The 56412-nt window shown below is 68.6% G+C and carries 57 protein-coding genes and 1 tRNA gene (1 of these 58 cut by a window edge); 33 read left to right on the plus strand and 25 right to left on the minus strand.

Going from position 1 to position 56412, the window contains the following annotated elements:
• Positions 1 to 274: 274 nt before the first annotated feature.
• On the minus strand, positions 275 to 793 hold the full coding sequence (locus DDE18_RS04530) for an Lrp/AsnC family transcriptional regulator (protein ID WP_116571075.1): 519 nt from the start codon (positions 791 to 793) through the stop codon (positions 275 to 277).
• Positions 794 to 972: 179 nt separating this feature from the next.
• Here DDE18_RS04530 and DDE18_RS04535 point away from each other — a divergent pair, with 179 nt between their 5' ends.
• The 6 genes from DDE18_RS04535 (at position 973) to DDE18_RS04560 (ending at position 6106) form a co-directional block, all read left to right on the plus strand.
• Positions 973 to 2043: a Glu/Leu/Phe/Val dehydrogenase dimerization domain-containing protein gene (locus DDE18_RS04535; protein WP_116571489.1), complete on the plus strand. Its 1071-nt coding sequence runs from the start codon at positions 973 to 975 to the stop codon at positions 2041 to 2043.
• Positions 2040 to 2312 (plus strand): hypothetical protein, encoded by a 273-nt coding sequence (locus tag DDE18_RS04540; protein WP_133241154.1) that lies wholly within the window; start codon positions 2040 to 2042, stop codon positions 2310 to 2312. The genes DDE18_RS04535 and DDE18_RS04540 overlap by 4 nt, the downstream gene beginning before the upstream one ends.
• 51 nt (positions 2313 to 2363) lie before the next feature.
• Positions 2364 to 3485 (plus strand): thiamine pyrophosphate-dependent dehydrogenase E1 component subunit alpha, encoded by a 1122-nt coding sequence (locus DDE18_RS04545; RefSeq protein ID WP_116571077.1) that lies wholly within the window; start codon positions 2364 to 2366, stop codon positions 3483 to 3485.
• On the plus strand, positions 3485 to 4480 hold the full coding sequence (locus tag DDE18_RS04550; protein ID WP_116571078.1) for an alpha-ketoacid dehydrogenase subunit beta: 996 nt from the start codon (positions 3485 to 3487) through the stop codon (positions 4478 to 4480). Before DDE18_RS04545 ends, DDE18_RS04550 begins: the two co-directional genes overlap by 1 nt.
• A complete protein-coding gene (locus tag DDE18_RS04555; protein WP_116571079.1) occupies positions 4473 to 5699 on the plus strand; it encodes a dihydrolipoamide acetyltransferase family protein in 1227 nt (408 codons plus the stop codon). Before DDE18_RS04550 ends, DDE18_RS04555 begins: the two co-directional genes overlap by 8 nt.
• A 197-nt stretch (positions 5700 to 5896) precedes the next feature.
• Positions 5897 to 6106 (plus strand): dodecin, encoded by a 210-nt coding sequence (locus tag DDE18_RS04560; RefSeq protein WP_116571080.1) that lies wholly within the window; start codon positions 5897 to 5899, stop codon positions 6104 to 6106.
• Between the two features lie 217 nt (positions 6107 to 6323).
• Here DDE18_RS04560 and DDE18_RS04565 read toward each other — a convergent pair whose 3' ends face one another.
• Complete coding sequence (locus DDE18_RS04565; protein WP_116571081.1) at positions 6324 to 7550, minus strand: alpha-hydroxy acid oxidase; 1227 nt, start codon at positions 7548 to 7550, stop codon at positions 6324 to 6326.
• A gap of 442 nt (positions 7551 to 7992) precedes the next feature.
• Here DDE18_RS04565 and DDE18_RS04570 point away from each other — a divergent pair, with 442 nt between their 5' ends.
• The 5 genes from DDE18_RS04570 to DDE18_RS04590 are packed head-to-tail and all read left to right on the plus strand — an operon-like array spanning position 7993 to position 13468.
• Positions 7993 to 9099, plus strand: a complete 1107-nt coding sequence (locus tag DDE18_RS04570) for an ABC transporter substrate-binding protein (protein WP_165821034.1) — start codon at positions 7993 to 7995, stop codon at positions 9097 to 9099.
• A gap of 49 nt (positions 9100 to 9148) precedes the next feature.
• Positions 9149 to 10018 carry a branched-chain amino acid ABC transporter permease gene (locus tag DDE18_RS04575; RefSeq protein ID WP_116571083.1) on the plus strand — a complete coding sequence of 290 codons (870 nt, stop codon included), beginning with the start codon at positions 9149 to 9151 and terminating at the stop codon, positions 10016 to 10018.
• A 25-nt stretch (positions 10019 to 10043) separates the two neighbouring features.
• On the plus strand, positions 10044 to 11825 hold the full coding sequence (locus tag DDE18_RS04580; protein WP_133241155.1) for a branched-chain amino acid ABC transporter ATP-binding protein/permease: 1782 nt from the start codon (positions 10044 to 10046) through the stop codon (positions 11823 to 11825).
• 1 nt (position 11826) lies between these two features.
• Positions 11827 to 12537, plus strand: coding sequence for an ABC transporter ATP-binding protein (locus tag DDE18_RS04585; RefSeq protein ID WP_116571085.1), 711 nt, complete (start codon positions 11827 to 11829; stop codon positions 12535 to 12537).
• 40 nt (positions 12538 to 12577) lie between these two features.
• Positions 12578 to 13468 carry a hypothetical protein gene (locus tag DDE18_RS04590; protein ID WP_133241156.1) on the plus strand — a complete coding sequence of 297 codons (891 nt, stop codon included), beginning with the start codon at positions 12578 to 12580 and terminating at the stop codon, positions 13466 to 13468.
• 67 nt (positions 13469 to 13535) lie between these two features.
• Here DDE18_RS04590 and DDE18_RS04595 read toward each other — a convergent pair whose 3' ends face one another.
• A complete protein-coding gene (locus tag DDE18_RS04595; RefSeq protein WP_116571087.1) occupies positions 13536 to 14753 on the minus strand; it encodes a flavin reductase in 1218 nt (405 codons plus the stop codon).
• A 163-nt stretch (positions 14754 to 14916) separates the two neighbouring features.
• Here DDE18_RS04595 and DDE18_RS04600 point away from each other — a divergent pair, with 163 nt between their 5' ends.
• The 6 genes from DDE18_RS04600 (at position 14917) to DDE18_RS24210 (ending at position 21120) form a co-directional block, all read left to right on the plus strand.
• Positions 14917 to 15498, plus strand: coding sequence for a cupin domain-containing protein (locus DDE18_RS04600; protein ID WP_133241157.1), 582 nt, complete (start codon positions 14917 to 14919; stop codon positions 15496 to 15498).
• A 111-nt stretch (positions 15499 to 15609) separates the two neighbouring features.
• Positions 15610 to 16629 carry an LLM class flavin-dependent oxidoreductase gene (locus DDE18_RS04605; protein WP_116571089.1) on the plus strand — a complete coding sequence of 340 codons (1020 nt, stop codon included), beginning with the start codon at positions 15610 to 15612 and terminating at the stop codon, positions 16627 to 16629.
• A 7-nt stretch (positions 16630 to 16636) separates the two neighbouring features.
• Positions 16637 to 17941 (plus strand): LeuA family protein, encoded by a 1305-nt coding sequence (locus DDE18_RS04610; protein WP_116571090.1) that lies wholly within the window; start codon positions 16637 to 16639, stop codon positions 17939 to 17941.
• Positions 17942 to 17951: 10 nt separating this feature from the next.
• The gene (locus DDE18_RS04615) at positions 17952 to 20060 is read left to right on the plus strand and encodes an acetate--CoA ligase family protein (protein ID WP_165821035.1); all 2109 of its coding nucleotides are present in this window, start codon (positions 17952 to 17954) and stop codon (positions 20058 to 20060) included.
• On the plus strand, positions 20060 to 20839 hold the full coding sequence (locus tag DDE18_RS04620) for an SDR family oxidoreductase (protein ID WP_116571092.1): 780 nt from the start codon (positions 20060 to 20062) through the stop codon (positions 20837 to 20839). Before DDE18_RS04615 ends, DDE18_RS04620 begins: the two co-directional genes overlap by 1 nt.
• Before the next feature lie 65 nt (positions 20840 to 20904).
• Positions 20905 to 21120, plus strand: coding sequence for a YciI family protein (locus DDE18_RS24210; RefSeq protein ID WP_425437545.1), 216 nt, complete (start codon positions 20905 to 20907; stop codon positions 21118 to 21120).
• Here the strand turns inward: DDE18_RS24210 and DDE18_RS04630 are convergent.
• The 3 genes from DDE18_RS04630 to DDE18_RS04640 form a co-directional block, all read right to left on the minus strand.
• A complete protein-coding gene (locus DDE18_RS04630) occupies positions 21066 to 22307 on the minus strand; it encodes a PucR family transcriptional regulator (protein ID WP_133241159.1) in 1242 nt (413 codons plus the stop codon). The two genes, DDE18_RS24210 and DDE18_RS04630, sit on opposite strands and share 55 nt — an antisense overlap.
• A 1024-nt stretch (positions 22308 to 23331) precedes the next feature.
• Positions 23332 to 24939 carry a GMC family oxidoreductase gene (locus tag DDE18_RS04635; protein ID WP_211754406.1) on the minus strand — a complete coding sequence of 536 codons (1608 nt, stop codon included), beginning with the start codon at positions 24937 to 24939 and terminating at the stop codon, positions 23332 to 23334.
• Positions 24940 to 25038: 99 nt separating this feature from the next.
• On the minus strand, positions 25039 to 25599 hold the full coding sequence (locus tag DDE18_RS04640; RefSeq protein WP_165821037.1) for a TetR family transcriptional regulator: 561 nt from the start codon (positions 25597 to 25599) through the stop codon (positions 25039 to 25041).
• A gap of 1168 nt (positions 25600 to 26767) precedes the next feature.
• Between DDE18_RS04640 and DDE18_RS04650 the strand changes: the two genes are divergently transcribed.
• Positions 26768 to 26986, plus strand: coding sequence for a helix-turn-helix domain-containing protein (locus DDE18_RS04650; protein WP_211754407.1), 219 nt, complete (start codon positions 26768 to 26770; stop codon positions 26984 to 26986).
• A gap of 379 nt (positions 26987 to 27365) precedes the next feature.
• Here DDE18_RS04650 and DDE18_RS04655 read toward each other — a convergent pair whose 3' ends face one another.
• From DDE18_RS04655 to DDE18_RS04665, 3 genes are all read right to left on the minus strand, one after another.
• Complete coding sequence (locus DDE18_RS04655) at positions 27366 to 28592, minus strand: tyrosine-type recombinase/integrase (protein ID WP_116571098.1); 1227 nt, start codon at positions 28590 to 28592, stop codon at positions 27366 to 27368.
• A gap of 738 nt (positions 28593 to 29330) precedes the next feature.
• Positions 29331 to 29597 (minus strand): hypothetical protein, encoded by a 267-nt coding sequence (locus DDE18_RS22600; protein ID WP_133241160.1) that lies wholly within the window; start codon positions 29595 to 29597, stop codon positions 29331 to 29333.
• 338 nt (positions 29598 to 29935) lie between these two features.
• Positions 29936 to 30301 carry a DnaJ domain-containing protein gene (locus DDE18_RS04665; RefSeq protein WP_165821038.1) on the minus strand — a complete coding sequence of 122 codons (366 nt, stop codon included), beginning with the start codon at positions 30299 to 30301 and terminating at the stop codon, positions 29936 to 29938.
• A gap of 229 nt (positions 30302 to 30530) precedes the next feature.
• Here DDE18_RS04665 and DDE18_RS04670 point away from each other — a divergent pair, with 229 nt between their 5' ends.
• From DDE18_RS04670 to DDE18_RS23305, 3 genes are all read left to right on the plus strand, one after another.
• Positions 30531 to 30983 carry an Hsp20/alpha crystallin family protein gene (locus DDE18_RS04670; RefSeq protein WP_116571491.1) on the plus strand — a complete coding sequence of 151 codons (453 nt, stop codon included), beginning with the start codon at positions 30531 to 30533 and terminating at the stop codon, positions 30981 to 30983.
• 273 nt (positions 30984 to 31256) lie between these two features.
• Positions 31257 to 31568: an ArsR/SmtB family transcription factor gene (locus DDE18_RS23300; RefSeq protein WP_245916449.1), complete on the plus strand. Its 312-nt coding sequence runs from the start codon at positions 31257 to 31259 to the stop codon at positions 31566 to 31568.
• Positions 31565 to 32068, plus strand: coding sequence for an SRPBCC family protein (locus tag DDE18_RS23305; protein WP_211754409.1), 504 nt, complete (start codon positions 31565 to 31567; stop codon positions 32066 to 32068). Before DDE18_RS23300 ends, DDE18_RS23305 begins: the two co-directional genes overlap by 4 nt.
• 10 nt (positions 32069 to 32078) lie before the next feature.
• On the opposite strand, the gene DDE18_RS04680 is transcribed toward DDE18_RS23305, so the two are convergent.
• The 11 genes from DDE18_RS04680 to DDE18_RS04730 all read right to left on the minus strand — a co-directional run bounded on the left by DDE18_RS04680 (position 32079) and on the right by DDE18_RS04730 (position 38622).
• The gene (locus DDE18_RS04680) at positions 32079 to 33242 is read right to left on the minus strand and encodes a lipase family protein (protein ID WP_116571101.1); all 1164 of its coding nucleotides are present in this window, start codon (positions 33240 to 33242) and stop codon (positions 32079 to 32081) included.
• Positions 33243 to 33471: 229 nt separating this feature from the next.
• A complete protein-coding gene (gene rpsN / locus DDE18_RS04685) occupies positions 33472 to 33774 on the minus strand; it encodes a 30S ribosomal protein S14 (protein WP_116571102.1) in 303 nt (100 codons plus the stop codon).
• Positions 33774 to 33944, minus strand: coding sequence for a 50S ribosomal protein L33 (gene rpmG, locus DDE18_RS04690; protein ID WP_116571103.1), 171 nt, complete (start codon positions 33942 to 33944; stop codon positions 33774 to 33776). Before rpmG ends, rpsN begins: the two co-directional genes overlap by 1 nt.
• The gene (gene rpmB, locus DDE18_RS04695) at positions 33944 to 34180 is read right to left on the minus strand and encodes a 50S ribosomal protein L28 (protein ID WP_116571104.1); all 237 of its coding nucleotides are present in this window, start codon (positions 34178 to 34180) and stop codon (positions 33944 to 33946) included. The genes rpmG and rpmB overlap by 1 nt, the downstream gene beginning before the upstream one ends.
• Before the next feature lie 23 nt (positions 34181 to 34203).
• A complete protein-coding gene (ykgO, locus tag DDE18_RS04700) occupies positions 34204 to 34326 on the minus strand; it encodes a type B 50S ribosomal protein L36 (protein ID WP_116571105.1) in 123 nt (40 codons plus the stop codon).
• A 47-nt stretch (positions 34327 to 34373) separates the two neighbouring features.
• Entirely contained in the window at positions 34374 to 34559 is a 186-nt protein-coding gene (gene rpsR, locus DDE18_RS04705) for a 30S ribosomal protein S18 (protein WP_245916490.1), read from the minus strand.
• A 53-nt stretch (positions 34560 to 34612) separates the two neighbouring features.
• Positions 34613 to 34795 carry a 50S ribosomal protein L32 gene (gene rpmF, locus DDE18_RS04710; protein ID WP_116571107.1) on the minus strand — a complete coding sequence of 61 codons (183 nt, stop codon included), beginning with the start codon at positions 34793 to 34795 and terminating at the stop codon, positions 34613 to 34615.
• A 51-nt stretch (positions 34796 to 34846) separates the two neighbouring features.
• A complete protein-coding gene (locus tag DDE18_RS04715) occupies positions 34847 to 35923 on the minus strand; it encodes a CobW family GTP-binding protein (RefSeq protein WP_116571108.1) in 1077 nt (358 codons plus the stop codon).
• Entirely contained in the window at positions 35920 to 36174 is a 255-nt protein-coding gene (locus DDE18_RS04720) for a type B 50S ribosomal protein L31 (protein ID WP_116571109.1), read from the minus strand. Before DDE18_RS04720 ends, DDE18_RS04715 begins: the two co-directional genes overlap by 4 nt.
• Positions 36175 to 36251: 77 nt before the next feature.
• Entirely contained in the window at positions 36252 to 37052 is an 801-nt protein-coding gene (locus DDE18_RS04725; RefSeq protein WP_116571110.1) for a patatin-like phospholipase family protein, read from the minus strand.
• A gap of 100 nt (positions 37053 to 37152) precedes the next feature.
• Positions 37153 to 38622, minus strand: a complete 1470-nt coding sequence (locus DDE18_RS04730; protein ID WP_116571111.1) for a WS/DGAT/MGAT family O-acyltransferase — start codon at positions 38620 to 38622, stop codon at positions 37153 to 37155.
• Between the two features lie 192 nt (positions 38623 to 38814).
• Here DDE18_RS04730 and DDE18_RS04735 point away from each other — a divergent pair, with 192 nt between their 5' ends.
• Positions 38815 to 39672: an alpha/beta hydrolase gene (locus tag DDE18_RS04735; RefSeq protein ID WP_170313265.1), complete on the plus strand. Its 858-nt coding sequence runs from the start codon at positions 38815 to 38817 to the stop codon at positions 39670 to 39672.
• A 12-nt stretch (positions 39673 to 39684) separates the two neighbouring features.
• On the opposite strand, the gene DDE18_RS04740 is transcribed toward DDE18_RS04735, so the two are convergent.
• Positions 39685 to 40266, minus strand: a complete 582-nt coding sequence (locus DDE18_RS04740) for a TetR/AcrR family transcriptional regulator (protein WP_165821039.1) — start codon at positions 40264 to 40266, stop codon at positions 39685 to 39687.
• A gap of 24 nt (positions 40267 to 40290) precedes the next feature.
• Here DDE18_RS04740 and DDE18_RS04745 point away from each other — a divergent pair, with 24 nt between their 5' ends.
• The gene (locus DDE18_RS04745; protein WP_116571112.1) at positions 40291 to 41364 is read left to right on the plus strand and encodes an MFS transporter; all 1074 of its coding nucleotides are present in this window, start codon (positions 40291 to 40293) and stop codon (positions 41362 to 41364) included.
• 290 nt (positions 41365 to 41654) lie between these two features.
• On the opposite strand, the gene DDE18_RS04755 is transcribed toward DDE18_RS04745, so the two are convergent.
• Entirely contained in the window at positions 41655 to 42011 is a 357-nt protein-coding gene (locus DDE18_RS04755) for a winged helix-turn-helix transcriptional regulator (protein WP_116571114.1), read from the minus strand.
• 103 nt (positions 42012 to 42114) lie between these two features.
• Here DDE18_RS04755 and DDE18_RS04760 point away from each other — a divergent pair, with 103 nt between their 5' ends.
• The 10 genes from DDE18_RS04760 (at position 42115) to pyk (ending at position 55425) form a co-directional block, all read left to right on the plus strand.
• Positions 42115 to 42972 (plus strand): NmrA family NAD(P)-binding protein, encoded by an 858-nt coding sequence (locus DDE18_RS04760; protein WP_116571115.1) that lies wholly within the window; start codon positions 42115 to 42117, stop codon positions 42970 to 42972.
• A 132-nt stretch (positions 42973 to 43104) separates the two neighbouring features.
• Positions 43105 to 43311: an HGxxPAAW family protein gene (locus tag DDE18_RS04765; protein ID WP_116571116.1), complete on the plus strand. Its 207-nt coding sequence runs from the start codon at positions 43105 to 43107 to the stop codon at positions 43309 to 43311.
• Between the two features lie 84 nt (positions 43312 to 43395).
• Positions 43396 to 44175 carry an indole-3-glycerol phosphate synthase TrpC gene (gene trpC, locus DDE18_RS04770; protein ID WP_116571117.1) on the plus strand — a complete coding sequence of 260 codons (780 nt, stop codon included), beginning with the start codon at positions 43396 to 43398 and terminating at the stop codon, positions 44173 to 44175.
• The gene (gene trpB, locus DDE18_RS04775) at positions 44172 to 45419 is read left to right on the plus strand and encodes a tryptophan synthase subunit beta (RefSeq protein ID WP_116571118.1); all 1248 of its coding nucleotides are present in this window, start codon (positions 44172 to 44174) and stop codon (positions 45417 to 45419) included. Before trpC ends, trpB begins: the two co-directional genes overlap by 4 nt.
• Positions 45416 to 46231 carry a tryptophan synthase subunit alpha gene (gene trpA / locus DDE18_RS04780; protein ID WP_116571119.1) on the plus strand — a complete coding sequence of 272 codons (816 nt, stop codon included), beginning with the start codon at positions 45416 to 45418 and terminating at the stop codon, positions 46229 to 46231. Before trpB ends, trpA begins: the two co-directional genes overlap by 4 nt.
• Positions 46224 to 46832, plus strand: a complete 609-nt coding sequence (locus DDE18_RS04785) for an SCO family protein (RefSeq protein WP_245916450.1) — start codon at positions 46224 to 46226, stop codon at positions 46830 to 46832. Before trpA ends, DDE18_RS04785 begins: the two co-directional genes overlap by 8 nt.
• Before the next feature lie 12 nt (positions 46833 to 46844).
• The gene (gene lgt / locus DDE18_RS04790) at positions 46845 to 47705 is read left to right on the plus strand and encodes a prolipoprotein diacylglyceryl transferase (RefSeq protein ID WP_116571121.1); all 861 of its coding nucleotides are present in this window, start codon (positions 46845 to 46847) and stop codon (positions 47703 to 47705) included.
• 141 nt (positions 47706 to 47846) lie between these two features.
• Entirely contained in the window at positions 47847 to 52388 is a 4542-nt protein-coding gene (gltB, locus tag DDE18_RS04795) for a glutamate synthase large subunit (protein WP_116571122.1), read from the plus strand.
• A gap of 35 nt (positions 52389 to 52423) precedes the next feature.
• The gene (locus tag DDE18_RS04800; RefSeq protein ID WP_116571123.1) at positions 52424 to 53881 is read left to right on the plus strand and encodes a glutamate synthase subunit beta; all 1458 of its coding nucleotides are present in this window, start codon (positions 52424 to 52426) and stop codon (positions 53879 to 53881) included.
• 95 nt (positions 53882 to 53976) lie between these two features.
• Positions 53977 to 55425 carry a pyruvate kinase gene (gene pyk, locus DDE18_RS04805; protein ID WP_116571124.1) on the plus strand — a complete coding sequence of 483 codons (1449 nt, stop codon included), beginning with the start codon at positions 53977 to 53979 and terminating at the stop codon, positions 55423 to 55425.
• Between the two features lie 3 nt (positions 55426 to 55428).
• On the opposite strand, the gene DDE18_RS23555 is transcribed toward pyk, so the two are convergent.
• The 3 genes from DDE18_RS23555 to DDE18_RS04820 form a co-directional block, all read right to left on the minus strand.
• Complete coding sequence (locus DDE18_RS23555) at positions 55429 to 55878, minus strand: hypothetical protein (RefSeq protein ID WP_245916451.1); 450 nt, start codon at positions 55876 to 55878, stop codon at positions 55429 to 55431.
• A gap of 343 nt (positions 55879 to 56221) precedes the next feature.
• Positions 56222 to 56295: transfer RNA gene (locus DDE18_RS04815), tRNA-Leu, on the minus strand.
• 54 nt (positions 56296 to 56349) lie between these two features.
• Positions 56350 to 56412: the final stretch of a hypothetical protein gene (locus DDE18_RS04820; protein WP_116571125.1), read on the minus strand. It continues 549 nt past the right edge of the window; only the last 63 of its 612 coding nucleotides appear in the window; its start codon lies beyond the right edge, outside the window; its stop codon occupies positions 56350 to 56352.

Here is a 56412-nt window from a genome sequence, read left to right on the forward strand (position 1 = left end):
AAGGTCCACGTCGGACGGACTTACGTGGGTGTGCGGTGCCCGACGTGGATTAGTGATGGGCTCGAATGTTCGGCAGCTTGGGGTCGATCGGTCGGGGTGGCCGGAAGAAGCTGCCTTTGGGCGGCCCGTCGCACTGGCCAGCGGTCGGTATGAGTGCCTGGGCTGGTGCCTGCGTCGAGCGGTAGTGTGTGTCGGTTGGCACGCCTCGAGGACGCGGACCGCATGACGGAAGCTGTCTTCTTCTCACGGGGGCCTGCGGACCTGCCGCTGGAGGTCATGGTTTCGAGGACACCGTCGGTGCCGGAGTCGAGCGGCCCCATCCTGAATCGGCGGTGAGCCGCTCAAGCAGTGGCTGCGTCCGGTGCGCCACCGGAGTCGAGACGGTGAAGGTCGACGTCGTCTTCCGCACTCCGTCGATGCCGACTATGGCCGCCGTCAATGTCTGAAGGGCCTCAAGCGACTCCAGCGAGACGCTAACCAACAGGTCTTCACGACCCGCTTGAATCCGAACTTCGAGGACCTCCGGTAGGGCACGCAGCCCCTCAACGATGCGGCCCATCACCCGCTGGTCGATGTCGAGGCTAATCAGGGCGTTGACGACCAGGCCTATCGCGCTCAGGTCGATGACCGGCTGGTAGCCGAGCAGGACGTCGTCTGTCTCGAGTCGGGTGAGACGGTGCTGGACCGTGGCGCGACTCACGCCCAGCTTGGTAGCGATCTCCGCCACGCCGGGGCGCAGGGTGTCGGGAAGCCGTCCGAGGATCTCGACGTCGAGGCGGTCGAGGCTGGTCATCGTGCGTAGCTCTCCTGTCCGCCGTAGGGCCTGGTCCAGTCAATCTGCAAAGTTCCCAGCCGTTTAGTTGACCGTCAGTGTACCCGCTATCAGGGTTATGCCTACCGAAAGAGTACATCCCGTCGACGCACCGGCCACCCATCGTGTCGCGCCGTCGGAAAGGAGTAGAAGTGACGACCATGGCCCATCTTCCGTCCACCCTCGAGGTCGTCGACATTCCGACCGTGGCCCACGAGCGCGTGGTCCGGTGCCGCGACGAGGCGACCCGGCTGCACGCGCTCATCGCCGTCCACTCGACTGTGCTCGGGCCCGCCCTCGGCGGCACCCGTTTCAAGTCCTACGCCAGCGAGCCCGAGGCGCTAAAGGACGTCCTGCGCCTCTCCGAGGGCATGACCTACAAGGCGGCCGCGGCAGGGCTGCCGCTCGGTGGCGGCAAGGCCGTGATCGTGGGCGACCCCGACGACCTCAAGACCCCAGAACTGCTCGCTGCGTACGGACGGTTCGTCGAACACCTTCAGGGCCTGTACGTGACGGCAGCCGACGTCGGGACGACCGCACAGGACCTCGACATCGTCTACTCCCAGACCCGCCACGTCGTCGGCCGCACCGGTGCCACCGGGGGGTGGGGCGACAGCGGCTTCTCCACTGCGCTCGGGGTCTTCGAGGCCATGCGCGGCGCGGCCGAGCTGCTCTGGGGCGTCGAAGGGCTCCGCGGTCGCCGAGTCGGCGTCGAGGGGGTCGGCAAGGTCGGTCGCCACCTCGTCGACCTGCTGCTGGCCGAGGGAGTGAACGTGGCCGTGGCTGACCCCTCAAAGGCAGCGCTGCACCAGCTCGTGGCGAATCAAGGTGACCGCGTCCAGATCCTGCCGTCCGTACTCCACGCCAACGTCGACGTCTATGCCCCGTGCGCCCTCGGGGCCACCTTGGACCACGAGAGCGTCGACCGGCTCCGAGCACGCCTCGTATGCGGCGCGGCGAACAACCAGCTGGCGACCCCTGATGTCGACGCGGCGCTGCTGTCTCGCGACGTGCTGTGGGTGCCGGATTACGTCGCCAACGCGGGCGGGCTCATCCAGGTCGGAGGCGAGTACCTCGGCCGCACACCCGACGGGGTGCACAACGACGTGGTGCGTGTGGGCGAGACCGCGCGCCAAGTGCTCATGGCGGCGCTCGAGCATCGCATCGGGACTGGCGCGGCGGCCACAGCCCTCGTCTCCAAGCGGCTCCACCGCGGCGACAGTACGTCGTGAGCACGCGGCTCGAGGCACATCGAGTCCGCGTGGACCTCGCGCACCGCGACCGGTCGACGTTCCTCTCGCTCGTGTCGATGCTGCACCGCCGCGGCGTCGACGTCGTGGAGGCGCAATTGCACGCCGTCACCGACCACCACGCCGGGTTCACGGCCACCTTCCTGGCCACCCCGTCCCACGCGACCACAGTGGTCGCGTCCCTGCGCAACCTCGTCGACGTGCTCGATGCGGAGCTTTCCAGCGCCGCGCCAGCGGCGTCGGCGGGGTGAGAGCGCAGCCCCGACTCGTCTTGTCACCTTTCACCGTCTGGGAGACCCGCCATGTCCACCACCACCGACCGACCCAGCGCCGCCGGACCGGCGCCCCTGCGCGTCCAGGATCCTGAGTTGCAGGGGCCGATCCGGCTGGTCGACGCCGACGGACGCCTGACCCGGCGCGGCCGTGAGCGGCCCGTCGACGTCGACAAGGCATGCTGGCTCTACCGCGACATGGTTCTGTCGCGTTTCCTCGACCGCGAGGCGGTGGCGCTGCAGCGGCAGGGCGAGCTGGCGCTGTGGCTGCAAAGCGAGGGGCAGGAAGCCGCCCAGGTCGGCTCGGTGCACGCGCTGGCGGCGCAGGACCACATCTTCCCCAGTTACCGCGAGCACGCCGTCGGGCTCGTCCGTGGCCTTTCGCCAGCCGAGCTGCTGTCCCAATGGCGAGGCGTGGCGCACGCCGGGTGGGACCCGTTCGAGCGCCGCTATCACTTCTACTCGCTCGTACTCGGCACGCAGACGCTTCACGCCGCCGGCTACGCGTTAGGCTGCAAGTTGGACGGCGAGGACGCAGTGACGGTCGTCTACTTCGGTGACGGCGCCGCCAGCCAGGGCGACGTCAACGAGGCCTTCAACTGGGCCGCCACCATGTCCCTGCCGATCCTCTTCATCTGCCAGAACAACCAGTGGGCCATTTCCACGCCGACCACCAAGCAGTTCAGTACCCCGATCCACACGCGCGCTGCCGGGTTCGGCCTGCGCACCTGGTGGGTGGACGGCAACGACGCCCTCGCGGTCCACGCCGTGACCAGCGAGGCCGTCGAGACCATCCGAGCCGGCAGGGGCCCCGCCCTGATCGAGGCCGAGACATACCGGGTCGGCGGCCACAGCACCTCCGACGACCCTAATCGCTACCGCACGGACGAGGAGCTGGAGAGTTGGCGCCGGCGGGACCCGATCGCCCGCCTGCGTGTCGTCCTGGAGGGCCTCGGAGTGGCGCCGCCGTGGTTCGAGGAGGTCGAGGAGGATGGTCGTGCGCTCGCCGTACGGACACGCCAGGAGTGCCAGGCGCTGCATGCGCCGGACCTGGCCGACCTCTTCTCCGAGGTCTACGCCGACCCGCACCCTGTGCTGCAGGAGCGTGCCGCGTACGAGGCCTTCGCCGCCATGGTTGAGGGCGGTGTCTGATGGTCCACCTACCCCTGGGCAAGGCCCTCAACTTCGCCATGCAGCGCGCCATGCGCGACGATGACCGGGTCGTCGTCCTCGGTGAGGACGTCGGCACCCTCGGCGGAGTCTTCCGCGTGACGGACGGGCTGTCCGTCGAGTTCGGTCCCAATCGCGTCTTCGACACCCCGCTCGCCGAGTCCGGCATTGTGGGAACGGCCATTGGACTAGCGCTGCGCGGTTACCGGCCCGTGTGTGAGATCCAGTTCGACGGCTTCGTCTACCCGGCCTTCGACCAGATCGTCAGCCAGCTCGCCAAGATGCGCGCGAGGTCCCGTGGCCGCGTCTCCCTGCCCGTGGTGATCCGGATTCCCGCCGGCGGCGGCATCGGCGCAGTGGAGCACCACAGCGAGTCCAACGAGGCCTACTTCGCCCATACGGCCGGTCTGCGGGTGGTCTCGTGCGCGACGGCACAGGACGGCTACCGCCTCTTGCGGGCCGCCATCGCGAGCGACGACCCTGTGATCTTCTTCGAGCCCAAGCGGAGGTACTGGGACAAGGGCGAGGTCGACCTCGACGCCAGCCCTGCCTCCCTTGACCGGGCCCTCGTCCTGCGCAAGGGCCGCGACTGCACGCTGATCGCCCACGGTCCGACCGTCAAGCTCGCGCTCGCCGCCGCCGAGGCGGCCAACGAGGACGGCGTCTTGGTCGGTGTGGTGGACCTCCGCTCGATCTCCCCGCTCGACGTCGAGACGCTGCGGCGATGTGTCGCGGAGACCGGTCGCGCAGTCGTGGTCCACGAGGCCTCGACATTCCTCGGTATCGGCGCCGAGGTTGCCGCGGCCGTCACCGAGGGCTGCTTCTTCGCGCTGAAGGCGCCGGTGCTCAGGGTGGGCGCGTACAACCTCCCGTATCCGCCGGCCAAGGTAGAGGAGGAGTTCCTCCCGGACGTCGACCGCGTCCTCGTGGCGATCGACCGATCCCTCAACTTCGGAAGGACGCCCGCTCATGCCTGACGTCGAGGTGTTTCGCCTCCCCGACGTGGGGGAGGGCCTGACCGAAGCGGACGTGGTGACGTGGCACGTCAAAGTGGGTGACGCGGTGGCGATCAACGACGCGCTAGTGGATGTGGAGACCGCCAAGTCCGTCGTGGAGTTGCCGTCGCCATACGCCGGCGTGGTGTTGGAGCTGCACGTCGGCGAGGGCGACACCGTCCCGGTAGGTCACCCGCTGATCTCGATCGCAGCAGCCGCGACCCCAGGCCAGGTGGCACCCCCGGCAGTGGTACCTGGCTCCGAGGGAGCCGTCGTACCGACTGCCGGGGAGCCAGCGGCGGCCGAGGAGGCGGCGGCCGAGGAGGTGCCGGCCGAGAAGGTGCCGGCCGAGAAGGCGCCGAAGGGTCCGCTGATCCTCGTAGGCACGGGCCCGAAGGAAGCGGTGCCGCGCCGAGTGCACCTACGTCGACCAGAAGGGGAGCCCTTCGATCGGCATCCCCCCGGCGAGAATGCCGCCCTCCCCACGGGTCAGACCGCCACCGACGCCGCTGAGACGCGTATCCCCATCAAGGGCGTCCGCAAGGTGACGGCCGAGACGATGGTGCGCTCGGCCTTCACCGCGCCCCACGCTTCCATGTGGACGACCGTCGACGTGACGGCCTCGGTCCGGCTCGTCGAGCGGCTCAAGCGCGACCGCGAGTGGTCGGGGGTGCGAGTGAGCCCGCTGCTGGTCACCGCTCGGACCGTTGCGCTCGCCGTGCGAGAGGTCCCCGACATCAACGCCTCATGGGACGACGCAACCCAGGAGATCGTGGTCCGCAGGGACCTGAACTTGGGCATCGCCGCGGCTACCCCGCGCGGGCTCATGGTGCCGAACATCAAGGGCGCCGGATCGATGTCACTTCGCGAACTGGCGATGGGCCTGGACGATGTCGTCCAGCGCGCTCGTGCCGGCGCGCTCGAACCCGCGGACATGCGCGGAGGAACCCTCACGCTTACCAACGTCGGCACGTTCGGGGTCGAAGGAGCCACGCCTATTCTGAATCCGCCGGAGGCCGCGATCATCGCCCTGGGCGCGATCCAGCAGCGACCTTGGGTCGTCGACGGGCAGGTGGAGGTCCGCGACGTCATGACCCTGTCCATCTCGATCGACCACCGGCTCGTCGACGGCGAGCTTGGGGCCACGTTTCTGCGGAAGGTGGCGATGCTCCTGCATGACCCGGGGCTCGCTCTCCTGTGAAGCCGATGAGGGCTCCCGCTGGCAATCACCCCAGGCACGGTTCAACCGTCCCTTGCCGGTCGTGGACTGCGGGGGCACAAGCGGTGGCGTTGGATCACTTGGCCCATGTCGGTGGGCGCATCGTCGGCGTCGCGCACCAATGGTCCGTTTATGTGCATTGACACTCAAATACCATCTACCCGTTCTAAGGGGCTGTTATGGCTAACCACACCTACCGCGTTGTAGAAATCGTCGGCACGTCTGGCGACGGAGTCGATCAGGCGATTCGCAACGGCATCTCACGAGCGTCCTCTACGGTGCGGCACGTGGACTGGTTCGAGGTGATTCAAGTTCGAGGGCAGGTACGGGACGACAACGTCCAGCACTTCCAAGTGAGCATGAAGGTCGGCTTCCGCATCGAGGACTAAGCACCACTTGGCGGGAGTGTGGGATCAGCCGTCATCCCTGGATGGGGTCAAATCATCGGCATCCCGAGCAGCCTCGCGGCCCTTGGAGCGTGGCCGCTGTTGGGACTGCTTGCGCTCGGCCCGGACCTGCGGCGCCGGCCGTTTGCGCACGCTCGTCAGCGTTCCTAACCGTCGACGACCAGCGCGCGTCCGTTCCTCGACCTACAGGAAGTCACCTTCAACGTCCTCGGATTGGGTGAGTGCCGGACGTCTCTCCGCCGGTCCTGGCGAGCACCGACCGGTCCACCGCGCCAATGGAGTCGAGCCCCAGGAGGTGCAGCGAGCGGTGCAGCTCGGCACGCAGCAGCTGCACGACGCGCTCGACGCCCGGCTGGCCAGCGGCGCCGAGGCCGTAAAGGTACGGCCGTCCCACCAGCACAGCGGTGGCACCCAGCGCCACCGCTGTGATGACGTCTCGACCGCGGCGGATCCCGGAGTCGAGAAGCACCTCCAAACCGGCTGGACGAAGCACGTCAGCGATGGGCTCCAACACCTCGAAGGGCGACGGGACGCCGTCCAGCTGGCGGCCGCCGTGGTTCGACACGACCACGGCGTCTACCCCTTCGTCAACGCATTGCCGCGCAACCTCGACGGACAGCACTCCCTTGAGCACGACGGGTCCGGCCCACCGATCTCGAATTCTGCGGATGGTGGGCCAACCGAGATCGCGCTGAAACAGGCTGGGAAAGCTCGACGAGCTCGCGAGGATATCAACGTCCGGCAGGTTCGGCGTGCCAAGGGCAGGGCCTCGCAGAAACGCCTGCGACCAGCCCGGGTGACGTACACCCTCCAGCACCGTCCGAGGGGTGATCGAGGGTGGGATCGTCAGCCCGTTGCGCACGTCTCGTTCTCGCCAGCCCGCGACGGGCACGTCCACGGTCACAACCAGCACGCGGAAGCCAAGGCTGGCAGCCCGATCGAGAAGTGCGTTCCCGCGCTGCTCATCAGCCAACGGATAGTAGTTGAACCACATGCGGTCGGGGCAAGCCGATACGAGGTCGTCCAGGTCAGTGTTGGACGCCGCGGCGGAGACGGTGTAGACGACGTCCTCCCGGCGTGCCGCACGCGCCACAGCCACCTCGCCGTCCGGGTGGACGATGCCGGTGAAGCCCGTCGGGGCAAGGAGTATCGGCAGGCTGTGCCGCTCGCCGAGTACCTGGCAGTCCAACCTGGTCTGACCGACCCCTTGAAGCACTCGAGGGTGCAACGACCAGTCGTTCTTGCGGCGCGCGTTGCGCTCCAGGGTGAGCTCGTCCTCGGCGCCACCGCTGACGAACTCGAAGACTGGACGTGGTAGTCGCCGCTGTGCCGCTCGCTCGGCATCCTCGACGGATGCCCACGCCTCCGGTCTATGCCGGCCCGGTGGTCTGGCGCGCAGGAGTCCGGCCAGTTCTCGTGGCTGCATAGTCACCTCGCAGGAACCGCCCGTCGCCTTGCGCGAGGGACGCTGCCCATCCAAGCGCTCCGTGCACACGGTGGGGATGTGGTCCCCGTACTGACGTCAAGGCACGAACTGTGGTGATGGCACAGAGCCTCCTGCGCCGGCCGCAGCGACTGCGGAGGGCGGCGGTGGAGAAACACCCAAACACTGCGCACATCACTGTGAGTTCCGCACACCTTGTGGTCGGTTTCACAGCCTTCGACGTTGTTACGGTCATGCAAACGTCGTTCGGCCGGCTCACCAGCCTTCCCAAGTAGCAGCGGGCAGAGGGTCCGGGTCAATCGAGAGAAGAGGTTCCATGTCCAGTCATCGCCAAAGGATCGTCGGGGTAATCACAGTGGGGGCCCTGGCCCTGACCGCTTGTGGAGGAGCAGGCGCCGGGAGCGGCTCCGAATCCTCGTCAGACGTGGTCCTCGGCTGGAGCGGCCCCTTCTCAGGGCCTCTTCAGAGTCTGGCAGAAACAAACCAGGCAGCGATTGAGATGGCTGTCGACCAGGTCAACGAGGACGACGGCGTCGACATCAAGCTGGTTGTCAAGGACGACGCCCTGAGCGCGGAGAAGGCCGTCACCCAGGCCAAACAGTTCATCAGCGAGGACAAGATCGACGTGATGATGGGGCCTGCGGTGAACACCCCGTTCCTGGCCGCCCAACCCATCTACCACAACGCCGGTCTTGTCCAGCTTCTGGTGGGAACGGCCGCCACCGGCATCACCGACGAGTATCCCAACACCTGGCGGCTCTTCTTCGACGGGGACGCGGAGGCGCGCCTCATCGTGGAGCGGCTGCGCGACCACTACGGGTCCACCAAGATCGCCATCCTCGCCGAGAACACGGGATCCGGACTTCCCGGTGCCGATTCTCTGGAGAAGGCGATCAACGAGACCGATGGCGTCAGCCTCGCGACGAAGCAGCTCTTCGCGACCGACAAGCCAGACCTCGGCGGATACGTCGATGAGATCGTTAAGAGCGGCGCCGACGGCATCGCCTTGTGGTCAGTGGGAGGGGCGAACACAGCCAACGTAGTCAAGGCCCTCGCGGCTGCTGGTGTCACCACCCCGGTGGTGGGTGACATCGGCGCGGTCTTCAAGGCGACCCCTGAGCTCGCCGGTGACGCGTTGGGCCAGGTCACCTTGGATGCGGCGACCTTCAACACCGAGCTCTACGCCGAGGGTGCCGAGCCCGACCCCAAGGCGGTTGCGCTGCGCGACGAGGTCAAGTCTCGGCTCAACGTTGACGAGCTGCCCGACGCCTTCCACCTCGCTCTGATGTATTACAACGCCGTCCACGTCTTCAAGGAGGCACTGAAGCGCTCTGACGGCAAGACCGATCCTGACGCGTTGCGCGCGGCGCTGGTGGAAGGCGACATCATGACCCCCCTGGGCGACGTCTACACCTTTTCGGAGGACGATCGAAACGGATACGCCCCGGAGAACCTGAGCTTCGCCTCGATCGCCCCTGGCAGCTACAACGACGGCTTCTGGGTGCGGGCGGAAGGTGCCCCGGGGGAGTGACCGGCCGAGGACGACGACAGCACCACCGACTCTGCAAGGACGACTAACCGTGACCGACATCGTCAACACTGTGATCAGTGGACTATCGCTGGGAGCGACCTACGCGTTCATGGCGCTCGCATTCGCATTGATCTTCTCGACCACGAAGGTGTTCAACCTCGCCCAGGCTCAGTTCCTGGTCCTGGGCGGGTTGCTCGCTCACACGCTCCTGGTGGAGAGAGACTGGCCGTGGCTGCTCGGTGCGCTGCTGATCCTGCCCGTCGTCGCCATCATCGGGTTCGTGCAGGAGGTCGTCACCATTCGGCCGATCAAGGTGGGCTACAACTGGATCCTCACCACGCTCGGCGCGAGCTTCCTGCTCCAAGCCGGCTTCGCGCAGATGTACGGCGCAGAGCCCTACCCCGTGGATTCGTTCGTGGGGTCGACGGCGCAGCACCTGGGCGGCATACGCTTCGTGCCGTCGCAGGTCCTCGCTGGTGTCGCCGTTCTCGTCCTGGTAACCGCCATCGAGCTCTTCGCGCGCCGCACCAGGCCGGGCACGGCGTGGCGTGCTACTGCCCAGAACCGCGACACAGCTGCGACGCTCGGCATCAACACGCGCCGGATCGTCACGATGGTGTTCCTTGTGGCGGCCGCCGTCGCGGCCCTTGGCGGCATCTTGACGGCGCCGACCACCTACGCTTCGGCGTACGGCGGCGACCTCATCAGCTTCATGAGCTTCCTGGCCATCGCGATCGGTGGCATGACGACGACGATGGGCGCCGTGATCGGAGGCTTTCTGCTAGGTCTACTCGAGGCGTTCAGCCTGGACCTGATCGGTGCACAGTTCAACCTCGTCATGGTATTCACCGTCGTGCTGGCATTCCTGTTGGTAAGGCCGAACGGCTTGTTCTACGCCGGCGAGAGCCGGGTGGTCTGAGGTGCGTGTGACTCAAGATGTCCAGGTGACCGACCCCTTCGAAGGGTCGACCGCCGATGCAACGGAGACGGCGGGCCCGGCGCCGCGCTGGACCCTAGCCAGAGTCATGGGCCCAGTTGTTGCTGTGGTGACGGTGGGGGCGGCACTCCTTGTGCCGCTGACGGGCAATCTCTATTACATGGACCTCGTCCAGCTGATCGCGCTCTACTACGTGGTGGTTGCGGGGCTGAACGTGGTCTCCGGTTACGCCGGGCAGCTCTCGGTCGGTCATGGCGCCCTTTTCGGTGCGGGTGCCTACATCTCCGCGATCCTCACCACACGCTACGACCAGCCGTTCTGGGTCGGTTTTGTGGGAGCAGTGGTGGGCGTCCTCGTGATGGGGCTGATGCTGGGCGTGCCGTCCCTTCGTCTCGCACACCTGTACTTCGCGATGATGACCCTGGGGTTCGCGATCGTGTTCAGCCAGGTGCTGCTCAACTGGCAGGCCGTCACAGGCGGGTACCTCGGGATCATCGGTGTGCCGCCAGTGTCGCTGTTCGGGCAAGACCTTCGTGGCGACCAGCTCTACTACTTCATCGTCGGATTCGCGGTCGTAGCCGGACTGCTCGTCACCCTTGTGCTGCGTGGCCGTCGGGGCTTGTGGTGGCGAATCGTTCACGATGACGAGGTTTCCGCTCGGGCGATCGGCCTCTCCCCTTCTCGTTCGAAGTTGACCGCGTTCGCGATCTCCGCCGTGCTGGCAGGCGCCGCGGGAAGCGTCTACGCATCCTTCATCCTCGTTCTTCAGCCAGACACGTTCGACCTGCACCTCGGGCTCGTCCTGCTCGTCATGATGCTTCTCGGGGGCAGCGGTAGCCTGTGGGGACCCCTGATCGGGGTGCCGCTCATGCTCCTGATCGACAACCTCGCGCCCAGTGGGACGGCGACGTACGCCGTGGGCGCCGCGCTGATCGTCCTCACCATCCTGATGCCGCGAGGCGCGGCCGGACTCGTCGCTGTGCTCTCGGACCGCATCCAGGAACGACGCATGGGGTCGGTCGTGACGGCTGTTCCGAACATCTCCGGCCCGAACGAGCGCCAGCCCGTGCCTCGCGACTCCGCAACCATCCTCGAGGGGTCAGGCCTGAAGAAGCGTTATGGGGGAGTCGCGGCCCTGGACGGAGTCGACCTGGTGGCCCGCGCTGGCAGCGTGCATGCTGTGATCGGGCCCAACGGATGTGGCAAGACAACGCTACTGAACGTGCTCCTAGGCCTGGCCAGGTCCGAGGAGGGGGCCGTACGGTTGGAAGGTGAGGACGTGACCCGTCGTTCAGCGCAGTACGGCGCGCGCCGGGGGATCGGCCGGACGTTCCAGCAACCCCGGCTTTCGCCGGAGCTCACCGTGTGGGAGAACGTTTACGCTGCCGCGACTGCACCCGGACCCGAGGGCGACCCGGCCCGTCGCGCCCATGAGGCGCTGGCCACGGCCGGTGTGACGCATCTGGCACACCGCAAGGCGGCGGACATCCCGCACGCGATCCTGCGTTTCGTCGAGATCGCTCGGGTTCTTTCTCGTCGCCCGACCGTCGTGTTGATGGACGAGCCGGCTGGCGGCCTCACCGGGGAGGCGCTCTCCAGCCTCGGGGCGCTGATCGCCACGATGCGCGCTCAGGGTGTCGCGATCGTGCTCGTCGAGCACAACGTGCCCTTCGTGATGGGCGCAGCCGACGAAGTCAGCGTCATGGAGAGCGGTCGCATGATCGCGCATGGCGGACCCGCGGAGATCCGACGGAACCCGGCTGTCATCGCGGCCTACCTAGGGAGTTGACGTGCTCGAGATCCACGACCTGCACGCAGGCTATGGCCGGACCGAAGTCCTGCACGGGGTGACGATGACCATCAAGTCGGGAACGATCGTGACGATGCTCGGCCGCAACGGCGCCGGCAAGTCGACGACTCTCAAGGCGATCACGGGCCTGCTCAAGGCGACGTCGGGATCGGTGACCTTCGACGGAAAGGACATCACGCATGCCAAGCCCCACAAGGTCGCCCGCCTGGGTATATCCCACGTTCGGGAAGGACATCAGATCTTCCCCGCGCTGACGGTCATGGAGAACCTGTCGATGGGCGCTTTCCTCAGATCTGGCGACGAGAACGTCCAGGCTGATCTGGACCGCGTCATCTCCATGTTCCCTGTGCTGAGGCGGAAGTCGAATGCGCGCGGGGCATCGCTGTCGGGTGGCGAGCAGCAGATGCTTGCGCTCGCTCAGGGGCTCATGATGTCGCCCCGCCTCCTGATCTGCGACGAGCCGTCGCTCGGGTTGGCGCCGATGGTGGTGCAGGAGATCATGGACGCCCTTCTGTCCTTGCGGGAAGGCGGCATCACCGTCCTACTCGTCGAGCAGCGGGTGAATCACGCGTTGGCGATCAGCGACCACGTGTACGTATTGGATGACGGAGCGGTGCGCCACGAAGGTCCGGCGGCCGAGGTGAGGGAGTCCGACGTCCTGCTCGACAGCTACCTCGGCAGCGTGCAGTGACCTTCTCGGCCCACACTCCGGCGACTAGGTGACCACGGACGTGGCCGATGAGATGCCGGCCGGGCACCGGTCGGAGGAGGGTGACGGCGTGCTTGCCGCGATTTCAGCGCTGAACGCCGGTGAGTCGCAGGTCGCCCATGCAGTCCGACTGGCGAGGGTGGTGCGCAGCACGGAGGAGGAGGCGACCGAGCGCGTGGAATTGCTGCGGCGCGTCCTTGCCATCGACTCCCGGGTAGCCCGTCAGACGGGTCTCGATGTGGCCAGCGATCCCGAGATCGAGGTCCGGTCAGCAGCACTGGGCGTCCTCGCCTCAACCACCGGGAGCGAGGACGACTTGGCGCGCCTGCTGTCCTTGGCTGCTGACTCGCGCCAACCCGAGCACCGGGCCCTGTTACAGGTCGCGATAGACGCCATCGAGAACCCTGATCCCCACGAGAGCATCGCCCTTCTTCTGCGGCTAGTGGACGTGCAGCCGGCTGGCAGGACGGTCAACCTCGAGACTCTGGTGCCGCTCCAGATGCATCGTTCTCAGCTGATCCGTTGGGTCAGCAAGGCCTGGACAAGGGCCGCCGACCACAAGCAGCCCGCGCGGTTCCTGGACGCGGCGCTGGTGGTGGGAGGCCTCGTGGTCGACCAAGTCGTCCTCCGCGCATCGTCGCGTTCCGGAGACGTCGGCGTTGAGCCACGAGAGATCGAGCAGATCACGTACTCGCTTCGCGACCGTCCATCGGCCATCCAATTGGCAGGCCGCCCAGCACTGCTCGGCCTGTTCCCATGGTTCGCTGCTCTCGCCGAACTGGACACGATGGCGCGCGTCGGGGCCGCGGTACGGCGGCCGAGGATGTCGTTGCTGGGTGCCAGCGACATCGCGGGTGCCACGGCCGCGCTACAACCCTTGGTCGATGGGTGGCTCACCGTCATGCAGGACTGATCGCGAGGCGGGCCAGGTCGAGCCGTGCTCCGTCACGTGGGCGACGGTCATACGTCCGGGCAGCTTGTCATCGTGCCTCTGCGGCGGGACCGGCCGTCGACGGCATCCGGCCACCGAGGCGAGCTGTGGCCCGGCTGGCGGCCTCCACCAGTTCCGCCCCGGTCCGGCGGAGGACCGCCCCCGTGATCGTCGCAGGGAAGCCGTAGAGGCTGAACTGCAGCACCGTCCCGTCCCGGGTGAAGACCGGCGCGCTCATGGAGCGCACCTCGTACTCCGCGGTCGCGTCTACGTCGGATGGCGCCCAAGCGCTCTGACGGAGGTGGGCCACTGCGTCGTGAAGCTCGGCGTCGGGGGGAAGCATGGTGCCGTCGACCCGCTGGAGGCTTTGTTCGACGCCGGCGTAGGCGGAGTCCCCGAAACCGACGAAGTAGCCCTCGGTGCGGATGTGGTCGAGGGTCTCGAGCCATTCTTCGGCGACGATCGAGTCGTGCGGGGCTGAGCCGCCGAACCAGCCGGATTCCTGCAGGTCCGGCGTCCACGCGGCGATGGGTGCTCCGAGAGGGGCGACGAACGGCATGCGCCGTCCGACACGCGAAAGCTCAGCGCCCGCGCGTTCCGGCGCGGCTCCGGCCAGCAGCACGAACTCATCGGCGATCCGGGCTCCGGCGAGGACCTCGACGCGCAGCTTTTCAGCGAGAGACGTCATCTCGTCGCGGATCTGATCGATGCCACGAAGGTGGCTCATCATGGTCAGGTCGCCGGTAGCGAGGGAGAGGGGGGTGAACCGGCCGTACCCGCCGCGGAAGAAGAGCAAGGGCAGGCTGCCGCTGTCGATGGCCAGGTCCTCGACGCGGGCGAGCACCAAGTAGTGATCGCCAGCCTCCTGCACGCTCTCGATCCGGCAGTCGATCCAGGCGACGGCGCCGTTGATGATGGGCGAACCAGTGCCGGATAACCGCCAGGACACATGTCGGAACTTGTCGTCTGACTTCATTGCGAAGTTCCGACAAAGGGACTCCTGGTCCGCGCCCAGGACGCTGACGCAGAACGCCCCACGCTGCTCGATCCGTGGCCAGCTCGTGGATGTCTTGTCGGGGTAGAAAGCCACCAACGGAGGATCGAGAGACACGCTGGTGAAGGAGCCGATGGTCATGGCGATCGGTGGCCCATCGGGCTGAGTCGCAGAGACGACCACAACTCCCGTCGGGTACTGCCCGAGCACGCGTCGGAAGTCAGCCGGCGTGAAGTTCTGTGCGCTGGCGCCCGGTGAGTTGTGCTGAGTCATGCGGTCACGCTATCCGGGCGGCACCTGGCGCACAGTGGCGCTTTGCCACAGCGTCAAGCTCGATGATTGGGGCGATGCAACTGCGTGAGCAAGGGCCCGTCCGGATAGCACTAGGTGGGGTGCCGAGAACAGGGCGCCCGTCCCTGCTACAGAAGGGTTCGCCATGCGTCGAGTCGTCACCGCCACGGGTACGGACGGAAAGTCTTACGTCGTGCAAGATGGTCTGCCATCTGTGCTCTTCCAGTTCCCCGACCAGTCGCACCCGGAGCAGGTGTCTGCCGTCCGAGTCGACCATGTGCCTGAGGACCTGCCCCCAGGTGCCGGCGTGCTGGCCGAGCTGTGGTCCGCACCCGACGCGTCGTACCACGACGGGAGGGCGGACCCACTGGTCGAGGTCGATGCCTGGCGGATCAGCTGCCCGCCTGGCGCCTCGCGCTTCCGCACCAGCCTGTTCAGCGCGGGTCGCGAGACGGCGATGCACAGGACCAGCACGCTGGACTACGACTTCGTGCTGCAGGGGAGCGTCACGCTGATTCTCGACGATGGGAGCGAGACGCACCTGCATGCCGGTGACGCCGTGATTCTCCCTGGGACGGCACACGCGTGGCGGGCCGGTCCCGAGGGGTGCCGCCTGGGTGTGGTGATGATCGGCACGGAGCCTCCCCCCCGGGGGGACGTGACGGCCGGCGCGCTCCAGCTGCCTGTGGGGCGGCCACCAGAAACTCCAGCAACCTTGGGGCGCTGAGCCGATTCACTCGACCGGCGGCAGACCTAGTGTCCAGCGCAAGGTTCTCGTCGGCTTCGTCACAGGGGCTACGCAAACCTCCACCACTTCCCCAAGAAAGGGACTTCAAGCATGCGCATCGGCACCTTCCACCTCATGTCCACGCCTCCGTGGTCGAACCCGCACGACGTCATCGCCCAGCACATCGACCAGGTGGTGGAGGCGGACCGCCTTGGCTTCGACACGGCCTGGGTCGCTGAGCACAACGTGCGCGACTACGCGCTCGGGGGCAGCATCACGGTGACCATGGCGGCCATGGCGCAGGCGACGAAGCGGATCCGCATCGGAACGGCGGTAGCGCGGCTCCCGCTGCACCACCCACTGCACCTTGCCGAAGACCTGGCATTCGTCGACAACGTCTCTCGAGGGCGTCTCGATTTCGGTATCGGCAAGGGCTACGACGACCTGGAGTTCGCGAGCTACGGGGTCCCCTTCGAGGAGCGGTTCGAGCGCTGGGAGGAGGCTTATGAGGCCATCACCCAGATGTGGCGCACCGGCCGCACCGAGTACAAGGGCCACTTCAACGAGGTCCCCGATGCGCCCCTCTTCCCGCTGCCCCAGCAGAAGCCCATGCCACCGACGTACGTGATGGTGGTGAAGAGCGAGGAGTCGATCAAGTGGGCAGCCGAGCGGTTGTACCCCTTCGTGATCGGCCAGGGTCCGACGTGGGACGAGGTCCGCGACCGGCTCAAGCTGTTCGTTGACACCGCCAGTGACGCAGGCTTCAGCGACGAGGAGGTCCAGCACGCGGCGTCGCGCTGCTGGCAGCTCAAGCAGGTGCACGTGGCCGAGACGACGGAGATCGCGATCGAGCAGTACCGGGAAGCCTTCACGTGGTTCTTCGGCGCTCTGCACAACCGCACCATGTTCGGCTTCCCGAACGAGAACAGGGACTACGAGTGGTTCCTCGACCACCGCTCGTTGCTGCTCGGTTCCGCGGAGAAGGTCAAGAGCGACCTCTTGGAGTACCGGGAGTACACCGGCATGCAGAACGTCGCTGCGTGGTTCAACTGCGGCGGGCAGCCCCACCAGCAAGTCCTTCAGTCCCTCAACGACTTCGCCGAGAACGTCATGCCGGCGCTGAAGGCGTGATGGACCGATGACGACCGCATCGCACGACCAAGAGCGCGACGGCAGGGGCCACGAGCCGGGTCTGTGGTGGGTGCCGGACGCCAATCGCGACTGGGACCAGACCGACCGTCCAGCTCGCAACCTCGGGAAGGTGACGTTTCACGACGTGACCCTCCGCGAGGGCGAGCAGGGATACGGTGTGATTCTCAGCGCTCCTGAGATGGTGCGAATCGCCGAAGAGCTGATCCGGGTCGGCGTGCCCCGACTCGAGATGTGGCCCATCCTCTCGCGCGAGAACACTCAAGCGCTGACTGAGATCTCGGCACTCAGCCCGGATCTGGCGACCTATGCACTGGTGCGGCCGGGTTTCAAGGAGGACCTCGATCTGGCCCACCAGTGTGGGGCGGACGGTGTCATGGTCTTCACCCTGTCGATGAACGACTGGATCGCCCGCCACGCCCTCAACAAGGACGCCGACCAGATCGCCGACGAGATCGTCGAAGGAATCCGCCTCGCCAAGGAGGCGGGGTTCAAGGTCGTCTGCGGACCCGGTGACGCGTTTCGCACGCCCGTCCACCGGCTCAAGCGTCTCTTCACCGAGGCCGTCGAGGCGGGATGCGATTCCGTCAGCGTCAACGACTCCCTGGGTCAGTGCCTGCCGAGCACCTTCGAGAGGCTGACGCGTGAGGTGCGCGGCTGGGTCGGAGACCGGGTCGACATCGAGACTCACTGCCACAACGACTACGGCATGGCAACGGCAAACACCCTCGCTGGCATCCAGGGTGGTGCCGACATCGTCGAGTGTGCGATCAACGGCGTTGGCGAGCGTGCTGGCAACGCTTCCTTGGAGGAGGTGGCGGTCGCGGCCACCATCCTCCTCGGCGCCGACACCGGCCTGGATTTGAGCCGGCTGTTGGAGATGACCGAGCTCGCCAGCGACGTCATGGGTCGTCCAGTGCCCGTCAATAAGGCGGTCACCGGGGTATCCCTGCACCACATCTGGACCTCGCTGCACGCTGCCTGGCGGGAGCGAGTCGGCGCGGCGGGCCGGCCGGAGGCGTGGACTCCGTTCGTGCCGTCGGTCATCGGCAGGGAGGGCTACCAGGTGGACCTCGGCCCGATGGCCGGAAAGAACTTGATCCGGATGAAGCTCATCGAGCTCGAGCTCGACGCCCCTGAGGAGGCGCTGGCGCTGATCCGGGACCGGGTCAAGGACGAGGGGCGCGTCCGCAAGGCTCCGGTGCCCGTGGCCGAGTTCAAGCGCATCGTGGCCGAGGTGCTTGAGCAGACTGGTGCTGCTCAGGACATGGGGGTCGCCGTCGATGGGGAATGAACCAGGATCTGTGCCGTCCGCACAGGTACTGCGTAGCCTGCTCTCGCCCAAGTCCGTCGCTGTGGTGGGCGCGTCGGACTCGCGCTTCACCTTCAGCGGAGCACCGCTGCACAATCTGTCGGTGCACGGCTTCACCGGATCCGTCTACCCGGTCAACCCAAAGCGGGATGAGATCGGCGGCCAAGAGTGCTACCCGTCGGTCCTCGACATCCCTGAGGCGGTGGAGACCGCCGTGATCACCGTGCCCGCCGCAGCTGTGGTCGACGTCCTCGAGCAGTGTGAGCGACGGGGAGTGTTGTCGGCCACGGTGGTGAGTGCTGGATTCGGGGAGGACGGTGCCGGGCCCGACGGACAGGTGCGTCAGCGCCGGCTCGATGAGTGGCTCTCCGGGTCCCGCCTACGGGTGCTCGGACCAAACACCGCAGGCCTGATCAATCTGCTCGACGACTATGTCCCGAGGGCCGCGGCAAACCATCTGGAGGGCTCCCGCTTGCGGGCGGGCTCCGTTGCGCTGTTCACGCAATCAGGCGCTTGCAGCAACATCGTGTTCAACCGAGCCCAGGCCAATGGAGTTGGGATCGGCGTCATGGCAGCAACCGGCGGCGAATGTGACATCACCGTGTGGGACTTGGTCGAGCACTCTTTGCATGATGAGCGCGTCAGCGTCGTCATGGTCGTGATCGAGGCGCTCGGGGATCCTCAGCGGATCCGTAAGGTGGCGGCCCTGGCGCACTCGCTACGCAAGCCCGTCGTGCTGCTCAAGTTGGGGTCCAGCCCGCTCGGCAGCGAGGTCGTGATGACCCACTCCGGAAGCATCGCCGGGGACGAGCAGGTAGCCCGTGCGGCCTTTGAGCAGTGGGGAATCGTCCAGGTCGACGACTTCGACGCCTTGTGGCAGGTCGCGCGCCTCTTCGAGGCCTGGGGTGCGCCGACCGGCCCGACTGGTCGGCTCGGCGTGTTCGCGTTCTCCGGCGGGGAGGCAGCGCTCATCGCCGACCACGCCAGCGACACCAGCCTTTCGCTGCCGGCGGTGAGCGAGGCCTTCGACCAGAACATTCGCGAGGTACTGGGCTTTGCCAAGGCCGCCAACCCCTTCGACGCGACCGGTGAGCTGGTCGGCCGGCCGGAGAAGCTGGTTCCAGTCCTGAACAGCTTCCTCGACGACAATGAGCTCACGGAGGTGCTCGTGGCCACGCCGGTGTATCGGGCAGAGGCCGCGGAACGCGTGCTCCCTCAGCTCGAAACCCTGTTCCGCGACCGTGGCGACAGCGGTCCGCGCGTGGCGTTCTCCATGTGGCCGGCCGGTCCACTCACCGAGCTGCAGGCAGAGCTGCTGTCCGCGACGGGCTGTCCTGTGCTTCCGGATTCGACGCGAGCCGTCCACGCCATCGACCGCTACTCGGGCTGGTTGAGCGGACTCGACAAGCCGAGGGCCGCCCCGGAGACAGCCGCGTCGCTGAGTGCCACGGTGCCGGCGCCGCGTTTGGGGGCGACGTACGCGGAGGTACGGGACTGCCTGCGCGAGCTCGGAATGCCGTTCGCCCCTGGTGGACACACAACGAGTGCCGACGAGGCCGTCGCCATGGCCCGCGAGATCGGCTTCCCCGTGGTGATGAAGGGTGATGTGTCCTCCACCATGCACAAGGCCAAGGCCGGTCTGGTCGCCGTCGGCGTGGCAACCGAGGACGCGGTGCGAGCCCGCTATTCCGAGCTGGCGGCCCTGGCCGCGGCGCACGGCGGCCAGGGGGTCGTGGTCGAAGCGATGGTGTCCGCTTCGCTGCAATGCTTCGTCGGTGCCAGACGCGATCCTGACTTCGGCACCACACTGATCTTCGGCCTCGGTGGCTCAGCGGCGGAGTTCCTGGACGACACCGCGCTTCTGGTGGTCGACGAGGAAGCTGATGTGGGAGAGCTCCTGCTCGGCACCAGGGTGGGGTCGTTCATCCAGGAGGAGTACCCGAAGGTGGCTATGTCCCTCACCGAGATGCTGGCGGCAACCGCCGCGTGGTTCACCGCCGAGCCCGCCGTGGAGGACGTCGACCTGAACCCGGTCATGGTTGACGTGACGTCGGGCACAGTCACCTGCGTCGACGGCCGCGTGCTCGTCCGGGAGGCATGATGGAGCTCGGACTGAAGGGACGGCGGGCGCTGGTCACGGGCGGCTCAAAGGGACTGGGGCGCGCCATCGCGCTCGAGCTGGCACGCGAGGGTGCCGCCGTCGCGATCTGCAGCCGCAACCGTGCAGAATGTGACGCGGTCGTTGCCGAGCTGCGGGCCCTGGGAACCACAGGATGGGCCTATGAGGCCGACGTCACCGTGGGGTCCGACGTCGACAGGCTCGTCGAGGAGGCGGCATCCGAGTTGGGTGGCCTCGACATCCTCGTCAACAACGCGGGAGGGGCGCGGCCAGGCACGTTCGAAACCCTGACCGACGAGGACTGGCAGATCGACTTCGACACCAAAGTCGGCTCGATCATTCGCGTGTGCCGCGCTGCCCTGCCACACCTGCGGGCTTCATCCGCGGCGCGCATCGTCAACATCGGCGCCGTGCAGGGCAAAGCGCCAGACCCGACCTTCTGTTCCACCAGTGCGCTTCGAGCCGCGGGGAACAACCTGACCAAGGTTCTTGCCCAGCAGTACGGACCGGAAGGCATCCTCGTCAACGCTGTCAACATAGGCCTCGTGACGACCCCGCAGTGGGCGAACATCCGCCAGCGCAAGGCTCCGCACCTGACGGCGGACGAGTTCGCGGCGACCCTGACGGCGGACGTTCCGTTGGGACGATTTGGCCGTGACGATGAGGTGAGCGGCGTGGTGACGTTCCTCGCGTCAGATCGTGCCAGCTACGTCACTGGCGTCCTCATCGACGTCGCGGGCGGGATGGGCCGATACGCGTGAAGGCCGTCCTGGTCCGCTACCGGTACGCCGACACGGAGCTGCGCGCTCGGCACAGGGCCGAGCACGTGGATCGGCTGCGCGGTCTGGCGAACGATGGTCTCGTGCTCGTGGCTGGTCCGGACGTGTCTGACGAGGGCGCCGTGCTGGTCTTGCTGGTGCCCGACGTGGACGCGGCCACCGCGGTGATGGACGCAGACGTTTACCTGCAGAGCGGCGCGGTGACGTCTTACACAGCGGACGCGTTCGTTGCTGTCGTGACTTCGCCAGCTCTGTCCGGATAGGGGTTCGGTCCGAGCGACCGCTCGGGTGGGAGGTTCTGCGCCCGGTACAGCGGGAAGAGGCGCACGGCGAGATGGGCCGCGAAGGATCGCTCGGCGAAAATCTCGTCACCCAGGATGCTGCGGATTTGACGGAGCCGGTAGTCGAGCGTGTTGATGTGAACCGTGAGGTTGCGTGCCGCCGTCTTACGGTTGCCATTGGCCTCGAGGAAAGCTGCGAGAGTCTCGACCAGCTGGGTGCCCTTGCGCTTATCGTGTTGGATCAGCGGGCCGAGCTGTTCTTCGACGTAGGTTTCGACTTCATTGGCGCCTCGGAAGATGTCCAGAGCCCGTACGTGGTCCCAGACGTGCACCAAGACGTCCGGCTGCAACACCTCTCCGACCCGCCGAGCGCGCGTCGCCTGCTCGGCGCTCGGCAGCACCCCGGCGAGGCCGGCGGTGGGGATCGAGATGCCGGCCCGGAGAGTCCCGTTGAACTTGCCGCTGAGCATCCGGGTCAGCAACTTTGCCAAGTTGCTGACGGCATCGCCAGGCACCAGAACCGTCAGAGTGTCGTCGTCGCGCTGTACCTGAAGAGCAAACGGCAGCACAGATCTGAGAACTGTGCCGAGCATGGGGAGGAGTTCGGGGCCCGAAGCGTGCCGCATGGGGGTGGCGCGAGCACTTGGCGCGAAGCTCACAACGGTATACGTGCGCGCGAAGTCATAGCCATGCACCGGAGCCATGGGGACCTTGGCGTCCTCTAGGCGAACTTCGCCTCGGAACAGCTGCAGCAATAGTTCTACTGTGTAGTCACTTTCAGTGGCCGACATGGAACGCTGCTCCTCGAGATACGCCCGCTCGGCAGCTGTCGTCATCTGATCCGCGAACTCCATCGTGATCGAGGCAACCATGCCTGCATCAACGGGGTCCACCCTCATCAGCGCGTGCTCAAGGAGGATCCGAGCGCCCCGGCGGAACGCGGCGTGGAGATCCTCCAGGCCGACGGACTGGTGCAAGCGGCGGCGTGCGACCTGCTCGAACTCGGCGATCTCGTCACTGGAGGGGAGCTCGAGCGTGGCGAGGGTGGCGTAATAGAGATGCGCATAACGGCGCCAAGCTTCGAGCACGTCAGACTCGACGTCCTTGCCGGAGTGGGCAACGACGTGCGGCAGCGCGTACATCGTCTCATCGACGAAGGTGTCGATCATTTCGCGGGAGGGGGGATCGAACTCCCCGCGCCAGCTATGCGTCATCGAGGCACCTCGCTCGCTCCCGACGTGAGCCCGTGCTCCGCTCGGGCGCACGGATTATACCCCGCGCAACCGACGCGGCGCCGTTGCTCCCGCACCACTCTGGGGTCCACAAACGCCGCAGGCCTGGCGACGGAGAAGGTCGAGGTCGTCTGCCCACCCCCTCTGTAGCACGACGTCTGGCGTGAATGTCGCCGTGCCCCGAGTGAGTTGCGCGGGACGCGCAGGAGCAGGTGCTCTCGGTCCGCCTGCAGCCCGCGATCTCTGGATCGCCCAGACGGGCAGCGGGCGGAAAGTGGCCCGTCTCTGGGTCCGGGCAGTCGAAGGTAGCCATATGCATAGATCCTTTGCGGTTCAAGAGCTGCAACTAATCACTATGACTAGTTAATGACAGGCTCCGCAGATAAAGAGCGCAATTTGTGGACGATATGGCCACCGCTGAGCGCAGCGCAAGCGCGATTTCGTCACAGTCACAGCCGCTGGACTTTGCCGCAACCGAGGCGCGCACGGTGCACCCGCTGCGACCCCCTTGCAGCGTGAGCACGCCCGGACGCGCGATCCGGCCATCTGCAGCCATCGTGTACCCCTTGCGTGCACGTCTTCTCGGGCCGTGACACGGCGGGGCTTGCGGGGAGTCGTGTTCCTGCGAAGTGCGCGCGAGCCACCCGAGCCTCGGGGTAGGCTCACGACCAAACAGGCCGCCGAGATCCTGGGAGTCACGCCGGCCACCGTGCACCGCCACGCCGGCAGCCTCCAGACGCACCCGGGTGTGCAACTGTGGGTCAAACGCCTCGGCGTGCCCGAGCCCCGTCCTCGCCGCGACGGAGCCCTGGTGGATCGCCGCCATCACCTGCTCGGCAAGCAACCCGACGAAACTGGACGGCACCGACGACCGATCGGGGACCAACCGGACAAGTTCTTCGACGCGGCCCACCGCGATGCGCGTGTTGCGCTCAAGATTTCGCGGGCACCGACGCAACGATCAGGCATCTTCTTCGGCGATCAGCTCTGCACCGCGCCAGCCGAGCGCCATCGTTGGTGCTGCGGTGTTGCCTGAGACCTGGATCGGGAAGGAGGAGGCGTCGATGACCCGCAGGCCGGACACTCCGCGCACACGCAGCCGGAAATCGATCACGTCGTCGTCGTTGGGACCCATTCCGTTGGCTCCGATGGCGTGGTAGATCGTGGCGCCGGGATCCTTCGCGTATGCGAGTACCTGCTCGTGCGTGGATACGGCTGGCCCTGGGAACTCCTCTTCCTGGATGAGGTCGACGATCGGCTCTGCTGCAAACACCTCACGAGCCTTGTCGAGCAGCCGCGACCCCACCCGCTGGTCCTCCTCGGTCTCCAGGTAGTGCGCATCGATTTCCGGCAGCGCATCGGGGTCCGCAGAGGTGACGTGGATGGTGCTGGTCGTGGTCGGCGTGATGCCGTAGGCCAGGAACATCACCCCGGAGTGCTTGGCCAGCTTGACCGAGTCGAAGCTGGTGGCGTCCAGGGCCAAGGGCACGAACAGACCTTGGATGTCGACGTGGTCGGCGTGCTCGGGCGAGGACGCGATGCCGGCAAGGATGTTGTAGCCCGCGTCGGAGACCGGACCGCGTCGGGTGAGCAGGTACTTGAAGCCCTCCCAGCCCTGCTTTGGCAGGGTGTTGAGGTCCTCGGTTCTCCCGACGGGGCGTTTGAACTTGACCTGCATGGTCGCCCCGCGCTGCTCGATCGCACGCTCGCCCACGTTGGGGCTCTCGACGCGGAGGCGGATGCCGGCGCGCGACAGAACGTCTCCGCGCCCGATGCCGGACCGCTCGAGCAGCATGGTGCTCTCGATGGTGCCGGCCGAAACCAAGACCTCGCGGCGCGCCCGGACCTCGATCTGCTGACCGCGTCGCCGTGCGCGTACGCCGATGACCCGGTTGCCGTCGAAGAGCAGCTGGCCGACCCGGGTGCGGTTCAGCACCGTCAGGTTGGCACGGTGGCGGATCGGGTGGAGGAAGGCGCTGGCGGCCGAGACCCGCTTGCCGTTCTTGATGCTGGACGGGGTCATGCCGATCCGTTCACCGGACTCGGCGTTGGTGTCCGCAACAACCTTCATCCCGATGGAGCGGGCCGATTCCAGCACCAGCTTCGCGGCCTCGTCGACCTCGGGTAGCGAGATGCCGTAGGGGCCACCGGCGCCGCGCATGGGTGACGCTCCGAGCTGGTGGTCCTCCATCTGCAGGTAGATGGGCAGCATGTCGTCCCACCCCCAGCCGGGGTTGCCGAGCTTGACGAGCTTGTCGTAGTGCTGCTTGGAGCCGCGGGCGTACATCATCCCGTTGACGCTCGTGGAGCCGCCCAAAACCTTTCCACGCGTCCAGGACTCGCCCGTCCCGTCAGCCTTGAAGGGCTTCGTCGGGTACTGGTAGGTGTAGCGATCGCCGTTCAAGGTGAAGTAGAAGCCCTTGGGGATGTACAACATGGGGTTCAGGTCCCGTCCGCCGTACTCGAGCAGCAGGACTGAAACCGTGGGGTTCGCCGTCAACCGGTTCGCCAGCACCGACCCGGCAGCGCCGGCCCCCACGATGATGTAGTCATAGGCATCCTGAACCACGAGACTCGCTCCTTTGGGCATTCACGACCTCACCGATCTGGTGCAGTGTCGATCTATCCCCAGCATAACGGAACTCAGTCCCAAAACAAGGTTCAAGATTCAACTGATGACCTCGTCCAGCCACCCTTGGAGCGGTTGGAGGATGGCGTGCAGCTCGCGCTCGATCTCGTCCAGGACCCTCTCGGTGCGCGCTTCGCGGCCGGTCAAGCGCCGCAGCAGAGACCGAATGAGTGCTTGGGTCGTCCCGCCCACCATGGCGGCGAGGACCTCGCCCCGCTCGCCGGGAAGCCGCGTGGCGGCGAACTCGGTTACGACAGTTGCCCACCGGGACCAGCGCACAGCTTCCTGCTCCTCGAGAGCCAGCTCCTCTTGCGCCACGAATCTCAGGAGCCACACGCCCTGAGGGTCCCCGCTCTCGCGCAACGCCTCCATGACCCCGCGAATGATGGCCATCGTCAACGGTTCGTCGGACGGTTGCTTGGCCAGGGCGGCCGCCAGATGTTCGAAGTGGTCATCGAAGGGCAGCCAGAGGACGTCGGCCTTCGTGCGGAAGTACCTGAAGAACGTGGATCGCCCGATTCCCGCAGCGGCCGCGATGTCATCGACCGTCGTCTGCTCGAAGCCGTGTGCCAAGAAGAGCTCAACGGCCGCCGCCTCCACGGCTTGGCGCGACGACACCCGGGGACGGCCAGGCGGGCGAGTAGCTGCCACGTCTCTCCTGCATCGATTCGTCTGCTGAGGTTCGGTCACTTCATCATCGGGTGAATGCAGCGGGCCGCGATGAATACGCGACCGCGCGCGAGTCCAAAGATCTCGCCGATCTCCCCAAGTGTGCCCGCCATGATGCCTCAGGTGTGCCAGCGCGCTCCGGCCCGTCAGCCGCTCGTGGTACAGCCGTACCGCACCCTGCCGGAACTCCCCGTTGTCCCTCTTTGGGTGCCGACACGGACCTCACGAACGGGTGACAGGTTCGGTTAGGCCGCCTGGATGGCGGTTGGCGTCATGATCAACTGGGATCTGAGGGGCGATCCGGGAGCACGGTTAGCGCGGCAAAGGTACGTGGGTTGACAGTCTGGACGTAACCCCGTCTTAAAGGCATGCAGCTAGTTGTGGCCCACAACGGCGTGGGATCGGTACGGCTGTTCAAGCCGAGTGACCTCCTCCTCGGTCAACGTGACGTCCACCGCGGCGAGCGCGTCCTCGAGATGTTGAAGCCGCGTGGCACCGATGGTTGGGGCCGTCACACCGGAGCGGCCGATCAGCCACCAACGGTGGCCGACGGCACGCCAGGAGAGGGCTGGTGCCGCTTCGGAAGGACTTCATACGTCCTCGCGGTGGCGGGCGAAGGGGCAGGTGGGGGAGCCGGTCAACGACCCGGCTGAGATCCTCCTGGCCACCGGGGCTTTCCTCGGGGAATGGGCGTCCATCCGATTCCAGCCTGCTTGTCCCCTTCCGGCGGCTGGCCCAGGCCCGTCCGGCTCGCCGGGGTCGGGCCAAGGGTGCCTCCCCGAAACCAGACTGGACGGCCACCCTTGTCCGGTTCGGGTGCGCAGACGTTGCCTCTCTTGTACTCAGGAGCCGAGCAGGTCGGCCCCACCGACAGGAAAGGCGCCTCGGTGTCCCCGACAACGGTCCCGCCCGAGTGGGACGACAACGACATCCTGCTATTCGACGAGTTCTGCTCATACACCTGCACTTCGCGGCGCACAGTTCGTGACTGGAGGCAGCGTGGCCGCGGACCCCACTGGTGGCGCTTCAACGGCACCGGCCAGCTCTACACAACAGTGGCTGAGCTACGCCGCTTCCTCCGGGGTGGAGGGCTGTGACAGTGGCCGGCCAGGAGCGGTACGGGACGGGAGGCGAGCTGCCGCGGTGGTTGAGCATCGAAAGGGCGGCCGGCCTGTTGGACGTGTCCACCAAGACGATCCGCCGCCTGATCGCGTCGGGCGACCTGCCGGCCTACCGGTGCGGAAAGCGCGGGATCCGGATCAAGACCACGGATCTCGAGTCGATAATGCGCCCGATCCCGTCGGCGAAGTTGGGCTGAGCGATCAGGCAACTCGCGCAGGAGGTCTCTTCGGAGTCGACGCGATCGGCACTGCAACACATCCCGCCCGCGGGACTCTGGAGGGTCTCAGCCGTCAATGAGGTCGCCGGCTGGCGTCCACCGCACCCTCGCGTGCAGCCGAGTGGGCAATCGCGACGAGTTGAACTTCCGCGTCGGCCGCCGGGCATGAGAGGGGCAGCCGGGGAGCCTTGTGAGGCTCTTGCTAGAGCCGGTGGCTTCAGAACGAGCGCCGAGCTCACCGTAAGCCGGCCGATTCCCTCGTCGACCCGAGAGCGGCAGCCGACCTCTCCCGAGACTTCCCAGGTCGCCCAGTGCGATGCGCAGGATCATGAAGCCGGTTTCGCGGTGGCTGGCTGGCCTACTCGCCGGTCCAGCCGGCGGCCTCGGAGCGCTTGCGAGCAAGCTCAGCGAGCCGGCCGCTGGCGGCGTGTTGGTAGCGCTGGGCGGCCTGGGTGGTCGAGTGGCCTGCCAGGGCCATGAGTTCGGCCAGGGTCGCGCCGTGCTTGGCGGCCTCGGTAAGCGCCCCGTGGCGCAGGCCGTGGAAGGTCAGGTCCTCGCGGCCGGCCACGCGGCGTGCTTCGTACCAGCCGTGGCCCTTGCGTCGCACGGCGCCGTCCTTGGCCACGATGGCGGGTTTGCCGTAGAAGGCGGACGGGGCCATGTGGCCGCCGTTCTTCGCGGGGAACAGCAGCCCGTCCTTGCCGGGTTCAGCGTGCTCGAGCAGGTGTGTGCGGACGGCGGGGAGCAGGTGCGGGGGGATGGGAACGTCTCGCACCCCCGCGGCGCTCTTGGGAGCCTTGGCGACTACGCCGGCGGACTTGGAGCGGATGACGCCGCGGCGGACGCGGAGGACCGCGTTCTTGGTGTCCACGTCGCCGCGGCGCAGCTCGGCCAGCTCGCCATACCGCAGCGCCGTGCCGTCGGCCAGGAGGACCATGAGCTGCAGTCGCTCGGGCATCGCGGCGACAATGGTGGCGATCTCGGTAGCGGTCGCGGGGCGGATCTTCTTCGCGGGACTGGTCGAGCCGCCCCCGCGGATGCCGCACGGGTTGAAGGGGATGAGGGCCCGGCCGTTGTTCGCGGTCGGGTCAGCAGCGGTAGCGAGGATCGCCCTGAGCAGGGAGTACATGTGTCCCTGGGTGGTCGGCTTGCCTGCGGCGGCGGTGTCGTACCACTTGGCTACCTGCTCGGGGGTGATCGCTTTCAACGGCAGCTCCCCGAAAGTCGGGAGGATGTAGCGGTCGAGCAGGTGCTGGTAGTGGTCGCGGGTGAGGTCCGCCAACGGCTTGCCCTTCACTTTCCGGGCGGCCATCCAGCGCGGCGCGTATTCGCTGAGGGTGGGCAGCTTGGCCCTGCGCTCGGCGGCGCGCTCGGCGGGGGAGGACCAGACGCCCGCGGTGATCAGGCGCCGCTCGTCGGTGAGCCAAGCCTCGGCGTCGACTCTTGCGTCGAAGGTGTGCGGGGCGTTGTGGCGCAGCGGCTCGCCGTTCTCGTTGCGGCGGCCGTCGGGATCGGCATACCGAGCGCGGTACCGGCCGCTTGGGAGCTTGGTGATCTGCCCGAACCTGCGCCGTTCGTTGGCCATCCGATCCCCCTGCCGTGTCCACTACGTGTCCACCAGAAGGGTATCCGTGTCCATAGATGTCCACCACGGACCAGCGATAATGTTTCGTAAAACCGCAGGTCAGCCCGGGAAACCGCAGGTCAAATCCAGTGTCGTCGATCGGCGGGCGTACTGTTTCAAACCCAATATCGCCCACCGAAAACAATTAGCGCCTGACCTGCCAATGCGCCAGATTGGGGGCTGTTCGGATCGACTCGCGTGTGCACTAGGTGTCCATGGAGAGCCTGTCTTCACCCACCCCAAGGCCGAGGGATCAGGCACAGAGAATGCGGCCGATACCGGAACTCGCTGATATCGGTAATTCTGGTCAGAATCCGACGCGCCCTGAAGGCGTAGAAGTTGCCCACCCGGATCCTTCCAGTCGTGGTCGCCTCGTGCACAAGCAGCAAGGAGATCAGAAAGCCCGACAAGACGAGGTACACGTGAACACCCACAAACCCGCCGAGCCCGCTGCGGGGCTTGTCCCGATCGCGACATCGGTGTTCGCCGCGACGCGGCTGCCGCTCACCCGGGTGGTCGACGACGTCAGCTCGGCGGCTCTGTTCACCGTCCACGGTTTACCGGGACGGCTCGCACATTCCCAGACCTGGGCCCACTGGTCGCGGCCGAGCTCGGATATCTGCTCAACCTGGACGCCCGTCCGGCGGACTCGCGTCAGGGCCTTACGTCGTGGCCCCATCCAGCTCGGCACCGGTTTGGTCAGGCGCTGCGCAGCGTGACGCTGACATCGCGCGTCAGGTCACGATGGGCAGCGGCCAATGCCTCGGCCTCGCGGCGCGGAAGGAACCCGGTGTCGAGCCGGCAGTCGTGGCACACGCAGACGGCTCTGTGTCCCAGGTGCACGACCTCCACCATGTGAGGGTGACAGGCATTGGTGCCGAGGCCGTGGTCGTGATCGCGTCGATGCGCGGCCGCCCTCGTGCATGCGGCGACTTCTGTGACTATGTCCATCGGATGCTGCTCCACTGTCGTCCCCCCGTCGCTTCCCCGACCCCAGTCCCATCCTGTGGTGTGGAGCCGTCGTCAACATTTCCCTCCAATTAGAACCACGCGACGCCGCCAATTATTCGGATTTCGAGGCGGGTCGCCGAAACGATTTGCGACTGTGCTGGTCGGGCTACTCGGCGCCCACCCGCGAGGACTATCTGGGACCTCGCTGATATGACGGAAGGCGGCTCGCGCGGTGTCACGGCAGGCGAGCGCACGACTGCCGTGCTGGCGCTGTGGAGGTCGTCAGCGGCGTGGGGTGACGCCTCGAGTCACGCGATGACCTAAACCGGTCTGCCCTGCTCGAGCTCGCCGCCTCATCCGGTGGTACGGCGCCGATGAGCCGGCAACGGGTCCACCCGACCGGGTCGCACGATGATGAACGGACGATTCGGCCCGTCGCCGAGCCAGATCCCAGGCCCGGCGGGCCGCACGTAAGGAGTTGAGGGGACGACTGGTGCAGCGGCGGCCTCACTCGCGGTGGTGGGAGCCGTATCCAGCGCCCGTCGGTAGGCGGCTGTGAGGCTGTCGAACTTGCCGGCGGCGTCGGCGGCGTCCGACAGGTCCGGATGAGTCGTCCTCGCCAGTCGACGGTAGGCCCGGATGACCGCATCGCGGTCGGCGCCCTCGTCCAGTCCGAGCAGCGCCAGCGCGGCTTTGAGGGTCAGGTTCTCAGCTCCCATCGACACCCCCTCCTCAGCCTCAATTGTCCCTCTGCCATGGGCCAGACGCACGCCAGTGACCGGTGACATTTCGCCTCAGCTCGGCGGAATGGCGGGGCTGCTCAGGGGTACCGGACCCAGCGGCGGGTCGCGTCAGTCACCGCCGGGACCCGCCCAACATGGCCGCTAGCGAGGCGGCAAGTCCAGGGAGGTGATACCGGTGACAGTCTTCTCCGAGCCGTTCCGGGAGATGGACCGGCTGACCAGGCAACTGCTCGGCCAAGGAGCCGCCGGGCAGGGACCGCGGTGGATGCCGATGGACCTCTATCGCGAGGGTGACCACTTCGTGGCCAACATCGATCTGCCCGGTATGGACCCCGGCTCGATCGACGTCGACGTGGAAGGAAGCACCCTCACGATCCGCGCCCGGCGGACGCTGCGTGGTGAGAACGCCCAGTGGCTCAGCCAGGAGCGACCCTCCGGCACGTTCATGCGCCAGATGACGCTCGGCGAGGGAGTCGACATGGAGAGCATCCATGCGCACTACGAGCACGGCGTGCTGTCCTTGACGATCCCGGTCGCAACCGAGGCCAAGCCCCGCAAGATCCAGATCGAGAGCGGAGGCAGCCAACCGCAACAGATCGGCCAGTCGGATCAGTCGACAACACAGGGCCAGGGCACCGGCGAGTCGTCCGGCCAGTAGGCAAGGCCAGGTCGCACCGATCGCACCATCGAGGAGGTTGACGACAACCAACTGTCCAACGAGATCGACAAGCCGCGCCGCATCGAGATCAGCAGCGGCTGACCCCGAACACCACCCGTTAGTCCGGCCGGTCGGTTCAGCCGACCGGCCTGCGTCATGCGGCATCGCCGTACGGACTGCCGCCTCGCCTCGCGTCGACCCATTCGTCGAAACGCTCACCATACGAAGTGCTCACCGTTGACATGTGACCAAATGGTCACCTATCGTCGAGACGTGGACGAGGTATTCAAGGCCCTTGCGGACCCGACCCGGCGCGAGCTGCTCGACGCCCTGTTCGCCCAGGACGGTCAGACCCTGACCGCCCTGGAGGAGCGGGTGCCGATGACGCGCTTCGGGGTCATGAAGCACCTCAAGGTCCTGGAGGAGGCCGGCCTCGTCGTCTCCCGCAAGCGCGGGCGCGAGAAGCTGCACTTCCTCAACCCCGTCCCGATCCGGCTCATCCACGACCGCTGGGTGAGCAAGTACGCCGAGCCGTGGGCCTCCGCGCTCACCGAGCTCAAGACACAACTGGAGGACACCCCATGACTACCAACGTCACCACCGTCTCGTTTGCCCAGGGCACCGCCCCGGTCGGGGACACCGCGGTGTTCGAGATCTTCATCAAGACCACTCCCGAGCGGCTCTGGGAGGCCATCACCGACCCCGCGATGCGAGCGAAGTACAGCTTCGGCGTCGAGACGCGGTCGGACTGGACGACCGGCTCGTCGTACCACGCCCGTGTGCCGGGAGGCATCGACATCGCCCAGGGTGAGAACCTCGTGGTCGAGCCGCCCCGCCTGCTCGTGCAGTCGTTCACCGCTCTGTGGAGCGACGACGTGAAGGCGCAGGGCACCACCCGGGTCACCTGGGAGATCGAGCCGGTCGGCGACTCCTGCCGGCTCACGGTCGTGCACGACCAGCTCCCGGAGGAGGCGAACGCCGAGCTGTACGGCGGCTGGCCCATGATCCTCTCGGGTCTCAAGACGCTGCTGGAGACCGGGCAGCTGCTCACCACCCCCGGCTCGCTGATGCACGCCCAAGGCTGAGCCCGGTCGGTCAGTCGCCGAACTCGGTGGGCTCACCGGGAGGAGTCAGCGCCCGGATGTACTGGAGTGGTCCGTGGTCGTCGAGGGAGTACAGGAAGGGGCGCAGCCGGCTGGCGATCGGGACGAGCCTCAGGCGGCGTTCGGCCCAGTCGAGCGGGACGAGTGCGAACTCGGTCAGGCCGCGGACCTGACCGGCCGCCGTCGTGTTCTGCTGCCACGGCCACTCGCCCTTGTATTCGTACTCGAGACCGAAGTGCTGGTAGCGGCCGGAGATCCGTGGTGGGAGCCGGGGCACCACGTCGCGCCGGTGGATGTATCGGATCAGCCGGTCTTGCAGGTGGCTGCCGTCGCGCAGGGTCAGGCCCGCGCAGTGGTCGGCGAAGGCGGGGGAGCCGACCATCGGCTGCCCGAAGGTGTAGACGGCGCGGAGCTTCTCGGCGATGGGCGCATAGTCGTCGTCCTCGACGAGCATGACCGCCATGAGCGCCGCCATCGCAGCACCGAGGCTGTGCCCGGTGATGTACAGGCTTTCCATCGGGTGGTCGACGGGGCTGCCGTCCTCGGTGACCGACCGGCCGTCGAGGGCGCGCTGCAACGCGGCGAGCACCTCGTGGCGGGTGGCCCGGACGTTGCGGTAGAAGCCGGCGTGGACCTCGAATCCCGCTGCCCCGGTATCGGTCTCGAGCTGGATGGTGTCCGTGTAGACGTCCAGGTCGGTGAGCCAGCTGATGACGTTGTCCGGCTCGGTGCCCCGGTAGGCCAGGATCACCACCCTCCCGTCCTCGCTCTGCACCAGGAAGGCCGTCGAGACGATGAGCATCGCGTCCACGCCGAGGGCCACCATCCGGGTGTTGTTCCGCTCCAGACCCAGCCGGGACATGATCATGGCGACCGTGTCGGCGGTGGAGTAGCCATAGCCGGCACAGGTGGCCAGCACCCGGGCCACCGTGTCGTCCGGGTGGTCGACGGTCTCGTTCAATGTTTCTGCCAGGTTCGGGTACACGGGGAACCGCGGCATGGCGGCCGGATCCTTGAGCGGTTCGAGCGCCTTCGGGTCCGGGCCCCTCGAGTCGAGGGTGAAGACACCGCTGCGTGTGGGTGGCAGCTGCCCTGGCGGGGTCGACTCGGCGGGCTTCCCCAGCGGGGAGTCGTTGTCCGTGGTGGCCTCGGTCATGGGCCGAGCCTGCCAGCCCCCGTCGACGAGGGTGTGATCCCCAGGTTACGTTCCTCGCCGGTCGTCGCGGTCCGGGTCAGCTCGGCGGCGCGTACGGCGACGGCGCCGCGCGCCTCGTCGTCGACTCGCACCCCGACGAGCTCCGCATCGAGTGCTCGAACCGGATCGGCCACCCGTCGTCGCCGGGGGTCCGCTGCCGAGCGGACTGAGGACGTCGCCCCACCAGGCCTCACCAGGAGGACTGGGTGATGCCAGGCAGCTCCCCCCGGTGGGCCAGGGTGCGCAGGTTGATGCGGGAGAGACCCACCTTGCGGACGTAGCCACGGGGGCGGCCGTCCACCTGGTCCCGGTTGCGTATACGCACGGGGCTGGCGTCTCGCGGAAGCCGGCCGAGGGCGCGGACGGCTGCTTCGCGCTCGTCCGGTGTCTGCGCGGTGCGGACGGCCTCCTTGAGGACCGCCCGGCGCTCGGCGTACCGGGCGACCGTCTGCTTGCGCCGCTCGTTGGCGATGATCTTGGAGCTCTTGGCCATCAGCGTTCCTCCCGGAAGTCGACGTGCTGGCGGATCCGCGGGTCGTACTTGCGCAGGACCATGCGGTCGGGGTTGTTGCGCCGGTTCTTCCGGGTGACGTAGGTGAATCCGGTGCCGGCGGTGGAGCGGAGCTTCACGATGGGCCGCAGGTCGTTGCCGCGCCTGGCCATCAGAGCCTCCCTCCTCGGGCGAGGATCTGGGCGACGACGGCGTCGATCCCTCGCTGGTCGATGGTCTTGATGCCGCGGGCGCTCACCGTGAGGGTGACGTGCCGGTTGAGGCTCGGCACCCAGTAGCGCTTGGACTGGACGTTGACGTTGAAGCGCCGGTTGGTCCGGCGATGCGAGTGGGAGACGTGATGACCGAAGCCGGGCTTGGCTCCGGTGACCTGGCAGATGCGTGACATGGGGTCCTCGACTGGGTGGCGGCTCAGCCCTGGCGGGTCTTGAGCCGGGGGTTCGACCTGTTGATCACGTAGGTCCGTCCGCGTCGGCGCACGACCTGGGAGCCGGGCTGGTGCTTCACGGAGCGGATGGAGTTGCGTACCTTCACGGTGTCGTCCTCTGGCGGTCTCTGGTTGTTGTGTGGGTCGCTGGGGGTCAGCGGTTGAGGTAGGGGAGGAGCGCCATCTCGCGGGCGTTCTTGATCGCGCGGGTGACCATCCGCTGCTGCTGCGGGGTCAGGCCGGTGATCCGGCGGGAGCGGATCTTGCCGCGGTCGGAGATGAAGGTGCGCAGCAGCGTGACGTCCTTGTAGTCGACGTAGGTCACGTCCGCAGCCAGCATCGGCTTCTTGCGGCCCTTGACCGTGCGGCCCGATCCCGCCTTGCGGGGCGCGGTCATCGGGCACCCCGCGGGGCGGGCTGGACGTAGCCGCGCTCGATGCCGCGCAGCAGGGCACGGGGGACGCGGTAGCTCTCGCCGTCGATCGTGACCGGGACGAGGTCGGGCGGGGTCGCCTTCCACTGTGCCCGGCGGTGCCGGGTGTTGCTTCGTGAGGTGCGGCGCTTGGGTACGGCCATGGTTGCTCCTGGCTGGGGGGTCCGTTTCGGGCTGGGGGATCGGGGTTTCGGTCAGGCGGCGTCGCGGATGTCGCCGAGCCAGGGCTCGAGGCCGTCCTCGAGGACGGCCCAGCTCCGGTGGTCGAGAAGCGCCTCGGTAGGCGTGAGCAGCAGGTCCTCGAACGCGGCGACGAGGTCGTGCGGCGGTGTCCCGAGGCCGGTGAAGATCAGCCGAGTGGCGGGCGCCCGTCGGCCCCATGGGCTGTAGGTGCCGATACTGAGCTGGCCTCCGGCTCCCGACCACTCCAGCACGTCGCCCGGACGCGTGGGGACCCAGAACGATCCACGCGAGCGGTGTGTCCCGGCGCCGAGGCGCTCGACCTGGTCCAGCAGTCGATCGGGGTGGAAGGGACGGGGCGAGGAGAGGTCCAGGCGCCAGGCGTGGCTCGGACCCAGCGCCGGCAGGTCGACCTCGAGCTCCGGGGAGCACCAGGCGTTGGTGAGGCTGTACTGGTGGCGCTGGGAGGTGACGGTGCTGTCGTCGAGCTGGTCGGCACCGGTGACGAGCGGGACCCCGGGACGGGCCAGCGCACGCACCAGATCGCTGGCCTCGGCGCCCGGGTCTGCTTCGAGCACGACGACGTCGGCGAACTCGATCTGGGCGCAGGCGACCTCGCCGACGCCGCGCTCGTCATCAGGGTGGGTGTGTACGCCGCGCTCGCGGAGCAGGTCGTCGCTGAGCAGGTCCTGGACGACATCCCCGGTCCCGACCGCCGCCACGACGCTGCTCAGCCTCAGGCGCCGGGCGAGCCTGCTGTCTGTCGCCAGGATGTGGGCGAGCTGGCCGGCCTCGGTCGCCGCCGGCAGTCCGGAGACGATGGCGCCCCACCGGTCGGCGCGTGCCAGCCGCTCGAGCGTCGGCATGATGTCCTCACGCAGCGCGCAGCTCACACACGCGTGCTCGAGCTGGATGTGCTCCTGTTCCAGGATGCCGCTGGTGTCGCTCACGGTCCGGGTGAGGACCTGGGAGTGCGGATCGATCCGGTGTCGGACCGACACCGCCCGGGGCACGTCCCAGGCCAGGCTCATCAGGGTGGTGTCCATGGCCACCGGATCCACGCCGGTGACCACCACGAGCGGGGTTCTCATGCCTTGCGCCCATAGCGCCGCTGGAACTTCTCGACCCGACCCTCGCTGTCCAGGGTGCGGGCTGTGCCGGTCCAGAACGGGTGGCTGTCACTGGAGATGTCGACATCGACGACGGGGTAGGTCGTTCCGCCGATCTCGATCACCCTGTCGATCTCCCGGCTGACCAGCGTCGACCGGGTGAGGGTCACCCGGCCGGTGGCTCGGTCCCGGAACGCCACGGGTCCGTACGGGGGATGGATCCCTTGCTTCACGCCGCCTCCTGCAAACGAGAATCGTTATCAGTAAGCGTCAGGGTGCCAGCCCGTCAGTTCGGGTCGCGCCGAGAGGGTCAGGCGGCGTCGTGCTCCGGCAGGTGTGACGCCCAACGCGTTCCCTGCTCGTAGCCGAGGGGGTAGACGTCGTGAGCCCGTCGTGGGTCGAAGAGGCTGAGCAGGTGCCGGCCGGCGAGGCGGGCGATCTCCCGGTGGGGACGGATCACATCCACCACGCACCCGGGATGCCGGTGACGCCAGCGGCCCAGCTCACGGTCGAGGAGGAGGTCCGCCGCCCGCCCCACCGGCCCCAGCACGGCCCCTGCCAGCGGGGCGACGACGATCACGCGATCGGCACCGGGAACCGAGTCCACCGAGGTCGCCGACCAGACTCCTCCGTCGATGTAGAGCCGCCCATCGACCCGGTGCGGTGGCAACAGCCCCGGCACCGCCGAGGATGCGGCGACGAGGTCGGCCAGCGCAAGGGCGCCTCCGTCGAGAACATGACGACGCCCGGTGGACAGGCACACCGCAGAGGCCGAGACCAGCGGGTGCCGTGCCTCGCCGAACAGCTCGCGGGCCAGGGCGGCGACCACCCCGGGACGCAGGTTGGGGACGTGAACGACGCGGGCGCGGGAGAACGTGTCGAAGCCGAGCCCCAGGGCCATCGCCGCAGCGGTCCACGAACCGGCCGAGGTCCCCAACGCCGGTGCGGTGTCCACCGGCAGGCCCGCGTCGAGCAGACCGGCAGCAATCCCGGCGGTGTAGGCGATGCCGAAGAGCCCACCTCCGCCGTAGACCATCGCCAGGGGCGGCCGCGTCGGCTGGCCGGGCATGCCGTCAGGCCCGAGGTCCCCGACGTTGCTGGGACCGGACATGCGGTCACCCCCTCCGCCTCAAGGATGAGGCGTGCACGTCCCCCGACGGCATAGGCCGCTCGGGCACTTTCGGGGACAGATTCGGTGTAGTCCGCTCGGATCAGCCGGCCTGGCTGACCTGGACTAGCTCGGCCAGCGCATCGGAGAGGTAACCGATGAGGTTCCACGCGTCCGGGACCAGTTCGCGGCAGGCGATGAGGCCGAAGTCGAGCGCGCCGTTGTAGGAGAACAGGGTGATGTTGAGCGCGCCGGTCAGATCGGAGACCGCCGAGACCGGGTAGACGCCCTCGACCCTGGCTCCAGCGACGTAGAGCGGGACCTGGGGCCCGGGGACGTGGCTGATCATGAGGTTGAACGGCGGACCTGGCACGGTGGCCAGGTTGAACAGCGAGCGAGCGGCCAGGCCGGAGCCGGCCGTGGGCATCAGCAGCGACAGGTCGCTCAGGAGGGTCGGCGGCACGGCACCGAACCGCGCCTTGGCCAGCTCCATGGACGCGCGGGTGGCCTCGAGGCGAGCCTCCGGGTCGGCGAGATGGGTGGGCAGCTCGGCGAGCATCACCGAGATCTGGTTGGCGGCAGAGCCCTCCTGGCCGCGCCGCCGTACCGAGACCGGGACAGCGGCGACCAGAGGCGTCTGGGGCAACGCGTCGTGGTCCAGCAGCCACCGGCGCAGGGCCGCGGTGCACAGCACCATCGCGATGTCGTTCACCGTGCCGCCGTACCGCCGGCGCACCGTCTTGATGTCGGCCAACGGCACCGAGCCGAACGAGAACCGGCGATGGGCTGTGATCGGTCCGTTCAGGGGAGTGCGGGGCGCCTTGAGGTCGCGGGAGGTGGCGCTCACCTGAGCACGCCTCTCCGCGCCGGTGAGTCGCGCCACCAACGACGCGGCGTCGCTGATGCCCCGGACGACGCCGTGGGAGCCGGCGCCGGGCAACTGATCCAGATGACGCAGCGCCAGGGGCACGGTCCGGGCGATCTGCGCCTGGTCGGAAAGCATCGAGGCCAGGCCGCGCCCGAGCAGGTCCCGCCGGGAGGGAAGCGGCCTCGGGTCGAAACGCTCGTCCTCCGGCTCGACCTGGCGCGGCGTCGGACGGATGTCGAGCAGCGTCGACAGGAGCTCGGCGCCCGACACGCCGTCGATCGCCGCGTGGTGGACCTTCGAGTAGACCGCCGCCCGGCCATCGGTCAGGCCGGTGATCACGTAGAGCTCCCACAGCGGCCGCTGCCGGTCGAGCGCCCGAGCATGGAGCCGGGCGACCTGCTCACCCAGCTGTGCGGCGGATCCGGGCTGCGGAATCGCCAGCTCCCGGATGTGGAACTCGAGATCGAAGTACGGGTCGTCGACCCAGTAGGGGCGGGTGAGCCCGAAGGGCACCTCTGCCAGTCGCTGCCGGAAGATCGGCACGAGGTGCAGTCTCGACTCGATCAGCGCCCGGACGGTGTCGACGGTCCACCGGTCTCCATCCCCGGTGGGGGGATCGACGACGACGAGACTGCCGACGTGACCCACCGTGGTCGGAGACTCGATCATCAGGAACTGGGCGTCCAGCGGCGACAACTGGTGCATGCGGGACCTAGACCCGCCCGCTCGCTCTACCGACGAACACTGTTCCCCACCTTCCCCCGGGTGGACCGATCCACGGCCACCCCTCCGAGCCACCCGGAGAGGCTGTCACACACGGACGCTACGGGCCAGTCACCTCGGGCGGCGCCTCCGACGACCATTGCGGGTGCGGCGCCGCCGGGAACAGCATGGGGGATGGCACCGCAGGGGACCGGCCGGCTGCGCGTCGGGCTGGTCGTGGGTGTGGTGGTGGCCGTTGCCGTGGGCTGGGGGATGGTGGTCGGAGCGATGTGGGGACTGCAGCGACAGCTGATCTACTTCCCCAACCGGTCCCCGGTGCCACCGGCGGTTGATGTGCTCGCGGGGGCGCGCGACGTCAGCCTGCACACAGCAGACGGCGTCACACTCGGCGCCTGGTTCGTACCCGGCCGCGCTCCGCGTGACCGGGGCATGGCGGTGCTCGTGGCACCGGGCAACGCCGGCAACCGGCTCGGGCGCGCGGACTTCGCCGAGCAGCTGAGCCGCCGCGGGCTGGCAGTGCTGCTCCTCGACTACCGCGGGTACGGCGGCAACCCGGGCTCGCCGAGCGAGGAGGGGCTGCTCGCGGATGCGCGAGCCGGCGCCCGCACGCTGGAAGCGCTCGGCTTCCCGCCGGAGCGCACCCTCTACTTCGGGGAGTCGCTCGGCGCGGGTGTGGTCGCCGCTCTCGCGGCCGAACGTCCGCCGGCTGGCCTGGTGCTGCGCTCCCCGTTCCCCGAGTTGGCCGATGTCGGCTCCCACCACTACCCGTGGCTGCCGGTGCGAGCGCTCCTGCGCGACCGCTTCCCCGTCCTCGACCACGTGAGGCACAGCGACGTGCCCGTGACCGTGCTGTACGGCGACCGGGACGGCGTCGTGCCCTCCCGGCTCAGCGCCCAGGTCGCCGCCGGAGCCCAGTCCCTGTTCGAGAAGGTGGTGCTGCCGGGCGCCAACCACAACGACCCGGTGATGTTTGGTCCCAGGGTTGCCGAGGCGGTGGCACGCCTCGCCGACTCGACCGGCCCGGGAGACTGAATGCCAGGCAGGTCAGGACCCGGATGTCGTGAGGTCCTGCCAGCCGAGCGCGGTGGCCACGGTACGACGACCAAGCGAGGCGGGGTCCTCGGGCGTGCCGCGGAGGAGGCTGCTGAGCACGCCGTTGTAGACCAGCGTCACGGTCGCGACGATCTCATCGGACCTCTCTGGGTCCGCGGCCTCGGCGTACCGGCGAAGCCGCTCCTGCAGCAGGGCGTTGTCACGCGAGACAAGCTGGGCAGGCACATCGTCAGCGATCGGGCGCTCCGAGGCCGTGGCCAGGAAGCAGCACCACTGGGCTGGTCCTGCCTTCGCCCGGAAGGCGGTCACGGCATCGAAGATCGCAAGCACCTTTCCTCGCTGGTCCTCGGTCGCGTCGATCTGGGTCTGCCAGGCCCCGTCCCACGCTTCGAGTCGTCGCGAGAGGACGGCCCCGATCAGACCGTCCTTGCTGCCGAAGTGCTTGTAGAGGGTCACGACCGAGACGCCGGCCTCGCGCGCGACGGCGTCGACACTGGTGACGGCGATGCCATCGGAGAAGAACAACCGCTCGGCGGCGTCAAGGGTCTGCTTGCGGGTGTCGGCGCGAGCCATGGCTCGTAGTGTAACGTGCGTTTCATGTCGCAGGTGAAACGGTCGCTTCATCCGGAGCTGGTCCGAGGGGCGGCGCTCACCGTGTTCGGGACGCTGCTGATTGCAGCGACCTACGGGATGGCCCGGTTCGGGGTCGGTCTGCTGCATCCTGCGATGGCCGTCGAACGACCTGGTGTCGCGGCAGCGCTGCCGTCGGCGGCCACCGCGCAGTTCGTCTCGTACTGCCTGGCCGCGGGGCTGGCTGCACCCTTCGTGCCGCGCCGATCCCGCGTCGTTGCCGGAGTCGCCGGCGTGGTGGCCGGGGTGGGGTGTCTGGGGCTCGCGGTGAGCACGTCGGCCGGCTGGTTCGTCGCCAGTGCGTTCGTCGGTGGGGCCGGCGCTGGTCTCGCCTCTCCGGCGTTGGTTGGGCTCCTGGACGCGGTCGTGCCACCTCGGCTGGCCAGCGCTGCCCAAGCCACGGTCAACGCCGGCACCGCCGTCGGCGTGATGGGTGCCGGTGTGCTCGCCGGCGCCCTCGATGCTCCGAGCGTTGCCTGGCCGATCATGGCAGTGCTGTGCCTGGCGCCAGCGGCCGTGGTCGTGGTGCTGACCTCCGGGACGGTGCTCGCTGATACCCCCGCACCGCGCACAGAAGGTCGCATGCCCAACCTGACGCTGCCGATCGCGGCCGCGGTCGGTGCCGGCGTGATCTCGGCAGCGGTGTGGACCTACGGGCCGACCGAAGTGGTGGCCCGCGGGGCGCTCGAACCCGGCCAGGTCGGACTTCTGTGGATGGCGCTCGGGCTGGGCGGAGTCGCGGGCGCCTTCATCGACGGGGTGGTGTCGCGATGGGGCCCCCGGACAGCGTTCCTGCTCTTCACCGCCACCTTGGTGGTCGGCTCGATCGGCGTGCTGGCGCCGAACCTCGGAGGCTGGTGGTGGCCGCTTACCGGGGCAGCGGTCTTTGGAGCCGCCTACATGGCACTGAGCGGCGTCCTGATCCTGTGGGGCCGCCTGCTCGACCCGCCTCGCGGCGCTGCGATCACGGCCTGGCTCTTCATTGCCCTGGCGATCGGTCAGGCAATCGGGGCACAGGCTCTGGGGTCGGTGTTCGGCTGAACAGCCGAGCTTCCGGCGCGACGTCGCATCGACGACGACAGTGGTCGCCAGGCCCTTGAGCCCGCGGCGGCTTCCTGCCACAGTGAGAGCACCAGCGTGGGTGACCCTCGGTCGGGGAGTGACATGGACGTCATGGCTCAGGTGGAGTGGCAGTCAGAGGGGCGCGCCAGCGCTCTGTTCGAGCTCGTGGCGAGCGGCAGTCCACCGGGAGTCCCTGTGGCCCGGGTGGCCGCGGAGCCCGTCGAGGCGATCAGTGATCAGGCCCCACCGACCGGCGCGCCGCCCCCGGATCAGCCAGACCGCTTGGCGTAGTCCGCCACCCAGGTCACGAGCGGCAGCAGCAGCTCCACGAACTCTCGCCCGTCCTCGGTCAGGCTGTAGTCGACGCGAGGCGGGATGGTCGGCTGCGCTTCGCGGTGGACCAGCCCGTCCGCCTGCAGTGTCTTGAGGGTCTGGGCCAGCATCTTCTCGCTGATCCCGGTCGCCCGCCGGCGGAGCTCGCCCCAGCGCTGCGTGCCGTCGGCGAGGGCGACGAGCACGAGCACACCCCACTTGCTGGTGACGTGGTCCAGGAGCACCCGCGTGGCACAGCCGGGCGCGAACTCACGCTCGCCCAGCGACGAGTCCAGCGGATCACTTACTTCCATGTAGGTACCTTACCTGAAAGTGCGTACGGCGTCACGGGAAGCGTGGGCGGGTGGAGCCGGTTGGACGGGGTGCAGACATCCCCATCGCCCCAAAGGAGCACCCATGAGCTACGTCATCACCGGCGCCACTGGCAATCTCGGCCGTCTCGTCGTCGAGTCCCTCATCGCCCGCGGCGTCGCGGCCTCCGACATCGTCGCCACCGGCCGCGACGTGTCCCGCCTGGACGACCTCGCGGCACGCGGCGTACGGACCCAGGCCGTGGACCACGACGACCCGGAGTCCCTGCATGGCGTGATCGGGAAGGGGGACCGGGTGCTCCTCGTCTCGGGTCCCGTGTTCGGGCTCCGGATGGCCCAGCACGCGAACGTCATCGACGCCGCCAAGGAGGCAGGCGCGGAGCTCGTGGCCTACACCAGCATCGCGAGGGCCGACGCCCACGACATCGCGCTCGCCGAGGACCACCAGGCGACCGAGCGGCTGCTGGCCGACTCCGGGCTCCCGCACGCGCTGCTGCGCAACAGCCTCTACCTCGACCTCTACACCGAGCAGGTCCCCGTGTACGTCCAGCACGGCGCGGTCGTCGGCAGCGCCGGCACGGGTCGACAGAGCGCGGCTGCCCGCAGCGACCTCGCGGAGGCTGCGGCCGCGGTCCTCCTGAGCGACAGCCCCGAGGGCGTCTACGAGCTCGGCGGCGACGAGGCGTTCACCTTCGAGGAGCTGGCTGCCACGGTCAGCGAGGTCACCGGCGAGGACGTCGTCTACCGCGACCTCCCGGTCGAGCAGTACGCGCAGGTCCTGGAGGGCGCCGGCCTGCCCACGCCCGTCGCGCACGTGCTCGCCGACTCCCACCGCGGCATCGCCAGCGGCCGTCTCGAGGTGACCACCGGTGACCTCAGCCGCCTGCTCGGCCGGCCCGCCACGTCGCTGCGGGAGGCCGTCGAGGCCGTCGCGGCCGGCTAGCCACCGCGGCCGAGGCCCTCGACTCCCTCCGGAGCCGAGGGCCACGGCCGGACCTCGCGGTCCTGCAGTACGCCGTGAGGTCCTAGACTCTGCGGCGCCAGCACCCGAACACCCCCGGCACCAGGAGCAGACATGGCTGACAACCACGGCAACACCCCGGCTGCATGGACGGCGGTCGCCGTGGCGATGCTCGGCTTCGTGGTCGGCGGCATCGCGCTGATGCTCTCGCCGGTGAACATGACCCTCTTCTGGATCGGCATCGCCCTCGGCGTCATCGCGTTCCCGCTCTTCCTGGTGATGGCCAAGATGGGCTTCCACGGCTCGCGCGACCACCACTGACCCCGATCACGACCGAGGACGGCCGGCGCCCGCGCCTCGGAACCGCCGTCGGACCACTCGGGTCCGGGTGAGAGGCTGGGGCACATGTCCGTGCTCGACCAGATCGTCTCCGGCGTGCGCGAGGACCTCGCACGCCGGGAGGCGGCCACGCCCCTCGCGGACCTGCGTGCCGCGCTCGCCGACGTCGCGCCGCCGCGCGACCCGATGCCGCACTTCCGCGAGCCCGGCTCCAGCGTGATCGCGGAGGTCAAGCGGCGCAGCCCCAGCAAGGGCGACCTCGCCGACATCCCCGACCCCGCGGCCCTCGCGGCGGCCTACGAGCGCGGGGGAGCGGCGGCCATCTCCGTGCTCACCGAGGAGAGGCGCTTCGGCGGCAGCCTGGACGACCTGCGCGCCGTACGCTCCGCCGTCGACACCCCCCTCCTGCGCAAGGACTTCATCGTCACCAGCTACCAGCTCGTCGAGGCCCGGGCCGCCGGCGCCGACCTCGCCCTGCTGATCGTCGCGGCGCTCGACGACGAGACGCTGCACAGGCTCTACGACGAGGCGCGGGACCTCGGGCTGACCGTCCTGGTCGAGGTGCACGACGAGCGGGAGACCGAGCGGGCCGTCGAGCTCGGCGCCGAGCTGGTCGGCGTCAACGCCCGCAACCTCAAGACCCTGGCCGTCGACGACGACACCTTCGGCCGCCTGGCGCCGCTGGTCCCCGGTGACCGTGTCCTGGTCGCCGAGTCCGGCATCAGCGGCCCCGACGACGTCAAGCGGTTCGTCTCCGAGGGCGCCCGCGCGGTGCTCGTCGGCGAGGCGCTGGTGAGGGAAGGCGACCCCGAGACCGCAGTGCGAGCGATGACAGGAGTGCGATGAGCGTGCAGCAGTGGGATGCCGACGAGCACGGGTGGTTCGGCGACTCCTGGGGCGGGCGGTTCATGCCCGAGGCCCTGGTCGCCGCCCTCGACGAGCTCACGGACGCCTGGCAGACGGCGATGGCGGACCCCGGGTTCGTCGCCGAGTTCGAGGCGATCTGCCGTGACTACGCGGGCACGCCCAGCCGGCTCTACCACGCCGAGCGGCTGTCCGAGAAGGTCGGCGCCCGCATCCTCCTCAAGCGCGAGGACCTCAACCACACGGGCGCGCACAAGGTCCGCAACGTGCTCGGCCAGGCACTGCTGACCCGCAAGATGGGCAAGACCCGCGTCATCGCAGAGACCGGCGCAGGGCAGCACGGCGTGGCCAGCGCGACCGCCGCGGCCTACTTCGGCCTCGACTGCACCGTCTACATGGGTGCCGTCGACACCCGGCGGCAGGCGCTCAACGTCGCGCGGATGCAGCTGCTCGGCGCCAAGGTGATCCCGGTCGAGTCCGGCAGTGCCACGCTCAAGGACGCCATCAACGAGGCGCTGCGCGACTGGGTCGCGAGCGTCGACCACACGGCCTACCTCTTCGGGACCGCTGCCGGCCCGCACCCGTTCCCGAGCATGGTCCGCGACTTCACCCGCGGCATCGGCGACGAGGCACGGGCCCAGTGCCTGGAGCAGTACGGCGTCCTCCCGGACGCCGTCGCGGCGTGCGTCGGCGGGGGCTCCAACGCGATCGGCCTGTTCACCGCCTTCCTCGACGACCCCGAGGTCGCCATCTACGGCTTCGAGCCGGGCGGTGACGGCGTCGAGACCGGCCGCCACGCCGCGACGATCCACGCGGGGGAGAGCGGGGTGCTCCACGGCGCCCGCACGTATGTCCTGCAGGACGAGGACGGCCAGACCATCGAGTCCCACTCGATCTCCGCCGGCCTCGACTACCCCGGGGTCGGCCCGCAGCACGCCCACCTCGCGCAGACCGGTCGCGCGGCCTACATCCCCGTCACGGACGCGGAGGCCATGGACGCGCTGGCGCTGCTGGCGCGCACCGAGGGCATCATCCCGGCCATCGAGTCGGCCCACGCGGTCGCCGGCGCACTGGACGTGGCCCGCAAGCTGGCCGAGGAGAAGGGCCCCGACGCCACGGTCCTGATCAACCTCTCCGGCCGGGGCGACAAGGACATGGGCACGGCCATCGAGTGGTTCGGGCTGGGCGACGCGGAAGCCGACGACACCGACGGGGGACAGGCATGAGCAGCGCCACGACGGCCTTCGAGAAGTGCCGCGCCGAGGGGCGCGCCGCGCTCGTCGGCTACCTGCCGGCCGGCTTCCCGACCGTCGACGGGTCGATCGAGGCGATGAAGGCGATGGTCGACGCCGGCTGCGACGTCATCGAGGTCGGCCTGCCCTACAGCGACCCGGTGATGGATGGCCCGACCATCCAGGCCGCCGCACAGCAGGCCCTCGAGGGCGGCATCCGCACCCGCGACGTGCTGCGCGTCGTCGAGGCGGTCGCCGGCACCGGCGTGCCGACGCTCGTGATGACCTACTGGAACCCGATCGAGCGCTACGGCGTCGAGACGTTCGCCGCCGACCTGGCCGGCGCCGGCGGAGCCGGGCTGATCACCCCGGACATCACGCCCGACTTCGGACAGGACTGGATCGCCGCGGCCGACGCCCACGACCTCGACAAGGTCTTCCTCGTCGCGCCCAGCTCCACCGACGCCCGCATCGCCATGACGACCGCGGCCTGCCGCGGGTTCGTCTACGCCACCGCCGTGATGGGCGTGACCGGAGCGCGCACGACGACGAGCGACCTGGCTGGCCCGCTGGTCTCCAGGACCCGGGCACTCAGCCCGTCTGAAGGGGCCGACCTCCCCGTCGGGGTCGGCCTCGGCGTGAGCAACGGCGACCAGGCGGCCGAGGTCGCGTCGTACGCCGATGGCGTGATCGTGGGCTCGGCGTTCGTGCGCGCCCTCCTCGACCACGCCGACGACCCGTCAGCCGGCATCGCCGCGCTGCGCACGCTGACCGAGGACCTTGCGGAGGGCGTCCGGCGTGCGTGACCGGCTCCCGCCGCTGGCGGCTGCGGTCCTGGCAGCCGCCGTCCTGCTGACCTCCTGCTCGTCCGGCACCGAGGAGACCGGCGAGCTCGCCGGCAACGTCCTCGACCCGCCGTTCACCGTCGACGGCACACCGCTCGTGGCCGACGACGGCTCGCCGTACAGCCTCACCGAGGACACCGACAAGCCGCTGACCCTGGTCTTCTTCGGCTACACCAACTGCCCCGACATCTGCCAGCAGGTGATGTCCACGCTCGCCCTGGCGAAGAACCGGCTGGCCGAGGCGGACGCCGAGCGCCTCGACGTGGTCTTCGTGACCACCGACCCGGCACGCGACGACGAGGAGGCGGTCGGGCACTACGCCGACCAGTACGACGAGTCGTTCATCGGGGTCACCGGTGAGCTGGACACCATCGTCGACGTCGCCGAGCCGCTCGGCATCGCCGTGGAGAAGGGCAAGAAGCTGCCGAGCGGCGGCTACGAGGTCACCCACGGCACGCAGGTGGTGGGCATCGACGGCTCCGACCAGGCCCCGATCTACTGGAACGCGGACGTCTCCCAGGCCGAGCTGGCCGCCGACATCCACACGCTGCTCGACGACTGACGAAGGACCACCGTGACCCTGCTGTCGATCCCCAGCCCCGGCGAGAGCATCTGGTACCTCGGCCCGGTCCCGATCCGGGCCTACGCGCTGTGCATCATCGCCGGCATCGTGGTGGCCATCTGGATCGGCGAGCGCCGCTGGGTCGCCCGAGGCGGCAAGGCCGGCGAGGTGAGCGACCTGGCCGTCTGGGGGGTGCCGTTCGGGCTCGTCGGCGGCCGGCTCTACCACGTGATCACCGACTGGCAGCTCTACTTCGGCGAGGGCCAGAACCCCGTGACCGCGCTCTACATCTGGCGCGGCGGCCTCGGCGTGTGGGGCGCAATCGCACTGGGGGCGCTCGGCGTGGTGATCGGCGCCCGGCTGCGCGGCATCCGGCTGCTGCCCATGCTGGACGCCATCGCGCCCGCCGTGCTCGTCGCCCAGGCCATCGGCCGGTGGGGCAACTGGTTCAACCAGGAGCTCTTCGGCCGGCCCACCGACCTGCCCTGGGCGCTGGAGATCGACCCGATGCACCGGCCCGAGGGCTACCCGCTGAACGAGACGTTCCACCCGACCTTCCTCTACGAGTCCCTGTGGAACCTCGCCGCCTTCGCGGTCATCATCTGGGCGGACCGCCGCTTCCGCCTCGGCCACGGCCGGGTGGCCGCCCTCTACGTGATGCTCTACACGCTCGGGCGGGGCTGGATCGAGAACCTGCGGATCGACGACGTCCAGCTCGTGGACGTGGCCGGGCTCCGGCTGAACGTGTGGACCTCGATCGTGCTGTTCACGCTGGCCACGGCGTACTTCGTGTGGGCCACGCGCCGCCACCCCGGCCGCGAGGAGCGGGTCTACCGCGACGAGACGACGGCCACGGACGTCGCCTCCCGGTGATAGATTCGTCCTCGCTCGGGCCAACGCCGTCCCCTGCCGATCGCCATATCCACCGCTGACGCTGCCCTCTGAACACAACTGGGCCGCGTCGGCGACACGACGACGGGAGAATGCCCAGTGCCTTCGAACGGTGCGTCCCCGATGCACGCCTTCCCGCCGCCGCAAGGGCTCTACGACCCCCGCCACGAGCACGACGCGTGTGGCGTGGCCTTCGTCGCGACCCTCACCGGCGTGGCCAGTCACGACATCGTGGTCCAGGCCCTCACCGCCCTGCGCAACCTCGACCACCGTGGTGCTGCCGGCGCCGAGACCAACTCGGGCGACGGCGCGGGCATCCTCATGCAGGTGCCCGACGCGTTCCTGCGCGACGTGGTCGACTTCGAGCTGCCCGTGGCGGGCAGCTATGCCGTCGGCACGGCCTTCATCCCGGGCGACGACGAGACGGTCGCCAAGACCCGCCAGCAGATCGAGCAGATCGCCCACGAGGAGGGCCTCGCGGTCCTCGGGTGGCGCGACGTGCCGATCAACCCCGGCATCCTGGGCGCCACGGCGCGCAGCGTGATGCCGGCCTTCGCCCAGCTCTTCGTCGCCGGTGGCGGCAAGCGGATCGCCGGCATGGCCCTGGAGCGCCTGGCCTTCTGCCTTCGCAGGCGCTCCGAGCACGAGGCGGGCGTCTACTTCCCGACCCTCTCGTCGCGCACCCTGGCCTACAAGGGCATGCTCACGACCGACCAGCTCGGCGAGTTCTTCCCCGACCTGGTCGACGAGCGCATCGCCTCGGCGCTGGCCGTCGTGCACTCTCGCTTCTCGACCAACACCTTCCCCAGCTGGCCGCTGGCCCACCCGTTCCGGTTCATCGCCCACAACGGCGAGATCAACACCGTGATGGGCAACCGGAACTGGATGCGGGCCCGCGAGGCCTTGCTGGAGTCCGACATCATCCCCGGCGACCTGGAGCGGCTCTACCCGATCTGCTCGCCGGGCGCCTCCGACTCCGCCTCGTTCGACGAGGTGCTCGAGCTGCTGCACATGGGCGGCCGCTCGCTGCCCCACTCGGTGCTGATGATGATCCCGGAGGCCTGGGAGAACCACACCGAGATGGACGCCAAGCGGCGTGCCTTCTACGAGTTCCACTCCTCGATGATGGAGCCCTGGGACGGCCCGGCCTGCGTCGTCTTCACCGACGGCACCCAGATTGGCGCCGTGCTCGACCGCAACGGCCTGCGCCCCTCGCGCTACTGGGTGACCGAGGACGGCCTCGTCGTCCTGGCGTCCGAGGTCGGCGTGCTCGACCTCGACCCCGCCACGATCGTCCGCAAGGGCCGGCTGCAGCCGGGCCGGATGTTCCTCGTCGACACCGACGAGCACCGGATCATCGAGGACGAGGAGATCAAGTCCGAGCTCGCCTCGGAGCACCCCTACGACGAGTGGCTGCACGCCGGCCAGATCCACCTCGACGACATCCCCGAGCGCGAGCACATCGTGCACACCCACGCCTCGGTCACCCGTCGCCAGCAGATCTTCGGCTACACCGAGGAGGAGCTCCGCATCCTCCTCACGCCGATGGCCAACACCGGCGCGGAGTCGATCGGCTCGATGGGCACCGATACGCCCGTCGCCGCCCTGTCGGAGAAGCCGCGCCTGCTGTTCGACTACTTCGCTCAGCTGTTCGCGCAGGTCACCAACCCGCCGCTGGACGCGATCCGCGAGGAGCTCGTCACCTCGCTCAACGGCACCATCGGCCCGGAGGCCAACCTCCTGCAGCCGACGCCCGCGTCCTGCCGGCAGGTCGTGCTGCCCTTCCCGGTGATCTCCAACGACGACCTGGCCAAGATCCGCCACATCAACCGTGACGGCGACATGCCCGGGTTCATCACCCACGTGTCGCGGGGCCTGTACGACGTGGAGGGCGGCGGCGAGGCCATGGCCCGTCGCCTCGACGAGATCTGCCAGGAGGTGTCCGAGGCGATCGCCGGCGGCGCCCGGATCATCGTGCTCAGCGACCGCCACTCCACGGCCGAGCTCGCCCCGATCCCGTCGCTGCTGCTCACCGGTGCCGTGCACCACCACCTGGTCCGGGAGAAGACCCGCACCCAGGTCGGCCTGCTCGTCGAGGCCGGCGACGTGCGCGAGGTCCACCACGTGGCCCTGCTCGTGGGCTACGGCGCGGCCGCGGTCAACCCCTACCTCGCGATGGAGACCGTCGAGGACCTGGCCCGCGAGGGCTACTACGTCAAGGCCGACCCGGAGAAGGCTGTTGCCAACCTGATCAAGGCGCTCGGCAAGGGCGTCCTCAAGGTGATGTCCAAGATGGGCGTCTCCACCGTCGCGTCCTACACCGGTGCCCAGATCTTCGAGGCGGTCGGCCTCTCGCAGGCGGTCGTCGACAGGTACTTCACCGGCACCACCTCCAAGCTCGGCGGCATCGAGCTCGACACCATCGCGGAGGAGGTCGCGCGGCGCCACGCCCGGGCCTACCCCCGTGGCGGCATCGCGCCGGCCCACCGCGAGCTCGAGATCGGCGGCGAGTACCAGTGGCGCCGTGAGGGCGAGCCGCACCTGTTCGACCCCGAGACGGTCTTCCGGCTCCAGCACTCCACCCGCACCGGCAGCTACGAGATCTTCAAGCAGTACACCTCCCGGGTGGACTCGCAGTCGGAGCAGCTGATGACGCTGCGCGGCCTGTTCCGCTTCAAGGAGGGCGTGCGCGAGCCGATCTCGATCGACGAGGTCGAGCCGGTCTCGGAGATCGTCAAGCGCTTCTCCACCGGCGCGATGTCCTACGGGTCGATCTCGCAGGAGGCGCACGAGACCCTCGCGATCGCCATGAACCGACTGGGCGCGAAGTCCAACACCGGTGAGGGCGGCGAGGACCCGGACCGCCTCTACGACCCCGAGCGCCGCAGCTCGATCAAGCAGGTCGCGTCGGGTCGCTTCGGCGTGACGTCGGAATACCTCACCAACTCCGACGACATCCAGATCAAGATGGCCCAGGGCGCCAAGCCCGGCGAGGGCGGCCAGCTGCCCGGCCACAAGGTCTACCCGTGGGTGGCCAAGACCCGTCACTCGACGCCGGGTGTTGGCCTGATCAGCCCGCCGCCGCACCACGACATCTACTCGATCGAGGACCTGGCGCAGCTGATCCACGACCTCAAGAACGCCAACCCGAGCGCGCGCGTGCACGTCAAGCTGGTCTCGGAGGTCGGGGTCGGCACCGTCGCAGCGGGTGTCTCGAAGGCGCACGCCGACGTCGTACTGATCTCCGGCCACGACGGCGGCACCGGCGCCTCGCCGCTCACCTCGCTCAAGCACGCGGGCGGCCCGTGGGAGCTCGGCCTCGCCGAGACCCAGCAGACCCTGCTGCTCAACGGCCTGCGCGACCGCATCGTCGTGCAGACCGACGGCCAGCTGAAGACGGGTCGCGACGTCGTGATCGCGGCGCTGCTCGGCGCGGAGGAGTACGGCTTCGCCACCGCTCCGCTCGTCGTCTCGGGCTGCATCATGATGCGGGTCTGCCACCTCGACACCTGCCCGGTGGGCGTGGCGACGCAGAACCCGGTCCTCCGCGAGCGCTACACCGGCAAGGCGGAGTACGTCGTCAACTTCTTCGAGTACGTCGCTCAGGAGGTGCGCGAGCTGCTGGCCCAGCTGGGCTTCCGCAGCCTCGACGAGGCCATCGGCCAGGTCGGCGTCCTCGACGTCGAGCGCGCCGTCGACCACTGGAAGGCGCGGGGGCTCGACCTCTCGCCGATCCTCCACCAGGCCTCACCGCACGGCGAGTTCGGCCAGTTCGAGCAGCAGGACCTGCGTTGCACCAGGACGCAGGACCACGGCCTCGACAAGGCGCTGGACAACGAGCTGATCGCGCTCGCGGCCCCGGCCCTGGAGAGCCGCGAGCCGGTCCGCGCCCAGGTGCAGGTGCGCAACATCAACCGCACCGTCGGCACGATGCTCGGCCACGAGGTGACCAAGCGCTACCGCGGCGAGGGCCTGCCCGACGACACGATCGACATCACCTTCACGGGATCGGCCGGGCAGTCGTTCGGTGCGTTCGTGCCGCGGGGCGTCACGCTGCGCCTCGAGGGCGACGCCAACGACTACGTCGGCAAGGGCCTGTCGGGCGGACGGATCATCGTGCGCCCGGACCGGTCCGCGCCGTTCGAGGCCAGCGAGCAGGTCATCGCCGGCAACACGATCGCCTACGGCGCCACGTCGGGCGAGATCTTCCTGCGTGGCACGGTGGGCGAGCGCTTCTGCGTGCGCAACTCCGGCGCCACCGCCGTCGTCGAGGGCGTCGGCGACCATGGCTGCGAGTACATGACCGGGGGTCGGGTGGTGGTCCTCGGCCAGACCGGCCGCAACTTCGCCGCGGGCATGTCGGGCGGCTACGCCTTCGTGCTCGATCTCGACGAGGGCCGGGTCAACCCCGAGCTCGTCGAGCTCGGCAAGGTCGAGGGCAAGGCCGCCGAGGAGCTCGAGGCACTGGTGCGCAAGCACGCGGAGGAGACCGGCTCGACGGTCGCCGCCGCCCTGCTGGAGGACTGGCCGGCCTCGCTGGCCCGCTTCACCGAGGTGATGCCCAGCGACTACAAGCGCGTGATCGAGGCGCGCGAGGAGGCCCTCGAGGAGGGCCTCGACGAGGACGAGGCTGCTGCCCGCATCATGGAGGTGCTTCATGGCTGATCGCACGAACAGCGACCAGGGTCAGGAGGCCCGTCATGGCTGATCCCAAGGGCTTCCTCAAGGACGGACGCGAGGTCGCGACCCGCCGCCCCGTCGAGGAGCGCGTCAAGGACTGGGACGAGGTCTACCCCAACGGGGTCGGTCGGGCGCTGCTCCCGATCATCACCACACAGGCCGGGCGCTGCATGGACTGCGGCATCCCGTTCTGCCACCAGGGCTGCCCGCTGGGCAACATCATCCCGGAGTGGAACGACCTGGTCTGGCGTGACGACTGGGAGGGCGCGATCGAGCGCCTGCACGCGACCAACAACTTCCCGGAGTTCACCGGTCGCCTGTGCCCGGCCCCCTGCGAGACCGCCTGTGTCCTGGGCATCAACCAGGACCCGGTGACGATCAAGAACGTCGAGGTCTCGATCATCGACCGCGCCTGGGAGTCGGGCTACGTCCGGCCGCAGCCGCCGGAGTGGCTCTCGGGCAAGACGGTGGCCGTGATCGGCTCCGGCCCCGCCGGCCTGGCCGCCGCCCAGCAGCTGACCCGGGCCGGTCACACCGTGGCCGTCTACGAGCGGGCCGACAAGATCGGCGGCCTGCTGCGCTACGGCATTCCCGAGTTCAAGATGGAGAAGCAGCACCTCGACCGCCGCCTGGACCAGATGAAGCGCGAGGGCACCGTCTTCCGGGCCGGCGTCAACGTGGGCCAGGACCTCACCGGCGACCGGCTCCTCGACCGCTACGACGCCGTCGTGCTGGCGATGGGTGCCACGGAGCCGCGTGACCTCCCGGTGCCGGGACGCGAGCTCGGCGGGATCCACCAGGCGATGGAGTTCCTCCCGCAGGCCAACCGCGTCGCGCTCGGCGAGACCGTCGAGGGGCAGATCCTGGCGACCGACAAGGACGTCGTGATCATCGGTGGCGGTGACACCGGCGCCGACTGCCTCGGCACCTCCATCCGTCAGGGTGCGCGCTCCATCACGCAGCTCGAGATCATGCCGCGGCCCACGGGGGACCGGCCCGCCGGCCAGCCGTGGCCGACGTACCCGATGACCTATCGGGTCTCGTCCGCGCACGAGGAGGGTGGCGAGCGGGTCTACGCCGTGTCGACGCAGGAGTTCCTTCCCGACGAGGAGGGCAACGTCCGGGCCCTGAGCCTGGTCGAGGTCGACTCGAGGTTCCAGCCGATCGAGGGCACCGAGCGCGAGATCCCGGCCCAGCTGGTGCTCTTCGCGATGGGCTTCCTCGGTCCGGAGAAGCACGGCCTGGTCGAGCAGCTCGGCGTCGAGCTCGACGAGCGCGGCAACGTCAAGCGCGACGCGTCGTACGCCTCCAGCGTCGACGGGGTCTTCGTGGCCGGCGACGCCGGCCGGGGCCAGTCGCTCATCGTGTGGGCGATCGCCGAGGGGCGTGCCGCCGCGGCCGCGGTCGACACCTACCTGACCGGCTCCACGGCCCTCCCGGTGCCCATCAAGCCGCACGAGCGCCCGCTCGTCGTCTGACCCCGCCCGGACGCCATACGGACCGTCACCCACTGGTCACGGTCCGTATGGCGTCCCGGTGTTTGGAACGATCAAAGATCCGCTAGGGTCGTGCCGTGCGTAGAGCCAAGATCGTCTGCACCCTCGGCCCGGCCGTCGACTCGCCGGAAGCCATCAGGGCCCTCATCGACGCCGGCATGGACGTCGCCCGACTCAACATGAGCCACGGCGACCATGCCGACCACGACATGCGTTACAAGCTGGTGCGGGAGGCCGCCGACGCCTCTGGTCACGGGGTCGGCATCTTCGCCGACCTGCAGGGCCCCAAGATCCGGCTGGGCCGCATCGCCGCCGGCAAGGTCGAGCTCACTGCGGGGCAGACCTTCACGATCACCACCCGCCCGGTGCCGGGGGACAGCGAGATCGCGTCCACGACGTACGGCGGGCTCCCCGGCGACGTCGGGCCGGGTGACCGCATCCTGATCGACGACGGCAAGGTCCGCCTCGAGGTCACCCAGGTCGACGAGACCGACGTGACCACGAAGGTGATCGTCGCCGGCCCGATCTCCGACAACAAGGGCATCAACCTGCCCGGGGTCGCCGTGAGCGTGCCCGCCCTGTCCGAGAAGGACATCGACGACCTCCGCTGGGCGCTGCGACGCGGCGTGGACTTCATCGCGCTGAGCTTCGTCCGCAACGCCAAGGACGCCGACGACGTGCGCAAGGTGATGACCGAGGAGGGCATCCACGTCCCGGTCATCGCCAAGATCGAGAAGCCGCAGGCGATCACGCACCTCGACGAGGTCATCGCCGCCTTCGACGGCTTCATGGTGGCCCGCGGCGACCTCGGCGTGGAGTGCCCGCTCGAGGACGTGCCGTTCCTGCAGAAGCAGGTGATCGAGATGGCCAGGCTCAACGCCAAGCCCGTGATCGTGGCCACCCAGATGCTCGAGTCGATGATCTCCGCGCCGGCCCCGACCCGCGCCGAGGCCTCCGACGTCGCCAACGCCCTGCTCGACGGCGCCGACGCGGTGATGCTGTCGGGCGAGACGAGCGTCGGGAGCTATCCCATCGAGGCCGTCGCGACGATGGCCCGCATCCTCCAGTCCACCGAGGACCACGGCCGCCACCGCATGGCGCAGCTGGAGTGGAACCCCCGCACCCGCGGCGGCGTCATCGCCAAGGCTGCTGTCGAGGTGGCCGAGCGGATCGGGGCTGAATATCTCGTCGCGTTCACCCAGTCGGGCGACTCGGCCCGCCGGCTCGCCCGTCTCCGCGGACACATCCCGATCCTGGCGTTCACGCCCGAGGACGCCACCCGCTCGCAGCTGTCGATGACCTGGGGCGTCGAGACGTTCCGCACCCACGCGGTCGAGCACACCGACGAGATGGTGCGCCAGGTCGACGAGCAGCTGCTGGACATCGGCCGGGTGCACCAGGGCGCCCTCGTGGTCATCATCGCCGGCAGCCCGCCCGGCATCCCCGGCTCGACGAACGCGCTGCGGATCCACCGGATCGGCGACGCGATCAACGAGGTGGCGCCGGCCTACCGCCGGGCTCGCTGAGGCTCACGACTTCAGGCCGATCAGCTCGTCGAGCCGGGCGACGGCCTCGCGACGGGACACCGAGATCACCCGATCACCGGAGCGTCGCCACGGGATCTCCAGCAGGTCGAGTGCCCAGGCGCAGAGGCGGCGGATGTCGTCGGACGCGTTGACGAACTGCCAGCGGCCGTAGTCGTAGCGCCGTCTCTCTCCTCGTACGACGCGAGTCGCCCAGTTGTCGACGCGGCAGCCGTCGGAGTGGAAGGGGCCCCTCAGGAAGTCGGCCGGGAACGCCTCCACCACCTCGCGCTGCCAGGGCTCGAGGATGATCGGGCGCTCGTGCTTGCGTCCCGGGCCGTGCTGGGGGAGCAAGCAGGGCCAGTGCTTCCAGTTCGACTGGAGGACTGTCGCGCCCTGGCCGCGGACGTGGAAGACCTTCCCTGTCGGGTGAATGGCCGCGACGACCGAAGACACGTCCGCAACGATGCCTGGCCACGTCTTGTCGCAGGACACTCGGAGGTAGTGCTGCCCCGGTATGTCGAGACGCATCCGTCTCCCAGATAGAAGCCCAGCAGGGCTGAGTATTCGGCGCCAGCGGCGGGGGAGAGTCCCTCGCAGCGGAAGCATTCTCCGACGCCGGGCCCGCCGGCTTCTCGCCATGCGCGAACAGTGGAGCGATCGACGCCCGTGGAGCGGCTCAGAGCCGCGAGTGAGACACCGGCGGCGAGTTGCGCCAGCACCTCGCGACGCCTGTGCTTCTCGTACATCTCGCGAAGGTCCCACGAGCCACCGACATGACGTTCGACCTGTGGATTTGTACCCCGGGTGGGATTCGAACCCACACTGAATGCTGTTTGAGAGCATCGACTCTGCCAGTTGGTCTACCGGGGCATTTCGGGGCATCAACCTACCCGACCACTGTCGGAACCACGCCGCCGAGGTTCCTCATTCCCGCACGTCGTCACCCCGGACGAGCGTGCGGTCGGGACAGTCGAGGATGACCTGCCC

It is taken from the genome of Nocardioides gansuensis, from assembly GCF_003076135.1.
Lineage (GTDB): Bacteria > Actinomycetota > Actinomycetes > Propionibacteriales > Nocardioidaceae > Nocardioides > Nocardioides gansuensis.

Bases quoted from the DNA above. Each gene is read 5' to 3' on its own strand.
- DDE18_RS04530 (WP_116571075.1), bottom strand. From the start codon at position 793: ATGACCAGCCTCGACCGCCTCGACGTCGAGATCCTCGGACGGCTTCCC.
- DDE18_RS04535 (WP_116571489.1), top strand. From the start codon at position 973: ATGGCCCATCTTCCGTCCACCCTCGAGGTCGTCGACATTCCGACCGTG.
- DDE18_RS04545 (WP_116571077.1), top strand. From the start codon at position 2,364: ATGTCCACCACCACCGACCGACCCAGCGCCGCCGGACCGGCGCCCCTG.
- DDE18_RS04550 (WP_116571078.1), top strand. From the start codon at position 3,485: ATGGTCCACCTACCCCTGGGCAAGGCCCTCAACTTCGCCATGCAGCGC.
- DDE18_RS04555 (WP_116571079.1), top strand. From the start codon at position 4,473: ATGCCTGACGTCGAGGTGTTTCGCCTCCCCGACGTGGGGGAGGGCCTG.
- DDE18_RS04560 (WP_116571080.1), top strand. From the start codon at position 5,897: ATGGCTAACCACACCTACCGCGTTGTAGAAATCGTCGGCACGTCTGGC.
- DDE18_RS04565 (WP_116571081.1), bottom strand. From the start codon at position 7,550: ATGCAGCCACGAGAACTGGCCGGACTCCTGCGCGCCAGACCACCGGGC.
- DDE18_RS04595 (WP_116571087.1), bottom strand. From the start codon at position 14,753: ATGACTCAGCACAACTCACCGGGCGCCAGCGCACAGAACTTCACGCCG.
- DDE18_RS04600 (WP_133241157.1), top strand. From the start codon at position 14,917: ATGCGTCGAGTCGTCACCGCCACGGGTACGGACGGAAAGTCTTACGTC.
- DDE18_RS04605 (WP_116571089.1), top strand. From the start codon at position 15,610: ATGCGCATCGGCACCTTCCACCTCATGTCCACGCCTCCGTGGTCGAAC.
- DDE18_RS04610 (WP_116571090.1), top strand. From the start codon at position 16,637: ATGACGACCGCATCGCACGACCAAGAGCGCGACGGCAGGGGCCACGAG.
- DDE18_RS04620 (WP_116571092.1), top strand. From the start codon at position 20,060: ATGGAGCTCGGACTGAAGGGACGGCGGGCGCTGGTCACGGGCGGCTCA.
- DDE18_RS04630 (WP_133241159.1), bottom strand. From the start codon at position 22,307: ATGATCGACACCTTCGTCGATGAGACGATGTACGCGCTGCCGCACGTC.
- DDE18_RS04655 (WP_116571098.1), bottom strand. From the start codon at position 28,592: ATGGCCAACGAACGGCGCAGGTTCGGGCAGATCACCAAGCTCCCAAGC.
- DDE18_RS04665 (WP_165821038.1), bottom strand. From the start codon at position 30,301: ATGGGAGCTGAGAACCTGACCCTCAAAGCCGCGCTGGCGCTGCTCGGA.
- DDE18_RS04670 (WP_116571491.1), top strand. From the start codon at position 30,531: ATGGACCGGCTGACCAGGCAACTGCTCGGCCAAGGAGCCGCCGGGCAG.
- DDE18_RS23305 (WP_211754409.1), top strand. From the start codon at position 31,565: ATGACTACCAACGTCACCACCGTCTCGTTTGCCCAGGGCACCGCCCCG.
- DDE18_RS04680 (WP_116571101.1), bottom strand. From the start codon at position 33,242: ATGACCGAGGCCACCACGGACAACGACTCCCCGCTGGGGAAGCCCGCC.
- rpsN (WP_116571102.1), bottom strand. From the start codon at position 33,774: ATGGCCAAGAGCTCCAAGATCATCGCCAACGAGCGGCGCAAGCAGACG.
- rpmG (WP_116571103.1), bottom strand. From the start codon at position 33,944: ATGGCCAGGCGCGGCAACGACCTGCGGCCCATCGTGAAGCTCCGCTCC.
- rpmB (WP_116571104.1), bottom strand. From the start codon at position 34,180: ATGTCACGCATCTGCCAGGTCACCGGAGCCAAGCCCGGCTTCGGTCAT.
- rpsR (WP_245916490.1), bottom strand. From the start codon at position 34,559: ATGCTGGCTGCGGACGTGACCTACGTCGACTACAAGGACGTCACGCTG.
- rpmF (WP_116571107.1), bottom strand. From the start codon at position 34,795: ATGGCCGTACCCAAGCGCCGCACCTCACGAAGCAACACCCGGCACCGC.
- DDE18_RS04715 (WP_116571108.1), bottom strand. From the start codon at position 35,923: ATGAGAACCCCGCTCGTGGTGGTCACCGGCGTGGATCCGGTGGCCATG.
- DDE18_RS04725 (WP_116571110.1), bottom strand. From the start codon at position 37,052: ATGTCCGGTCCCAGCAACGTCGGGGACCTCGGGCCTGACGGCATGCCC.
- DDE18_RS04730 (WP_116571111.1), bottom strand. From the start codon at position 38,622: ATGCACCAGTTGTCGCCGCTGGACGCCCAGTTCCTGATGATCGAGTCT.
- DDE18_RS04735 (WP_170313265.1), top strand. From the start codon at position 38,815: ATGGCACCGCAGGGGACCGGCCGGCTGCGCGTCGGGCTGGTCGTGGGT.
- DDE18_RS04740 (WP_165821039.1), bottom strand. From the start codon at position 40,266: ATGGCTCGCGCCGACACCCGCAAGCAGACCCTTGACGCCGCCGAGCGG.
- DDE18_RS04745 (WP_116571112.1), top strand. From the start codon at position 40,291: ATGTCGCAGGTGAAACGGTCGCTTCATCCGGAGCTGGTCCGAGGGGCG.
- DDE18_RS04755 (WP_116571114.1), bottom strand. From the start codon at position 42,011: ATGGAAGTAAGTGATCCGCTGGACTCGTCGCTGGGCGAGCGTGAGTTC.
- DDE18_RS04760 (WP_116571115.1), top strand. From the start codon at position 42,115: ATGAGCTACGTCATCACCGGCGCCACTGGCAATCTCGGCCGTCTCGTC.
- DDE18_RS04765 (WP_116571116.1), top strand. From the start codon at position 43,105: ATGGCTGACAACCACGGCAACACCCCGGCTGCATGGACGGCGGTCGCC.
- trpC (WP_116571117.1), top strand. From the start codon at position 43,396: ATGTCCGTGCTCGACCAGATCGTCTCCGGCGTGCGCGAGGACCTCGCA.
- trpB (WP_116571118.1), top strand. From the start codon at position 44,172: ATGAGCGTGCAGCAGTGGGATGCCGACGAGCACGGGTGGTTCGGCGAC.
- trpA (WP_116571119.1), top strand. From the start codon at position 45,416: ATGAGCAGCGCCACGACGGCCTTCGAGAAGTGCCGCGCCGAGGGGCGC.
- gltB (WP_116571122.1), top strand. From the start codon at position 47,847: ATGCACGCCTTCCCGCCGCCGCAAGGGCTCTACGACCCCCGCCACGAG.
- DDE18_RS04800 (WP_116571123.1), top strand. From the start codon at position 52,424: ATGGCTGATCCCAAGGGCTTCCTCAAGGACGGACGCGAGGTCGCGACC.